The organism is uncultured Eubacterium sp. (assembly GCF_937958975.1).
Taxonomy (GTDB): Bacteria; Bacillota; Clostridia; order Lachnospirales; family Lachnospiraceae; genus Eubacterium_G.
The window spans coordinates 1-57671 of record NZ_CALGRE010000015.1 but is presented as its reverse complement, the minus strand read 5'-3'; the positions used below and the strand labels follow the sequence as shown (position 1 = coordinate 57671).

Sequence of the window (57671 nt, the reverse complement as noted above, 5' to 3'; positions counted from 1 at the left end):
GCAATTTCATAGAACTTATCATTATCCATTGCCTTAATATATTCTCCGTTCATCCATTTTAATTTCTGGATATCAAACACAGACGGACTCTTATTCACTTTATGATAATCAAAATTCTGTATCAGTTCATTTAAAGAAAAGATTTCTGTATTATCCTCAGGGCTCCATCCTAGAAGTGCAATATAGTTTACAATTGCCTCAGACAAAAATCCCTGCTCAATCAAATCTTCATATGACGAATGTCCGGAACGCTTACTCAGTTTTTTATGCTCCTCATCCGTAATAAGCGGAAGATGAACATACTTTGGAGCCTCCCAGCCAAAAGCCTCATATAATCTCTGATATTTTGGAGACGAGGAAATATATTCATTTCCCCTTACAACATGTGTAATCTCCTGCAAATGGTCATCCACAACATTCGCAAAATTATACGTCGGATAGCCATCTGATTTAATTAAAATCATATCATCTAATTCTTTATTCTCTACTGTAATCTCTCCATACAACTCATCAAAAAACGTTGTAGTTCCCTCTGTAGGCATATTTATCCGGATAACGTATGGCTTACCCGCATCAAGATTCGCCTGTATTTCTTCCTTTGAAAGATTCAGACAATGCTTATCATAAACCGTAATTTCTTTTCCATCCTCACCAACAGAAGTTTTTAATGACTCCAATCTTTCTTTATCACAAAAACAGTAATAAGCATTTCCTGTCTCAATCAATTTCTTCGCATACTCTAAATATACTCCTGATGCCTGACGTTCACTCTGTACATACGGACCATATCCTTTATCCTTATCCGGTCCCTCATCATGTACCAGACCCGTCTGCTCTAATGTTCTATATATGATATCAACAGCGCCTTCCACATAACGTTCTCTGTCTGTATCCTCTATTCTCAAAATAAAATCTCCACCTGCATGCTTCGCAATTAAAAATTCATAAAGCGCAGTTCTCAAATTTCCTACATGCATTCTTCCTGTAGGACTCGGTGCAAATCTTGTTCTAACCTTTGTCATTTTTTCTCTCCTGTTTGATGTTATTGGCAAAATGCCATTTTTATTATAATTCTTTTCATATACTTTCGCAAGTACACTGCTATGCTAAATACAAAGAATCGTGTGCGGAAACTCCACACACGATATATTATTCCATGTCATTCACAAAAACTTATGTTCCTGCAGCACTTTTTATTTTAATTCTTCAAAATATTTTACCGCTTTACCGATAGATGTCTTAAATGAATTGTCAGATGAATTATCAAATAAGAAAATATTCTTAATGCCTTCCGGTACAGAAAAATCTAATTTTTTAACATATTCATCCCAATTATCTAACTTCCATGTATCTCTGTCTGAGTTTCTTGCAATCATACGCTGTCTGCACACTTCTACATCGCACTGTACCCACACAACTACCAGCTCAGCACCCTTTTTCTCTAAAAGCTGCTGTCTTAAATTCTCCATATAACCCGGAGTTCTCACTTCTCTGGTATAAGGTGCATTGATAAATACTGTGTCATTATATTCTAAAGCTTCCATCGCAATTTCCATAATACAATCGTATTCGTAATCTCTAATCTCCTCTTCAAAGAAATCCGAACTTCTGTTATACTCTTCATTTGCAACGACAAAAATCTGTTTTGATAATACAATCAATGAATCTTTATCAAGATATACACAGTTTGGAATCGCCTTTGCCAGTTTCTTTGTTACAAATGTTTTTCCACATGCAGGTGGAGATGTCACTAAAACTAATTTCTTCATAATAATTAACCTCTTTATATATATAATGAAATCGTTACAAATTTAACCCAATTTCTTTACATAATACCACTAAATACCAGCCTTAGTCAACACTAATCCCCCCAAATACTGACACTTTTTATCACAAATATCATGATTTCGGCTATTAGTCAAGGTACTAACCGTTCTTTACACCCCTCACTATTTTTTTACATGGATTTTTTTACAAAACACACCCCTTCAAGGAACTGACAAAATACGAATATAAAACGCTTGATTCGTTTCATATTCTATAAAAACAGGAATGGCATCTCAGATTACTCTAAGATGCCACAAAATTGAAAGGGTTTAGATTATTATGTTACCTAAAAATCTAATACACTTATAGTTTAAAAATTAAAAACATTTTTTGCAAGATTGCACTTTTGCATTTATTTTTTTTGTGATTTTTGCACAATATTCAATTTAATATTCCTGGTTTTAGCTTGCTTTTTTGTTATTTATGCACTATTTTTGTTTTTCTTGCTCTTAGAACAAATAACACAATTCTTCAAAAAACAATAAAAATATTTTTATACAATATTTTAACTATAAAATTGGTTGTTATCCGGCTTGTTTTCCCCTGCGACTTTGATGTTCGTATCGTCCATTCTCACCTTCGGAATCACGATTGGCGGAAGTCCTGCATTTACCATAATCGTTGTTATTAATGCTCTTACATGAGGATAAATCTCATCATATGCTTTTTTATGAATCTCTTTTTTATCCATCCCCGGCTCACAGTCCAAAAACGCTGTCGCACTTATTTTAAAATTAAAATCCATTGGCGCAGTCTTTTCCATCATATCAATTGTAAGATTTGCCGCACAATGTAAATTGTCATTGGTATATTTCACATTAAATGCCGCCCTCTGTTCAATATCCAGCTTTACCTGCCCCTCAAGTTTATTTGTAAGGTCTATTTCCTCTACCTTCAATCCTTTAAAAGTCAATTCACCCATAATATTACCTCCTTAATGATACTTTACTTAATAATTTTAACACTTTTTACTTTGCTCCATTTTCCAAAATATGTATTTCCATTAAAAAATTTATATGCCCTTACTTGAATATAATATTTTTTATTTTTCTTTAGTTTCGCAGTTGTATATTTTGCAGTATTTTTCTTAATCTTTCTTATTTTTGCCTTTGTAATTGCTTTTTTATTCTTTGCATACCTCACTTGATATCCCGTCACTTTTGATATACGCTTCCACGAAAGTTTTATTTTCTTTCCTTTTATATTTTTAATCTTTTGGATTTTCACTTTTTGTACGCTAGGTGCGGTAGTTGGTATCGGTCTGTTTGGATTTTCTTCGGCTTTAATTGTTCTGATTGTCGTTCCCGTATACTCTGTTCCCTGTCCTTTCAGCGTAATTGTAATATTCCCTTTTGTATCCGTATAAACAGTGTAATCATAATCTTTTCCACGCGTCATTGAACGGCTTCCATTATTCACATTGACATACAATGTTTTATTTTCAAAACCGATTCTGATAGTTACATTTGCAATTGCTTTTTTAACGATATTAAATCTTTTTTCTATAACTCCGCTATAATTATCTAATCCCTCAATCCGAATTACCGCAGTTCCCGGATAAAAATTATTTTCATATACAACTGTAAAATCAGCCATTGTATTTAAATTCATACCATTATATTTCAGCTTAATAATTGGCGTAATATCTTTTCCGATAAATTCATACTGCGTCTTTACCTGTGAATCATCTACACTAACATCCTTATCCGTCAGTTTTTTAGGTGAAATTTCAAACTCTAAAGTTTTCTCTCCACTATAACTGCCTATCCCTTTAACAATAACAGATGCCATTCCCGCATTTGTATTATGACCATATTCTAACACATAATCCACATTTTGAGTCAAAACACTGTCACCATGATTTACAATAACTTCCGGTTCACATTTCTTTCCTGTATAGACATATTCCTCTGTCACTAATTCCATATCCATGTCTGAAATATCTGTATCTTTATCTTTGTTATCCTGAATTTCACTTTGATATTCATTTTGGTTAACAAAACTATCATCGGCTATTGCTGTATAATCGAAATCCAATGACATTATCCCCATAGAAACGGCTACTATAAATGCCAGCTTACCTTTATTTTTCACGACACTATTCTCCTCATTCTAAAATTTTAAGCACTTTGTCTCTTAAGTGAACTATGTACATATACAAGGTAGACTACAACTGTGATACGATTATGTCTATTATAATATAACATCGTAAAAAAAAGCAATTAGAACTTAACTTTGTCCTAATTGCTTAAAATACTTTTTAATTAATGTAATCCGCCCACATAACTCTGTATCATTTTTTGTGCCGTCTCAAAATCTATTTTTCCTGTATTGATACAAATATCATATCCTCTGGAATCACCCCATTTGTTTTCACAATAAAAATTATGGTAAGTCTTTCTCATCTTATCCATTTTTTTCATTTTATTTTCTGCCTGCTTCTGAGTGATACCTTCCCGCTCCATAACCCTTTTTGTTTTGCTTTCTTTATCTCCCATAATAAAGACTCTCACAAGGTTAGGATTGTCTGCCAATATTTCGTCTGCACATCTTCCAATGACGACAAAAGACTCCTTCTCCTCATCCGCTTTTTTTCTTAAAAAATTAAACTGTTTTATTGCTATTTCCTGCTCTAATGACATCGTATTTCCTGCAATCGGTATCGGAATAAAACTCAAATTAACCGGTCTCTCATCAAATCTTTCCAACACTTCTTTGCTATATGCACCGTCTTTTGCCAACTCATCCAGCATTTCCTTATGATACAACGGAATATTATAGTATTCTGCCAAACGTTTTGCAATTACATGACCGCCACTTCCAAATTCACGTCCTATCGCTATAATAATCTGTCTCATAGTACCGCCCTCCTGTCCTTTTTATTTATTATATCACAGATTCATATTTTAGGTAACAAAAAAGGGCAATCGACGTGATTTTTAACAAATTGTTTCGATGCCCTTTATTATCTAATTTAAAAATTTGTAACTGCCTTTTACAATTAATTTATCAAATATAATAAACATTGCCGGCAAAATACATATTACGCAAATCATACTTACAATAGCTCCTCTTGCCATTAAAAGACAGAGCGAACTAATCATATCTATACTGGAATAAACTCCTACACCAAACGTAGCTCCAAAAAACGTACATGCACTAACGATAACTGACTTCATCGTTGCTTTCAAAGCATCACCGGCTGCTACTTTTCTGTCTTTACCACAAGAACGCTCCAGCTTATATCTGTTTGTCATTAAAATTGCATAGTCTACAGTAGCGCCCAACTGAATTGTTCCAATAACAATGGATGCAATAAACGGAAGAACCGTACCTGTATAATATGGAATACCCATATTAATAAAAATAGCAAATTCAATTACGGAAACAAGTATAACTGGAAGAGTTATAGACTTGAACACCAACGCTACAATAATAAAGATTAAAAATATGGATACAAAACTTACTGTTGCAAAATCTTTATTTGTAATTTTAATTAGGTCTCTTGTACACGCAGCCTCTCCGACCAGCATACCTGTGTCATCATATTTTTTGATAATTTTTTCGACAGCATTGCACTGGGCATTTGCCGCATCCGAACCGGTTTTATATGCGGACATAAATATCAACATTTCATGGTCATCACTCTGCAATTCTTTTGTTAATTTTTCAGGAATAAACGCATCGGGTACAGAGCCATCCAACACACTTTCCATACCTAATGCCATCTGTACACCATCAACTTTTTTCACCTCGTCTAACAGGGCTGAAACATTCTTTGATGGTGTCTTTGTACTTAAGAGTATAATATTTGCCGACCCTAAATCGTAATCCTCTGACAATTTATTTTGTGCTGCCACACTCTCTAAACTATCCGGAAGACTTAGAGAAAGGTCATAATATACTTTCGCATTTGACTGCCCATATATTGCAGGCACTAAAAGTAAAATAAATAAAGCTACAAATATTTTATAATGTTTTGATATAAACCCCGGCACTTTATTGAAATCCGGCAAAATTTGTCTATGTTTTGTTTTGTTTATGATTTTATCAAACACAAGTATAAATGAAGGCAATATTGTCACACATGATATAACTCCGAGAATAACTCCTTTCGCCATAACAATTCCTAAATCTAGTCCTAATGTAAAACTCATAAAACAAAGTGCAATGAATCCTGCCACTGTTGTAATCGAGCTGCCGACTACAGAAGATATCGTTGCTGTAATGGCATTTGACATCGCTTTTTTATTATCGCCACCTGTCTTTTCTAAGTGTTCTTCATAACTATGCCATAGGAAAATAGAATAATCCATAGTCACACCAAGCTGAAGCACTGCCGCTAAAGCTTTTGTAATATAAGAAATTTCGCCCATTACAAAATTACTTCCCAAATTATACACAATGGCCATTCCTATGCTTAAAAGGAAGAATATTGGAATCATAAATGAATCCATTAATAGGGAAAGAATAATAACCGATAAAGCTACCGCAATGCACACATAAATCGGTGTCTCATGTTCCGACAAATCCTTTGTATCCGTAACAATCGCAGAAATTCCACTAATCATACACTGATGTTTTGTGACATCTCTAATTTCATTTATGGCTTTCATTGTTCCATCACCGGAACTTGTGTCATCAAAAATTACAAGCATAATCGTAGATGTGTTTTTATTGAATGCATCATAAACTTCACTTGGCAACATGGACTTCGGCATTCCCAAATCCGCAAACGTATCATACCACAATACCTTGCTTACATGGTTTACATTCTCCATTTTTGCTTTCAGTTTAGAAACATCACTATCACTCATTTTATCTACCATAACAATTCCAAAGGCTCCTGAGTGAAACTCATCCATCAGAATATCCTGACCTTCCATCGTATCAATTCCATCAGGCAGGTAGTACAAGAGGTCGTAATTAACTCTCGTATTAAAATAGCCAATCGCAGCCGGTATCAGTAAAAGTATTCCAATAATCAATATGGCATGTCTGGCTTTTACAATATACTGTCCAAATTTCTTCATATCTTATCAGCTCCTTTACTTGTCTGCTTTAATCTCCGCCGTCTTAAATACAAATTTCACATCTCCACTCATATCACTGTTAATACCTGTAAATGACTTATATTTCTTTCCGGCATTTAAAATATCCTCGATTGAATGAATTGCATCCTTTGCCTCTTTACCAAAAATGCTTGTGATTTTACTGATTCCTTCATCATTTAACTTGATTGCTCCACTCTTAAGCTCCTGCGTCCCATCAGCTAATGTAACAATACCATTGGCAAGTGTTTTAGCACCGTCTGATAAAGTGTTTGCACCGCTGCCAATCTGAACCGCACCGGAATTTACCGTACCAATACCCTCTTTAATCTGTGGACTTGCCGCACCTAATTTAGATTTCATTTCCCCTGTACCGTCGGATAATTGTTTCATACCTGTATTCAGGGCTCCTGTGCCATCTTTTAATTTCTTTGCTCCTGCTGACAAATCTTTTGTTCCAACTGCAAGATTTTTTGTTCCTCCCGTTAATTCTCCGGTTCCATCTTTGAGTTGCGATGTTCCTCCTGCAAGGGTGGCAGCACCCGTATTCAATTGATTAATTCCCGCATACAATGTAGATATTCCATTACTAATCTGACCTGCTCCCGTTTCCAGGACACTCATTCCTGAAAGCAATTTTTGTATCTCTGCCGCCTTTGCCTGTATCTGGGACTCAAATGTACTCTTTACACTTTCTAACGTTTGAACGCTGTAATAAGCCTGAAGCAATGTATAATAGGTTGTGATATCAAGCCCTTTCGCCTGTAAAACAGTGTTTAAATCCATCCCCTGTTTTACTGCGCCATTAATCCCTTCTACCACCTGATTTAATGCCGCTTCGCTTCCTATCATTCCCCCTGTAGCCGTACCAAGCTGTGTGATTATTCCATCTATCTGTTTCTGTATAGAACTCGGTGTTCCCTGTAAAGTTGATGCCAATTCTTTCACTCCGGCATTTGCTTCTTTGGCTCCGGCTGCAAGAGCTTTAGAACCGCTGTTCAATCCTGGTGTTACTGTACCATCATCCTTTTTCGTATCTTCAAAGGCTGCTTTTGCAGTGGATAATCCGGCCGATAAGTCTCCTGCTCCATTATCCAGTTTTTTTGCTGCATCATCTAACTTCTTTGCACCGGTGTCTAACGTTTTAGCTCCACTGTTCAATTTTTTTGCGCCATCATCCAATGACTTTGCACCTGATTTTAAATCTTTCGTTCCCTTATAAACTTTTTTAGCTCCACTGTCTGCGGAAGCAACTCCTTCAAGAAGAGCCTTATTAAATACAGAATATTTATCCAGCAATTCTGTAGTTCCTGCCGATAAAATTCCTGTATACTTAGCCAAATCAGCAGCGCCATTATTTATCTTAGACGAACCATCTTTTAATTGCCCCACTCCATTATTTAATTCTCCTGCTCCATCTGCAAGTTTATCAGCACCATCTGATAATTCTTTCATTTTCTCGTCCACATCAGAGAAATCTAATGTATTTTCTAAATCCATGTCCCCTAATTTTGATGTTACTGCTGTGAGGGTCATATCCATCGAGAAATTCTTTACATCCGCAGTAACTGTTACACATTCCGGAATATCAATATCTCCAATATACTCATCTGCTTTATCGATTGTTTCCATCAACTCATCTTTAAAGCCCGGTACTGCATAACCAATGACAATATTGGAATCGTTATATTCTACTAATTTTCCATTGTCAACTGTAACATTTGAAAAATCACTGTTCAAAACCATTCCTGTTAACGCAAGAAACGGTACAAAACTGTCACTGCCTGTTGTGTTATTTTTATAATTATAAACAATTTTTACTTTGCCGCTTTTTCCTGCCAGCTCCTCAGCAGAAATTTGTTTCCCATCTAAATAGTATGTAATATCAATGTCTATCGGTGCTGTCTGTGTTGTCGTCCCTTGGTAAGAAATGTCTTCACCTTTATTTTCCCAAATCAACTTTCCATCGTCTCCTTTGGCGAATAACTCATCTCCACTGATATTAATAATATCATTTAAATTCGAAACATCGCTGATATTATTTTTTCCCGACACTTTTAGCACATTACTCACTGTTGTTTTGGAAACGGAACCATCCGCATTCATTTCCACATATACAGTTTCTTTTTTGTCAATATCTTTCGCCTCTCCAAGCTTACTTGTAAGTAATGCTTCTACACTTGCACTATTTGTGTTCTCCTGAGCTTTATCTATTTTACTGCTTATATCTGTATCATGGACATTTCCACATCCGCTCAGACACCATATCGTCATTGATGCTACTAATGTTAAACTAATTCCTTTTTGAACGTAATTCTTCATAACAAACTTCACTCCTTTATAAAATTCTACAATACAGTATACAATTATAATTTCAAAAATCATTATACAATTTTATACATTCACTTATTTTTTTTACACCAGTCTTAATTTGTATATTTTAAAAACTTTGTCCAAAATTTTTACTTGTGTTTTATTTCTTACCTTCACTTTTATGGTACAAATATAACTCATGTCCAATTCGCTCTGTACTTAGGGACATATTTTGAAGCAATCTTGCCAGTTCCGCTTCATCCTCTTTCATGCCTTTAAGTGCCCAGTCAACAATCACTCCGGTTAACCCATACGCAAAAAAACGTGCATAGACATCTCTCATTTTTTCTTCTAAATGATTATACAAATTTAAATCTTTGATTGCCTTGTTAAACAATTCCATAAATATTTTTTGCAAATATTCTGAGAAGAAATCATTAGACGACTTTATTGTATTCATAAAAAACTGTTTTCGTTCTTTCATGTAAACAAACAACTCAACAATTTTTTCTCCCCAGTTATCAAATGTTAAATCTTTTGTCAATGGAATAACTAACTCCTGTGTGTAAATCCATGCCAGCAACTCATACTTATCATTAAAATGATAATAAAAAGTCTGACGGTTTACCCCACAATGTTCTGTGATATCCGCCACCGTTATTTTGTCCAGAATTTTTATTGTACCTAACTCCTTTAAGCTCTCTGCCAAGGCTTTTTTTGTGATATTTGAATTTGCCATATTGCGCCTCCTTTTTTTATACATTTGTCTGTTTTTTATCCATCTGTATTATAACACTTTTTCCATACTTGTAAATGATTTTTTTACATGTGTATAATTTTTCTTAAAACACGCAAATTTGTTTTCCTTGTCGCTTATAATCGAGTAGGCTGACTCCTTACTCAATTACGCAAGCCAACATCTCGAAGCACAGCTTTTCGTTGTTCTTACGCCCGGCAAATGATATTTTGTGCAAGCACAATATTATTTGCCAGGCTTTTGCTACAAAAAAAAGAAGATACTCCGTATCGAAGTACCTTCTTTCTATTATTTTATATTCATTATTTTACAATAATACTGCTCCAGTTATAATCTACTTCCTTATATGAAGGATTTACAACTTTCAAAACTTTGTTATACAGATAGTCATGTGCTGAACTTGTATTCATCTTTCTATTCTGATATAAGTTATCACAAATATCATATACAGAGTATGAACGTACATTACTGTATACATAGCTTCCATCCTCAAGTAAAGCATATGCTCTTACTTTATATTTTGTTGAATATTCAACTGCTGTGTTTGTAGCAAACAGCGTTGTTCTTACAAAATATGTAGCTGTCTGAGAATTTCCTAATGCTGTATCGCTCGTTCCAACCGGTGTAGAATCCATTGATACAATATATTTATTCGTTGTTCCAACATACATATCCGCATCTGTAACACCCAGTGATTTACCATTCATACTATCCACTGCATAGATGAATCCCCACTTAGTTACATTCTTGTTGTTTATTGTAGGTTCTACGGAACCAACAACTCTGCTTCCACCTAATGTTGTACTCATCTGATAACCTTCGATTTTTACCTTATCACTAATAGTAATTGTTTTACTATCTGGTGCAGTAGTCGTTTCTTCTTCAGGTTCCTTTTGTGTTGTCTCTTCTTCATCATTTCTCAATGTAGATAAGTATGCCTGGTTTTCTCTTACAAATGAATTACCATTCTGAACTGAATCCCAGTTAATTGACCATGACATGATACCTCTGATTCCAGGATATGCTGCTTCTAATTCTGAGAATGCTGCCTGTAAGTTTGCATTTGAAAGCTGACCACTTCCGGCTGCACTTGAAGATGATGGAACACCAATTACTACCTGGTCCGGTCTAAGAGGTGCAAAATATGTTGCATCACTCTTTGCTACACCTACGCCTGCTCCAACGTGGAATCCTTCCAAAAGCATCTTACACATTGCAACAACGCCTTCTTTTGTTCCCATATTATAGGATACTCCATCCGGTGCAGTAACTGGACTTGAGTTATATAACTGAACATGTACATATGATGTCTCTTTTCTGAGTGCATTAATCATTGGAAGATATGAACCTGCTCTGGCATCACAATACTGATTAATTCCTGCATAGTATGTATAACCCATCTGTACATAGAATGTCTCAGGTGCCCATGAGAGGATGAAATCATCTCCATAACTATTTACAATTGTTCTGATTGCTGAAACCATATTTGCAAGTCTAGGTGACTTGATTGTTCTAATATCTGTATCATTTCCCTGATTAAAGTTTACAGATGACTGCTCTAAATCAATATCAATACCATCGAAACCGTATTCATCAACAAATCCTTTGATATCACTTACAAACTGATTGATTGCTGCTGTAGAATCCAATGAGAAGTATCCTTCATATCCACCGATAGAAAGAACAATCTTCTTGCCCTTAGCCTGTAAATCTTTGACATCTTTCTTAAAGTCATCCTTTGTATAGCTTGAGGAAAGTCCTGATATGTTAAACTTCATTTTACCGTCTGTACTTCCTGCACTTACCGGTTCAGCAAATGAAATATTAATAACATCCCAGTTGCTGTCAACATCACGCAATTTGATAAATGGATTTCCATCATTACTCCATGTATGATAGTAACCAATCATAAGTCTTGAAGAAAGCCCTGTTGTAGAGGATGTTGTCTGTTTCTTTGTTGTCTGTTCTTCTTCCTTCTTCTCACTTGTTGTCTCAACACTTCCCGATGCTCCTGTAACATTTACAGAAAGACTTGCACCTGCTGTTTCTTTTCCATCTAAAGCTGCTGTAACCTTAATTGTATGTGTTCCATTTGTTGCAAATGTATATGTAACCTGTGTTGCTGCTGTATAGTTTGCATGGAATTTTCCATCAATGTAAACATTGTAAGACTGACCCAAAGCCATCTGCTCTTCTGTCTGTCCCCATGCAAATGTCACTGCCGGTCCTTCCTGCGCAGTTGTCGTTAATCCAATAACTTCGATTGGCTGTTTGCCACCAACCTGAGTTTTTGTAGTTGTTGTCTCTTCTTTTGTTGGTACATCCGGTTTATTTGTTGGCTGTTCTGTAACCGGTGCTGCATTGATAGCTGCTTTTGCTGCTTTTGCCCATGCATAATCCTGTTTTGCATCCCAGTTGATAGACCAGGTCATCAAGCCTCTGAATGTAGGATATGCTTTTGGTGGTGTAAATCCATCTGCTGAAGTACCATAAACCATCGCATTAAATGCTGTAACTGCCTGTGCCGGTGTTATCTGTCCTGATGTTGCTGCCGGTTGGCTGCTTGGCACGCCGATTGCCACCTGATCCGGTCTCAATCCGCTTTCAATATAAAGTGTAGACAGATTTGCCGGGAATGATGCATTTCCTGGATTTGCTACTCCTCCGCCATATCCGTTCATTCCACCGGAATTATAAAACTGTGTATGTACTGTTGTCAAAATATCCTTAATAGAGATTGCAAGATTCCAATAATATGAAGAGAATCCTGCTCCACCCGGAGTCATATATGCTGTTTCCGGAGCCATAGTGATAATGAAGTTCTCACCAAAATGATTACGCATTTTTCTAAGTGCACTTGCAATGTAGTTTGTTCCAGATACTGCTGCACCTTCAAGGTCAATGTCAACACCTTCGAATCCAAACTTTTCAATAATAGCAATCATGCTCTCTGCAAACTTGTCTGCTGCTTCATTACTATTAATTTCAATTCTTCCTTCTGCTCCGCCAACAGAAATCAATACATGCTGATTTCTTGCCTTTAATGTCTTCACATCCTGAATAAACTGTGCATCTGTGTATCCAATGGATTTCTGTAAATCTTCACTTACACCAAAAGTTGCTTCTCCCGGAGTTGCTGTGTTTCCTGTAAATGCTACGCAAATAACATCATAGTATGTCGGAACCTCTGCCAACTTCAGGTTTGTAGAACCATTGGAGAAGTTATGCCAATAACCTGTTACTGTATGCTGTGGTAAAACTCCATTTACTGTATAATTATTATCCGTTTCTTCTTCACCGCCGGACGGTCTTTCGGAACTTCCTGCAACTAAATCTGTTCTCTCTTTCCAAAGAGTAGCTCCTCCACCAATTGGTGGCCATCCGTCATGCGATGTATGAGGAATAATACACTCAAATACCTTATTCTGATACTGTACTAAATCACCAACTTTATATGAAACATTCTGAGCAGACCATTCCGGATAATTTCCTGTAGCCGTCTGTGCTTTTGTTGTTGTCTGCTGTCCACCTGACTGAGTTGTTGCAGGCTGCTGCGTTTTTGTTGTCGTCTGCTGTCCGCCTGACTGAGTTGTTGAAGGCTGTGTTGATTTTCCAACCAGACTCGTCCAGCCAAATTCTGCCGCATTTGCATTAGCTTTTCTTGTCATTCCAACTTCAACAATATTAGAAGCATCTGCCTTACCGGTAGAATCCGTCAGTGTCAATGTTGCTGTCTCTCCCGGCTCTAAACGATATGGCCATGACGTCATTGAAACTGTTGTATAATCACCTGACTTTCCGATTGTTCCACCTGCTTCCCACGCAGAACCTGAAAGTGAAGCTCCGTTTGCTGTCTTAATATAATACGTCGGATAAGTTGCTGAACCCGCAAACTTCTCTGCATAATAAAGAATATTTGCTTCTGCTCCCTGATGAAGCGTTCCCTGCTTCTCCGGAGTTGTAACTTTGTTATTGTTCTTGATTGTAATTGTATATTTGTCTCCCGATGCTGTCACTGTTGTTGCAAGATTCTCCATTTCCGGAAATTTAATTTCCTGCGCCTTAAGCTGGGAGCCTGAACCAAACAATGCATCATGACTTGTTTTGGTAACCTCACCGGCTGCATCAAGAGATGCCATCCATGAAATAAGTCCACCAAGAGGCTTGTTAAATGGATTTTTATATCCTGTTTCATTTCTTACATATTTTGCCTTTGCTGTTACCGACCTTGCGTTATCACAGGTAAAGAAATATCCTGTGCTGTCACTGTAATAGTAAGCAGCTTCTGCTGTTTCATCATAATATTCTTTTAATCCGTACTGATTTATAAGAGTTCCAATATCACTGTATGCGAAAGTACCACTTGTCGTTCCGTCAGCTGCCTTAACACTGTTCGGTGTAGCTGTCGCAAACAGACCCGGATTTTTCGGATCACGACCGTCATTTTTTACACCTGCCCATCCTCTTGTGTATGGTGCGATACCTACGACGATTTTTGAAGCATCAATCGTATTGCCATATGTATTATAAAGATACTTAATACATGCATCTACCGAAAACTGGCAATCCGGCTGTGACGTATGGTCGTACGCTTCATTTGTATATAACGCTGTCTGATGTCCTGTATATGCACTCCATGCACCTTGTAAATCGTATGTCATCATATTAGCAAAATCTACAATCTTTAATACTTTATCGTATTCAATCTGCTCCATCATTTTTGGTGATGCTGACATTGCTACAGATAATTCATAATGCTTATTATCAATCTTGTCATATTTATCTAATGCTGCTCTTAAATCCTGCATTAATAAAGTGAAATTCTGCTTATCTGCTGCTGAACCTTTGCAGCCCTTATCCACTGTTACACCGTTTCCTTCCGGATCAGGATCCCTGTCTGCTGTCGGATATTCCCAGTCAATATCTACAAAATCATATCCATATAAATGTGCTGTTTTTGCAATATTTTCTGCGAAATTCTTTCTGGTTGCTGCAGATGCCGCAACTTTTGGAAAATCACCGGAACGTGTCCATCCTCCTACGGAAAATCCGATTTTCATATTCGGATATTCATTTCTCAGCTGAATCATTGCCGGTATTACGCCCGCCCATGGGTCATCTGACTGTGCTGTATATCCTACATTTGGATTCTGAACATCCGCCCATGAGTCGCAGGAAATTACGTTACCGTTTTCATCCACATCTAAAAATGCAAAATTTAAATGTGTCATGTAATTTCCCGGAATCTTATTCGGCGTAAAATTCTTCTGTCCTGCATAAATAGACCATTCACCGTAATACATAACATTACGGTATTGAGGTGTAATTACTGCTGCGTCAACAGTTTTACTATTATCCCCAACTGCTACATAACCACACATTAGGTTAAAAACCATAATGATGGTCAACACTACGCTCCAAACGCGCCGTGTTATTGATTTTTTGTTGATAAAACCACTTAATTTCATCGTTCCCTCCTCAAAATTTAACAAAAAATGTTCTAAAATCCTTTATATCTTAGCACTTTTTACCAAAGGTTAAAAGAGAAAACCTAAAAGTTTGAAACGTTTTTATGAAATGCACAAAAAAATCCAAAAAAGAAACAATAGAAAACAAGTTTTTTTTATCCAACGCTAAAAAATAGCTACTATGATAAAAAAATGACACTATTCTTCATTTCTTGTCATTGTTATTTTTTTGTATACAAGCGCTCCTGCCATACTTATTAACATGATAATAACCAAAACTACCACCGCCATTGTATATTGTTTCGTCCCCAGAGCATGTCCTCCCATAGCCGATACAAGTATCGCCGGAAAGCGTGCAACTGTAGATATCACAAGCCACACGGACAATTTTATATTTGTCAATCCCATAAAATATGAAATTAAATCTTTTGGCATTCCGGGAATTAAAAAAATTATAAATACTAATATGTTGCGCTTCTTTTCATTTTGAAGAAACTTTAAATTCTGTATTTTTTCTATTGGGAAAAATGCTTCCACAAACTTTACGCCAAACACTCTCACAAACCAAAATACAATTGCGCATCCTATAATAGAGCCAATCGTACAAAATATAGTAGCCGGAATTGCTCCAAACGCATATCCGGCTCCTATTTCTAAAGCACCTCCCGGTATAATGGCAATAATAATCTGCAATACCATAGCGCCAACACATACAAATCCGCCCCACATACCGAAACTGTCTACCCAGTCTCTGAACATTTCCGGCTCATTAAAATATTTTGCTACAGGTACTGCAATTGCAACCGACAGAATTACAAATATAAGCAGCCCAATAATACTGATAATTTTTCTCTTACGCCCTATCCGTTTATCATCTATATTATTACTGCTGATTTCATCACTTTTTTTCATAAGATTGTATTTTTTCATCCCCCACCTTTATCATTCTCAATCCTATTATTTCCTATCTAACTAAAAAATAAACTAAAACAATCACACCCAAAATAATTCTATACCATCCAAAAATCTGAAAATCATGTTTTTTAATATAACCCATCAGAAATTTAATAACGAGAAGCGATACAACAAAAGCTACAATCATTCCCCAAATAAGTATACTCAGCTCCGTGCCCGTAAACGCAAACCCAAACTTTAACATTTTTAATGCACTCAATCCGAACATAACCGGCACTGCAAGGAAAAAGGTAAATTCTGCCGCTGCCACTCTCGACACTCCGATAAGTAAAGCTCCAATAATTGTAGAACCGGAACGAGACGTTCCCGGAATAATAGATAACACCTGAAACAGACCAATGATAAATGCCGTTTTATATGTAATATCTGATAATGTTTTTACCTCCGGAGTCCTTTTTTTGTTCCATCTTTCTACTATAATAAAAGCAACACCATAGAAAATAAGTGTAATAGCAATTACTGTTGGTGTATGTAAATGTTCTTCTATGAAATCATCAAACAAAATCGTAACAGCTGCTCCCGGAATACATGCCACCACAACTTTAAACCATAATGACCATATATCTTTTCTAAGAATCGTGCCTTTTGGATTTTCTCCAACTGCTAACTCTTTTCTCTTAAACGGCCACATTTTATTCCAAAACAGTACGACAACGGCGAGAATCGCTCCTAACTGTATTACAACAAAAAACATTTCTTTAAATTCATCACTCACATTCATATGAATAAATTCATCTACAAGCAACATATGTCCTGTACTGCTGATAGGAAGCCATTCTGTTATTCCCTCCACAATTCCTAAAAAAATCACTTTTAGAATTTCTATAATATAATCCATCTCCACATCCTTTCTCACTATTTCTGCTGTTTTAGCAACTTGTATTTACTTCTGCCATTATACATTATATGTAATTTCTATGCTATTTATTTTAAATAAATTTATTATGTATTTTACATATTAGCAAAAGATTTTTGTATAATGCCGTCTCAGTGACTGTATTCTGGCATGAAATATTTTCTGCAATCTCTTTTTATCCGCAATGTCACTGCTCAAAAATATTTTATCCAGAACATCCCGGATGATTGCCCCTATAATCCCTAAGAGGATAAAGATTTCCTCCTCATCCTCTACATTGAGTTTATCTCTATTGATTTTTTGTACTAACTTTCCTGTCATCTCATTACAATCTTCTCTCGAACGTCTTATAGATTCACTCCATATCATTTCAAAAATCCAAGGTTCAGAAAATACCATCTTCAAGATTCCGGTATTTTGAACAGAACCATTTATAAACTCTTTCATACAATCATCTATGCACTCAAAAATATCTCCGTCACACCGGACTAATTTTAAAGAAAATTCATTAGCAATAGTTTTCACATGTTCCTCAATTACATATAAAAACAAATCTTTTTTGTCATCAAAATACTGATAAAAACTTCCTCTTGGAATATCTGCATCTTTAACAATCTGATTGATAGAAGCTTTACTATATGTATTTTTGTAAAATTCCTCATATGCCGCCTGCAATATTCTTTGTTTCTTTTCATCTGCTAACCTGTGAAAGGTATCTTTTGGCATTTTATCACCTCTATACTTTTATCTTTTTTAATTATTTTTTCTCTCTGCTATCCTCCCCTATTTCACCAAGTAAATCTGATGTCTCATCCGGAATTTCATCCAGATTTTCCTCTCCTACATCGATTACTTTTGGCTGTCTTCTGTATAAAATATCATATAGCACAGGCACAATAAACAATGTCATAAACGTTGCATACAGTAAGCCGAAGCTCACGACAATCGCCATACCTTTCTGCATCGCATTTCCCGCATCCTGCGAAAATACCATAACACTCATAGATAATATTGTAGTGATTGCTGTCATTAAAATCGGTCTCATTCTCGTTTTTCCTGTAGCAATCAATGCAGTTCGCTTTTCTACTCCCTGTATTCGCAGTTTATTTGCATAATCAACAAATACGATACCGTTGTTAACCACTGTTCCCATCAGAATCATGAATCCCATGAGTGCCATTGCAGATATAGACTGTCCAAACAGCATCAGACCTATCATACCTCCGGTGAATGCCAATGGTACTGTAAAGATAATAATAAACGGTGATAACAGGCTCTGGAACTGTGCCACCATGACAAGATATACGAGCACAAAACCTAACGCAAGTGCAAGAATCATTTGTATAATCATTTCCATAACCTGCGCCGATTCCCCTTGAATTTCAATAGAATATCCGCTTGGGGCTTCATACTTATCAATCTGTTTTTCCAAATCGCGCGATAAGAGCGTCGCATTATATCCATCCTTTATCTCTGATGTGACAGACATATATCTACTCATATTTTCGCGGTTAATACTATCTACGCTCTCACCCTCAATCATTTTTGCAAATTTAGACAATTTATATTTTTTTGTTACTTCCTGTCCCTCATCATTTCTGGTTGTTGCTGTAATTTCTGTATTCATCAAATGCTCATAGTCAGGTTTATCCGTTTCATTTACAAGATTTACATCCATTTCTTTGTCATCAACACGAATGGAAATTGCTTTCTTATCCGTTGTAATTTTCTCAGAAATCTGTTGATAAATCTGTGCCACGGTCAATCCCATCGAAGCGGCTTTATTTTTATTAATTTCCAGATGTATCTGCTTATTCTTATCATCCAGACCATTTGTTACATTTTCAGTACCCTCAATATCCTGCATCATTTTCATGACATCCTTACTAATGTCAATTAATTTTTCCTGATTTTCACCATAGATATTGACCTCTAATCCCTGTCCCATCATGCCGGACATCCCTCCAAGGGCTGATGACGATACAGTAATTTCCTCACATTCAATGTCTTTTGTGTTATTCTCAATTTCTTTTATAATTTTTTTAAACTGTTTTGTTGTAGTAATATCCTTGTCTGTTATAATACTAAAGCTAAATTGTGAAAAATTATCAGAAGAACCTCCCAGCATAGATGATGTGGCACTGGCATTTCCATCCATCGCACCAACCTTATCGATTCCATCTACTTTTAAAATTGCTTCCATAACTTTGTCCGCTGTGGCATATGCCTCTTCCTTTTCCACATCATCTTCCAATTTCAGTGACACAGAAACCTGGTTGCTTTCCATATCATCCATCATAACAAGCCCCATTCTAAATACTTGAATGACACAAATAACAAGTAACAGAATAGCAATCAAAAGTGGAACCAGTTTATGCCGCAAACAAACTCCTAACAATTGTCCATATTTATCTTTTATCTTATCAAAAAATGTATGTTTATGTGTTTTCGTTTTTTTCAGCACAGTAGCACTTATCGTCGGTACAACTGTCAATGCAACGATTAAAGAGGCAATTAAAGCATACGATATCGTAAATGCAAACGGTATCAGTAAATCACTGACTGTTCCCGTAACATATACCATAGGCAAAAATACACATATCGTTGTCAGTGTTGAAGCTACAATCGGTCCGGCAACCTGCTTCGCTCCCTGAACTGCTGCTCTTGGCGCCGAAATTCCCAAACTTCTAAGTCGGTATACATTCTCCATTACTACGATAGAATTATCTACCAACATACCGATTCCAAGACAGAGTCCTGCCAAAGACATAACATTTAATGTAATTCCCGTAAAATACATGATAATGATTGCAAACAAAACACTAAATGGAATACTGAATGCTACAATTAATGTCGGTTTCACATCTTTTAAAAATAGCGCCAACACAATAATCGCAAGAATTGCACCCAACAGCATACTTCTTAACACCGTACTCACAATCATATCAATATAATCACTCTGGTCCATCAACGAAGTAATGGACAATCCACTGTACTTTTCTTCTAACTCACTGGCAGCCTTATCAACCCCATTAGAAACCGCACTCGTATTTGATGTACTTGATTTATAAATGGCGAGAAGTATGGCAGCCCTTCCATTGATTTTAGAATAACTTTCTCCGGCATTGTCTACTATCGTGACATCTGCCACATCCGACAATTTTATTTTTCCGACGCCTGCTATTTTAGTCAATACCATATTACTTAACTGCTTTTTATCCGTAAAATTGTCACCGATATCTACAAGCCACTGATTATCTTTCCTGTCATCAATATAACCTACCGGCATCGAAAAATTCTGTGCGTAAATAAGATTGGATAGCGTCTCAAGCGTTAATAATGCATTTACATTTGAATTTTCAACTGCAGCCTTTCTCGAATCTTTCAATTTTTTCTTTGCTTCCTTCAACTCGCTTTTTGCAGATTCCATCTGCGTCTGAGCCGCTGACATCTGTGCCTGACCGGAACCAAATCCTGCTGCCGCACTATAGCCGCCTGCTATCGCCTTTGACTGGTTTTCATCCATCCCCTCCATCTGCTTTGATATCGCTTCTGACATGGCGGAAGCTGCTTTTATTTCTATTTCTAAGTTTCCCAGCTCTGTAGCTATCTGTGGAAGCCTTACTTTTACAGCATTGTAAATCTGTTTCAAAGAATCATAACTTAAATCTTTTGTCTGTTCTCCATAACCCAGCTTTTCCAGCCAGGAAATAAATGCTTTAAAATTCTTTTTATTTCCAACAGCCTCCTCTACACTTCCCGGTACTTTTATACCCGACTGCTCCGCTACATTTCCAAACTGGGATTTGAACTGTGAAAACATCTTATCGATTGTTTTATATGTATTTTCCAGCTTTGCATCCTTATATGCTTTCTTTTCTGCTTCTAAAGCACTTTTGCTGGCTTTTAAGCTGTTCAGTGATGCCTCATAAGCTGCTTTTGACGCCTGCGCCTGAGCTATCTTGACCTGCGCATCTGCAAGTTCTTTATTCGTACTTTCCTGCTTTCCCTCCAAGGCAGTCTTTTGTTCTGACAATTGTTTTTCGCCATCTTCAATTTTCTTTTCTGCCTCGTCAATCTCGTCTTGCGCATCGGAAAGTTTCCCATTCGTCTTACTCAGGATTTTGTTGTTTATTTTATCAATCTTATCTTCATTGAGCTTTACTTCTATAGAATCTGTCGTAAGCCCCATAGATGTAATACTTGCAACCCCTTCCTGGCGTTCCAAATATGGCTGCAATGTGTTTTTTGTGAAATCCGTGAGTTCTTTAATATCTTTTCCCTTATAATCCACTCCCACATACATGGTTGCCATCATATCCATGCTGATTTCCATGATGTTCGGTTTTCCACATTCGTCCGGCAAATCAACTGAATCCACAATTTTTGAAACTCTGACCAATGCCGAATCCATATCTGTATTATCTGCAAACTCCAGCATAATCATACTATAATTATCTGCTGACCTGCTCTGTATATTTTGTACTCCATTTACTGTTCCCAGAGAACTTTCGAGTGGCTTTGTCACATCATTTTCCACCTTTTTCGGCGAAGCTCCAGGTTCCGTTGTAATTACCATCATATATGGAACTTCCATATCCGGCATTAAATCTGTGTTCATTTTAGTCAGACTAACACCTCCGATAAGCAATATAATAATTACTGCAACAACCACAAAAAATGGCTTTTTAACAAAAAATTTTGTCATTACCTTATATCCTTTCATATTATCTGTCTCAGCTAAATGCCATATATCTATTTAAAATATGTAATTTTTCTCCATATGATATCCATTCATTCTCACATAAATAAAATATGACACCGTGTCATACTGCATTTTATATGACATGGTGTCGCAAGTCAACCCGATTCATTTAATTTATAAAAGCTTTACACTTTATTCACATTTAAATCATCTGTGTTGTAATTTTATTTCTTTCTCTTCTATATTTTCACGGCTCAATACTGCCCCAAAATATCTCTTGATTCTGCTTTTTCGTTCATTAAAAAACTTTTCTGTAGGAACCATTATCACCTCATCCCTTATCTTTATTTCCTTACAATATAAATCATCTTCCAGCATTTCTTTCAATTCCTGAATCAGCCAATGTTCCGCCATATTTTCATAGTATTTCATTGCCTTAAACAATGGTTTATTGTTCTTTTCATTATTATCGCTGCTGTCTAAAATCATAAAATTTCCAAGTTGCTGCACATATTTATTTCTATCTTCATTCAAATCACTTGGATAAAAATACTTTTCTGAATTGCTTTCATCAATTGTATCCGCCTCCAAATGGTCTAAATGTATTTCTGAGTTTTCTCCAAACTGATTTTGTACTAAATTATATATAATTTTATTATTTTCTTTTTTCGTCTTAAATAACTCTATAAACAGAATTTTTACCTTGACTAATTTACCATCTTTATAGTTCCATTTTTCCATCCACCCTTCTAACTGCTCATTTAGGCTTGTCTGTTCCTCTGCCAAAAGTGATAAGGAATCCCTTTCACAGTTATTCTTTATCATTCTTTTCGCAATATTTCTTGGAATTTTATATCCATCTGATTTTAAAACGCTCACCCAAAGATTATAAGAACATCTCGTTATGTTTCTATATGTATCATCTTTCTCACTGCTTTTATTAATAGCGTTTTTTACAAACTCTCTAAATTCACTGATATTAATCTCCCTTTTTCCACAATCACTGCTCTCAAAAATGAACTGTTTCATAATTAAATTTGTGATAGCCGAAAGTACACCTTCCATATGAAAAGCATTTAAAAGATGAACCGTCTTATAAGTAATCGACTTATTCATATCACTCTCCGCTTTAATAGCCATGTCATTTCTGCCATTCTTTCTGAATTTAATATCAAACATATCTACAATTATTTTTGCCATATGGAACACTCTAAAATCATTATAAATATTAATGTATTCATAGGATTTATTTTGATTGATATACCTCGCATTAATATACTTTTCTTCAATAATATTTCTATATTTAGGACCGTCATTGGGATTAATCGTCTCATCTCTTGTCAGATAGGTTGTACCCAGATATGCAATTAGTTTCGTTTTTTCTATACCCACATTAGAGGAAAATATATCTTCTCCCCAAATCCTGTCTAGTTTTTCGATATTGTAATCCTTGTCTTCTTCGCTATCTTTTATCGAATGTACACAATATTCCTTGAAAAACATATTTTTTATTAAATCCAAGTCCTCTATTGCCAAAGCCCTGTCATTCAAAACTTCAAACAATGTATATGCATCACTTTCATTTCCGGTAACAATAATGCAAAACTTAATTGCCTTCATCATATCACTGATAATCTGTAACATTGTTTCACACTTTTTTAGTGCGTTTTCTTCACTTATGATTTGATGTTTTATTTCTTCGTATATATATTTAATTGCATTTACATACTGCTCAAGTACCTTGTCATTCTTTTGAGTTTCATCTTCATTTGTATAAATCTCTTTCAGCTCAGGTCCTTCTGCATTCGATAATCTGATATAAAAACTGCTCATTGCTTCTTTCAGTTTTTTCGTGTAATTTTCTCTCTGATATGTTAAATTTAATTCTTCACTGCAAAAGAATTTTCTCATTTTTTCTTTATGATTTTTCTCATAATTTTTATCGTTATAATTCTTTTCAGGAAGATACATTCCCTTATAATAAATATAAAGTATCTCTTTTTCTATCTTCTCTTTGTCCAAAGGGCAGGCGTCATTCAGTTCATCAATTTTGTCCATTAGGTGCTTACGCATATTTTTTATTTCTTCGCATTTTGTCTTTGCCAAAATTCTGGTATAGGACTCTTCTAATTCTTTCAACTGACTTTCAATTTTATGATTTTTATTCGACAATAACAGCTCCTCGATATACGCTCTGCGCAATAAAAAACTGACAAAATTTAATAAATACACTGTTGTCAGTCTCTGCTGTCCATCGATAATACCATAAAATTCTCCATTTTCCTTTTTTACCGCAACAACGGAACCTACAAAGTATTCTTCATTTCCACTACTATTTTTATTTTTAATATAATCCCTAAATAAATTGACAATTTGTTCTCTTCCCCATTTGTACGGTCTCTGATAATGTGGAATGTTGATATAGAAATTTTTTGCTCTTTCACTGTTGTTATTCATCCCGTTACATAATTCATAAATATTACGAAGCGCTACCCCTTTTAAATCCATTTATTTTTCTCCTTTGCCAATTATTTGTTCCATTTATCCATTACCACTCTGCTATTTCTCTTATCGCACATACCAAAGTTTCCACATCCTGTTTTGTGGTGTATCTTCCCACACTGGCTCTTACTACTCCATGAAAACTCTCATCTTTTAGATATTTATGTATCAGTGGCGCACAATGATATCCTGTACGCACTGCGATATCATAGTCTTCGTCTAAAATCATTCCCACATCTGCTGCATTCAACCCCTCTATATTAAATGCTACAATTCCGGTTCTATTTTCACTATTTACAGAATACATCTGCACTCTGTCAATTTGACTTAATTCTTTCTCCAGCTTTTTAGCCAGCCTTTGTTCTTCTAATAGCCAAAGCATCCTCTGTCTTTCAGTACCCATGTCTTTTAAAGCGGCATTCAATCCTGCCACTGCCACAATATTTTTACTTGCCGGCTCATATCTTTCGGGCAGTGATTGAGGCATTTCCAAATTTAATGAATTGGTTCCGGTTCCTCCTGCAATATGAATCTCTAATATTGCTTCATTTCTCATGAAAAAACCACCGATTCCCAATGGTCCATAGAGAGTTTTATGTCCTGCAAAAACAAAGAAATCTACATCCAGTTTTCTCAAATCCACAGGAACTAATCCGAGGGACTGTGACCCATCCACAATCATCACAGCACTCTCTTTTCTTACCAGGCCTGACAGTTCTTCTAAAGGAAGGATATAACCTGTCACATTACTTACATGACTCAGAAAAACTTTGTCAGGCCGTTTCTTTGCAAACAAGTATTCTGTTTTTGTTAAATCAATGGTCATGTCTTTGTTTAAGGGAAGTTCAATTATGTTCAAGTGATACTTATTTGCAACTATATTCAAATTTCTCATAACAGCATTATGTTCAAAGGGGGATACATAAACATTTTCCCCTTGTCTCCAGCACAGCCCCCCAATAATCTCATTCATCGCAAGAGTAGCTGATGGTGTAAGAACAACATGATAATCATCTTTTCCACAAACCAGGTGAAGCAGATTTTTCCTTGTATCTTCTATGAGAGTTTCAGCGTTTCGCGCCACACGGTAAGAACCTCTTCCTGCATTTACCGCAAGATTACGATTTGCCTCATCCATTGCCCTGTAAACATTTTCTGATTTTGGGTATGTCGTTGCCGCATTATCTAAATAAATCATTTCTCTACCTCTTTAACAAATTGTTGATTGTCTGAATTAAAACGGATAACTTTTGATTTATCTCTAACGTACCTCCAAACTCATCCAACGCATCCTCAATTGCATTCTGTAAAAAGTAGCTTGTACTGTTTTCCTCGTCAACCTCATAAAACTTCTCGACCCGATTTCCCTCACTATCCGTAAAACTAAAATAATTCCCGATGTGAAGCGAAGTATTGTCCCTGACAGATTCCATCTGCTCTTTTATATCCCGTATTTCATTGAAAAAGCGTTCCCCGGAATTGTCATTCCAATCTTCTATGTATATTCCATATACGGATTTGGACAATGCAGAAGCAATTTCTATCTCATCATTCATATTCATATTTTGAATACAGGATATAAACGATTCCACACTATCATTCCAAATCTGATTCTTTACCGCAATGCCTAATCCCTGATACCATCCTTTCAGACATGCACTCAGACTTTCCTCCTCACCGGTATGAAATATATGTTTAAGTTCTGTCACTACACTTTGTTTTTGCATTTTGAGAAAGGAATTAAAATATCCCACAATATCATTTATTTTATTCGTACACACGATATACTTATCTTCTCCCTGCTCTTCTTTTTCGCATAATATATCCGGAATTTTTACAAACAGGATATCGCGGGGATTTAGTTCGAGTGTCCGAAACAAATTTCTAAACTGGTAGAAATAGTTATCTTTCGCTCCCTTTTTTGTATTTAACGTATACTGCGGAAGATTTCTATACCATCGTTGTATGCCGTCAACAATATTTCCTAACCTGTTATGACTGTTATCATATTTAAAGTTATGTTTATATAGGAACAGCCTTTCCAGCCGATTGAGATATTCCTCTTTCCTTACACTTTCCCTTTCCACCAACAGATAATAGTCATCTGGCCTGTCATTGATATTTTCAAAAATTTCACCTGTAATCTCAACTTCTTTCTGATTAAAATAAATAATAGGCGTATCCTGCATTACTGACAGTTCTCTTGCCAAAAAAATAGGAATAATTCCTTTCCTTGCACCAAGCCCTCTGCCCGTCAATATCTCATACAATTTTGAAAATGATGTCTTTCTTCCTGCCGAATTTTGAATAAAAGATTTTACTTCGTCTATTAAATATATCGTCCCCTTATCCTTCCTGACATCAATATTATTTTTATCTTCCAGAATCCCTGTGTAATACATTGCCGCTCTAAATATCGTAGCCTCAGGACCGGTTCCCTTATGATATTCCGAAAAATCATCTCCTCTTAAAATATTTGTGACAATTTTTCGCCTTGCCTTTTTTATCTGAGAAGATACATAGTTTCTGTTAATTAATTCATTATTTATTTTTGGCGCCATATGATAATACTCACTGCAAATTTCACTTAATAGCCTGTTAAATTCTTTGTCTGAACAGATATCTAACTCTTTATTCTCATGCAAAACAGTACATGCGTTATTCTCCGGCATATAATTATTTTCTAAAAAACGATTCACCTCAAATATCAAATTTTCTTTATAAATTTTTAATTCCTGTATTAACACCTTATTTTCTTCTGTAAAATCTTTATCCATCAACAACTTTCTGACTGCAATAAGTTTTCTTATATTATTTTCCTCTGAAAATACATTATCAGGATAAATTACTATAATTCTTTTATCGTTTAAATGTTCTAACCACCTTTGCACCCTGTCAATTTTGCTTTCATTATCGCGTATAATACATACAATCAGCCCATCCGCCTGGGATTCTTCAAACAAATATTCCGGCTGCGCCACCCCTCTAAACTGTTTTTCACTTACAAATATATATTTAAAAAATCTTGTCATCGTATATTCCTGGTTGTATCGTCTCGGCAGTACAAAATCCAGTTCTGAAATTTCTCCCAGTTTCTCTGACACATTAATATTTTCATTTTGAATTTTCACAAGCTTATCTATTTCATTCTCAATATTAATTCCCACATTATGTTTAAAGGCATATGCCCCCAGCTTTGGTCTGAAAACAATGAGCTGCTTTTTTTCTAAACTGTTTATTATATTGTCAAACACACTCCATTCGATTCCCGATGCAAGCCGGATTTTTTCTTTTGTTATCGGCAATTCCTCTGTTTTTCTTATCATTCGAAACAGTGCCAAAACTTTAATAACCTTTTTCTCGTCATCCGTTTCTGCTCTTGAAAGCGCAAAGTCTGCCTGTAGCCACTCATTATGAATTTCCGGCATACTCTTGCTTTCACGAAATAGATTCTCAAAATAATCATATATTACATCTGCCCCAAACATCTCATTACTTTTTTTAATGAAATAGAGCAGACTTCCATATTCATCATTGGATAAAAATGTAAAAATACTTCTCTCATTCTGTGCCACCTTTTCACTTATGTTTAAAAGGCAATAAGATGAGAGTGGTAATAACGGAAAACTGCCATATGATACAATTTTCATATATTCCTCTTTTGAAAATATACTTTCAAAACAGGGAACATGATAAGATTTTTCGATAATCTCACCATACCGGCTGTTTTCCTGTACAAACTGCTCATAATCTTTATATTTTTTGTCAACAACATGTCTGATTAACTCATAATTATTTCCTGCTGACACAATAAAACGGATTTCTTTTATTCTTCCCTCCACACCGGTAAATGCGTTTATCATTTCTTTTGGAAGGGCATTTCCGTATTCTTTTATACTCTTGTGTGCCACAAAAGTAATATGAATCTGATACTCGTTTGTCACTGCTGACAACTCACACATATCCTGCAATATTTTCATATCATGCGAAAAGTTTTCCCGTTCATGACCTTCTACATATTTGCTAAACTCATCAAATACAATATATATTCCACTGTATCCTTTTGTTTTTCCGATTATTTCATTGATTTCACGATATAGTTTGACCGCCTCAATCTCTACCATCGGATTAAAATTACTACCTGATGTCAGCCCTTCATAGAGCTTTTCAAAGAGTATTATTTTTTCTTTCTCTCCACGCTCTAAACCAATCAGCATTTCCTCACCGGTCATACCGTTTTTTCTTAATTGATATTGAAACAGTACATATGTATTCTTATAGTTTTCTTTCCAATTTTCTATTGTTTTTACAGCCTCGTTAAAATAGCTGTCAGGGATAAGTTCCTCCAAGCCCTCCCTTTCCAATGCTTCGCTAATTGCCGCAATGAAAGCTTTGTTTAAATCACTATATGTACCTGACACAATGACCGGCATAAACTTTTTACCTAAAATATTTTCTGCCAGGTCTGCCGTATTTTTATCTACTATCTTTATTTTCTCAATGACAGTTCTCATCGCCTTTTCATTTCCCCTCAATAAATTTAAGAGAACAAGAAGCAAATGAGATTTTCCTTTTCCATAAGGTCCAATGAGAATATTCGCCTTATCCTGATTTTTTTTGATATGCTCTAAATATTGATACAATATAGCAATGGAGGCTCTCGTAGGTATATAACCCCTGCTTTTTTCTATATTGTCCAAATCAAAATGTAAATTAATTGAGTTTTGAAACCTTTTATCTATTCTTATAATATCTGATAATTTATGCATAATATTTCTCCGCAATTTCTTCCAATGTAATCTCGCTTTTCCAATATACCATGTCAAGCCCTGCCGTCCTGTTTACGGCAATGTATCCATCTTCCTCTAACTTATCTAAATATGTATTGACACCAATCCGCTTTAATTGAAAAACTTTCCCCGGTGACAGAGGTTCACTGACCAATTCATCAATTCCGGCAAAATCACTGTTTTTATAATCAAAATATTTTTTTAATCCGTACAAAAAAGCTGCTTTATCTAAAACAGTGTACTCCGGAGCCTCTCTGCGATACTTTTTCCCATTCTTTTTAATCAATCCCATTCGTGTGAAAGGAGATATCTTTTTTTCTTCAGGGTCATAGTTTTCAGTTTTTTCACGCATATACATATTTATTAGAACAGAAATATCATCCTGTAACGAACGTGGGGAAACATTTTCCGCTCCCAAACGGAATAATTCATTTTCAAGCAAAAAATATATATCCTCTTTGGAAAACTCATCTATATTAACTTGATTGAAAAATAAATACCAGCTTGTTGCGTTTTCCCTGTTCCAAACTAAATGAATATGAAAAATCCAGTAAGAAAACAGTTCCTCAAAGTACCTGTCACTATTTAGAATAATCTCTCCAATACGCGATAACTTTACATTTCCTCTTCCTCTATCTTCTATAAAACCTCCTGCCTTCAACCAATATTTGATAGCTTTTGCCATATTACTTCCTACTCCCAGTGCATCTGCACCAAAACTTTTAACAAAAACTTTACTGTTATTTTCTACTGCTGCCATACCCTTGTTTAACCATCCCTCCCGAATGGCAAACGTCTCATGTCCTTTTAATTTTATCATTTCGTTACTCTCCAATGTTTTGTCTTTATCTATCTTTTTTAGTAGCCAATACCTTTCTGATATAGCATCCCCCGGTGAAATGATTTACACATTCCAAACATCTGAGACACTTATTTTCCAAAATCTGATAGTTTACTGTTCCGTCATTATTTTCTTTGATGATAATCGCATTATGCCTGCAAATACTCTCACATGCCCCACAGGCTATACACATCTGATATTTTGTAATCTGACATTTTACTTTTTCCTCTGCGGCATTCACATTTTTTGCACCGTCAATATGAAAATCTAAAATAGTAACTTTTAATGTATTGCTTCCTATTCTTCCCTGTAACTTTAATATGAGTTCTCCATTTTTTCCAGTAATGTAAACCTCTCCCAGCCTCCTATTTCCTAAGTCAAAATTTAAATATCCAAAAGGTTTGAATAATTCATACAGCGCTTCTGATATCGGGCGTGACAATTGATAATTAAATGTATTCTCCTCTAAAGCACATGGCTCAAATGATACTGCCGTCATTTTCGCATAATCCACACCATTTCCACCCTGTCTTGCTTTCCATTTTCCATCCTGCACATACACATCCGGGTCAGGTTTTCCAATCTTGACAGCGAAATCTATCAGCATTTTATGAAATCTTTCTGACTGCTCTCTCATATGAATTTTTGACAAAAACTCTGACCATCCGCTATTATTGGGACAGCACCAGCACCCGACTCTGGCATATCCCAGTCTGTATGCCCTGTTAAAATCTATTCCCGTAGTCAGAATATAAAGCCATACGTCAAAATCCATCCAGTCAATAATCGGTGATATCGTTATTTGTTTAGTGATTTTTGTTCCCTCAGTCTCACGCTCATACTTACTTCTGCTTTTCGACTCATTCCTCCGAATCCCGTAAAATGTAAGAATCTTATTTTTATTTCGAAATAGCATTTTTATTTTTCTCTGTATCGCCCCCGTCTTAAAAACGGTACAGCACCATCTCATAACACGGCTTGGCGGTCCCACTAACCGGCACAATTCCTCAAAATCCTTGTCTTTATTCTTGGATGACAATACCGGTGTTTTCGGATGCTCTCTCTGAAACCGCTCCACATACTTTAATGTCTCCGGAAATTCCAACGTAGTATCCCCGAAAATATGTAATATTTTCGTATCGCTCAACGCTCTCATAACAATATCTGATGTGACGGTTGAGTCCTTTCCTCCAGAAAAAGATACAAACATATCTCTTATCGTGTACCCTTTTGTCGCCTTTCTGATATAATCTGTGGCTTCTTTCACAATGTCATCATATCTGCTCTGATTTGCGCAGACAAACTTTTCTATAAATCCATTGAAATATGTTTCGTCTATCTTAGGTTCTTCTTTAAAATATCTCTGTCTTATTTTTTCTACATCCAGATTCTTTAAGTCTTTTACTGAGAATCTAATTCTTTTACCATCAATAAAATAATAATTTCCGGAACAATTCCATATGGATGATTTCTCGTATGTTTTCGGTGGTTTATTCCAAATTAATTCTAATAGAAGTCTCTCTTGAGGAAAAACCGGTCTAATATCAGTTGTTATTCTATAACCTTCACTACCGCAGCATCCGCACACTGTCTCATATAAAGGTACATTACAATTTTCACACCAATAAATATCTGAGCGCTCCAACTCACTTCGATTGCCACAAACAGGACAAACACTATTTTTTGTCACAATATTATCTTGTCTACATCTATACCTAAGCACTTTTCTCTCCCATTCCTATTTTCTAAAGTCTTCCGGCCTTACATTCAGATAAAAACATAACTCCAAAAACTCAGCAGCGCTAAAAGGCTCCATATTCCCCAGAAGCTTTTCCTCGTCAATCCCTGTATCTATAGAAATCCGTGAAACTGATAAATTATTTACTTTTATATAATTTACTATTTGTTTTGATATGTTCACCCTTTTCACTCCGTTTTCTAAGTAATAACTCAATATAGTTATTATATTCTCGTTATCAAAGAATTTCAACACTCTATTTTCCTGTTTTCGCAGAATTTGTTGACGCATATTTTTCCTTAGGATAAGATAAAATTAATAATAGTATTTCTACCAGAAAGGATTTCGTATTATGAAGAATGAAATGATAGCAAAAGTGCTAAAAAAATATAGAAAACATAATAATTACACAGTATCTGACGTGGCAAACATGCTGGAAGATAAATCGATTCGCGTTGCCGAGAAAACTATTTACGGCTGGGAAAGCGGCCAGTCCCAACCCGATGCCGACACACTCCTTATGCTCTGTGATATTTATAATATCAATGATATACTTGCTACCTTTGGATATACGAACGACAAGCACTTTATACTTACCAATCATGAAAAAGACTTAATTGAAAAATATCGAAAACATCCCGAACTTCAAAAGGCTGTCGATAAACTGCTCGCTTAACCTCTTACAGTAAAAATCACCGGAGGCTGCATCAGCCGCATTCCGGAATTGTAAGCGGTTGTCAAATGTACATCTAGACAGGCATGATGTCCATTTTTCCCGTTGCCATATCAAAAAAAAGCCAATTGGTGTACAATGATATCATTGCGCACCAATTGGCTCTTGTATTTCCTTTCTCCTATAACAAAAATTCAGACATTACATAATTACTAATATCGATTCCTCTCTTCGTTAATCTAACGTACCCCTTTTTCTTTTCCAGTAGTCCCTTTTCAACGAATCTATCTACAATCTCTCCATATATACCCGCAAAAGAGCCATCAAACTGCCTGTCAAATTCTTGAATAGAGATTCCCTTTATCATTCTGAGTCCCAAAAACATAAACTCTTCCATCTGCTCCTTTTTTGAAAGAACATGCAAATCTTCTTCAACTTTTTTTAACAATCTTTCCTGGACTTCTACTGTTTTTATAAAACCTAATGTCTCTATATAATCTTGTATTTCTGCCACATTATTGAATCTTTTCCCATGATATAGAGATGCTGCTCCAATACCAAATCCCAAATACTCTCTACGTTTCCAATATCCCACATTATGCCTACACGCAAAACCTTTTCTTGCATAATTGGATATCTCATATCTCTCATAATTATTTTGCTGTAATATTTTTTCCGTCTGATAATACATTTCTCTCTCAGAATCTTCGTCAGGTAAAATGCTTTTCCCCTTGTTACCCGCTTTTTTTACCCTGTCATACAAAGGTGTTCCTTCTTCCACTATCAAACTGTATGCAGAAATATGTTCAGGATTTAAAGTGAGAACTTTTTCCAAAGTTTTTTTATATCCCTCAACACTTTGTCCCGGAAGTGCACTCATAATATCTACATTGATATTATCAAATCCCACCTCTCTGGCAAATTTAAAACTTTCTTCAAATTGGCTAAAATTATGTATTCTCCCAATGGAGCGCAACTCATCATCATTTGCAGATTGCAGTCCAAAGCTAATTCGGTTAATGCCGGCTCGGCGAAAACTATTCAATTTGTTCTTATCTACAGTCCCCGGATTACACTCTATGGTTATCTCCGCATTCTCATCCATATTGCAGTTTTCTCTCAGCACTTCCATAATACGGATAATAAAATTTTCCTCCAATAGGGAAGGGGTACCTCCACCGATAAACACTGTATCGACAAGGTACCCTTCCATTCGATTTTTACTTAATTTAATTTCATTGATTAAAGCAGAAATATATTTCCCTATTGTGTCATTGCCCGCAGACATAGACAAAAAATCACAGTAATCACATTTTTTCACACAAAAAGGGATATGAATATAAATTTCTAATCTCTCCACTACCACTTTACCTCATAACTTGTAATCAACCCTTCGGATTGGTTACAATTATCTTGTATCGAGCTTCGTTTTAAATCTGCTCCGCAGATGAAGCTCGAGCAGGTAATCAACCCTTCGGATTGGTTACAATTACTCTTCATCCAGTTTTAGGACTGCCATAAATGCCGACTGTGGTATCTCTACATTTCCGACCTGACGCATACGTTTCTTTCCTTCTTTCTGTTTTTCAAGAAGCTTTTTCTTTCTTGAGATATCACCACCATAGCATTTTGCAAGCACATCTTTTCTCATCGCCTTCACGGTCTCTCTCGCAATAACCTTACTACCCACTGCTGCCTGGATTGGCACTTCAAACAACTGTCTTGGAATCTCTGTTTTCAGCTTTTCGCACATCTTTCTTCCACGCTCATAAGCCGAAGCTTCCGGAACGATAAATGACAGGGCGTCCACCTCTTCTTTATTAATAAGAATATCGAGTTTCACCAATTTAGCCTGTTCATATCCCTTTAATTCATAATCAAAAGAAGCATAACCTCTAGAACGTGATTTTAAGGCATCAAAGAAATCATATATAATCTCATTCAAAGGAATATCATATTTCAAGAGCGCCCTGGAGCCTTCTACATATTCCATTCCTATATATCTTCCACGCCTCTGCTGACATAACTCCATAATAGAACCAATAAACTCCGTAGTTACCATGATTTCTGCACTGACAATCGGTTCTTCCATATGTTCTATCTCACTTGGGTCCGGGAGATTTGTCGGATTTGTCAATTCCACAACCTCTCCATTTTCTTTATATATTTTATATATAACTGACGGTGCAGTTGTAACCAAGTCCAGACCATACTCTCTCTCGAGTCTCTCCTGAATAATTTCGAGATGAAGTAATCCTAAAAAACCACATCGAAAACCAAACCCTAAAGCAATGGATGTTTCCGGTTCATATTTTAGCGATGCATCATTAAGCTGCAGCTTTTCTAATGCATCTCTCAAGTCCGGATATTTTGCCCCATCAGCCGGATAAACTCCACAGTAAACCATAGAATTTACCTCCTTATATCCCGGAAGCGGCTCTGCGCAAGGATTATCTGCATCAGTTACCGTATCACCGACTTTTGTGTCACCCACATTTTTAATACTTGCAGTGATATACCCAACCATTCCCGCAGACAATTCATCACAGGAGATAAACTGCCCTGCACCAAAATAGCCAACCTCAACTACATTTGCTGTTGCACCCGTAGCCATCATTTTTATATTCATTCCCGGTTTGACTGTACCTTCTTTAATTCGGCAAAATACGATAACACCCTTATAAGAATCATAGAGGCTGTCAAATATCAGCGCCTGAAGCGGTGCCTCTGTATCTCCAACCGGAGCCGGTACATTCTTCACAATTGCTTCTAACACATCCTCACAATTTAATCCTGTCTTTGCCGAAATCAATGGAGCATCCTCTGCCTCCAGCCCTATCACATCCTCGATTTCAGCCTTAACTCTTTCCGGGTCTGCCGACGGTAAATCAATCTTATTGATTACAGGAAAAACTTCTAAGTCGTGGTCAAGAGCAAGATACACATTTGCCAAAGTCTGCGCCTCCACTCCCTGAGCCGCATCAACAACCAAAACAGCGCCGTCACATGCAGCAAGACTTCTTGAAACCTCATAGTTAAAATCCACATGTCCCGGTGTATCAATCAAATTAAAAATATACTCTTGCCCATCTTTTGCCTTATACACTGTGCGGACAGCCTGCGACTTAATGGTAATTCCACGCTCTCTCTCTAATTCCATATTGTCGAGTATCTGTGCCTGCATTTCCCTATTCGTAAGCAGTCCTGTCATCTCAATAATTCGATCTGCCAACGTTGATTTTCCATGGTCAATATGTGCAATAATACAAAAATTTCTTATTTTACTCTGTTCTATCTGCGACATGGTGCCCTCCATCTCTATTATTTGATTTTAATATGGTATCATGTATATAGTTCAAAAGGTTCTGTTGCTAAGAGCAGCATGGACTTTATGCACAAAATTAATGCGAACCTTTTGACTTCAACAGCACATCTGATTTATGCCAAATTTTCAAGTACAAACTGATATATTTTCTGGCTGTTATCCTTATCCTCCCAGTTTGCACACATCTTCGAAGCTATCTCCCTGTCCGGTGTTGCAATATTTATTTCAATTAAGGTACTATCCCCCTCTTTTACCTGACAATGTACAATATAATCTCCGTTAGATGCCCTATAATAATCTGAAACAGTTCCTGCCTCATTTCTTAATTCATATTTATTTTCAATCAGAAACATATCCACATCGTCCACAATCTGATTTGGAATTTTATTCTCAAAAAATTTTAGACTTTCTCTTCCCTCCGAAGTCAGGTGATAATAAGATGTATTTCTGTTGATATTTAAAAATACAAATCCATTTTCAATTAAATCATTAATCGAGCGCTGCACTGAAAAATAATTTGTATACTCATTTTCCAAAAAAAATTGTGCAATCTGTGTATTTGTAAGTGGAAAATCTACCTTATTTAACATGTGCATAATTATCAGTTTATATAATGTTTCCGGTTCTAGTGCCATTATGAACTCCTTACTATCTCATCGATTAAATCAAGAATTTCATCCTTTCCCTGTTTTGTCTGTGCCGAAAATGGCAGTATCTGTGTTCCCTGTACTACACCAAGCCCTACTCTTATCATTTTTATATGTTTCTGTATCTGGCTTCGCTTAATCTTGTCTAATTTTGTTGCGATAATAATTGGTTCATAACCATTTGCCAAAATCCATTGATACATATTTACATCATTCGCAGACGGCTCATGCCTGATATCAATCAATAAAAATACTGCTTTTAACATCTCAGAGCTATGGAGATAATTTTCAATCATGACTCCCCATTTTTCTTTCACTTCCTTAGATACACTGGCATAACCATATCCCGGCAAATCTACAAAATACAATTCTTCATTGATATTATAAAAATTAATTGTCTGTGTCTTTCCGGGCTGAGATGATGTTCTCGCCAATGCCTTTCTATTTACAAGACCGTTAATCAGCGAAGATTTTCCTACGTTTGATTTTCCGGCAAAAGCAATTTCCGGCAATTCATTATACGGCAATTTACTTGTAATTCCACATACTGTCTCTAAATTTACATTTTTTATAATCATAATCTATCTCTTATCTTTTCATTGCTTCACAAATTACTTCTTGCATATCACTCACAAAAACAATCTTCATGCCCGATGTTATCTCGTCAGAAATCTCTGATACCATCCGCTCATTCTTTTTCGGAACCAATACTTTTTTGATTCCCGCATTTTTTGCGGCAAGAAGCTTTTCTTTTAATCCGCCAATCGGCATTACATTTCCCCGAAGATTAATCTCTCCTGTCATGGCAACTTTACAACTTACTTTTATTTTTGCCACTGCTGACAATATAGCAGTAGCCATTGTGATACCTGCTGACGGACCATCCTTTGGTACTGCTCCCTCAGGCACATGAATATGTATATCATGTTCGCTGAAAAAGTCTTTTTTCACTCCATAATCCGCAGCAATACTTCTGACATAACTGAGTGCAATCATTGCAGACTCTTTCATCACATCACCCAACTGACCTGTCAACTTTAATTCACCTTTTCCCGGCATTGTATTTACTTCTATCTGAAGTGTCGTTCCTCCAACAGCAGTCCACGCCAGCCCTCTCACAATGCCAATATCATCTTTTTCATTTGCCAAATCAATCTCGTATTTCCTGCGTCCTAAGTATTTTTCTATATTTTTAGAAGTAACCTTAAGATGCTTCTTTCCATTCTGGACAATATCTCTGGCTGCTTTGCGGCAAACTCCTGCAATTTCCCGCTCTAACTGTCGCACTCCTGCCTCTCTTGTATAATACTTTATTATACTATTTATTGCCTCGTCTGTAATAGAAAGCTGGGATTTTTTAATTCCGTTTTTATCGTATGCTTTCTTAATCAAATGATTTTTGGCAATATGAAACTTTTCATTTTCTGTATAACCCTCTACCTCAATGATTTCCATTCTATCAATCAGAGGTTCGGGAATTGTACTCATATCATTGGCTGTAGCAAGAAACAGAACCTTAGACAAATCAATCGGTACTTCTAAATAATTATCCCGAAAAGCTACATTTTGTTCTGAATCCATCACCTCAAGTAATGCAGACGCCGGGTCTCCGTGGAGCCCCCTGCCCATCTTATCAATTTCATCAAATAGTATCAGTGGATTATTACTATCTGCCTGCTTTAAAGCTTTTGCAATTCTTCCCGGCATAGCTCCGACATAAGTTTTTCTATGTCCCCGGATTTCTGACTCATCATCTACCCCGCCTAAACTGATTCTCACATATTTCTTATTCAATGCTTCCGCAATAGAATGTGCAATAGATGTCTTTCCTGTTCCCGGTGGTCCTACCAGACATACAATCGGGCTTGCCCCCTTAGCCTGTGTCAGATTTCTAACCGCAAGAAATTCTAAAATTCTTTCCTTTACCTTTTTTAACTCATAGTGGTCCCTGTCTAAAATTTCCTGAGCATTTTGAATATCCGGATTCTCAACAGTTTCCTTGTTCCAAGGCATCTCCAACATCGTATCTATATATGTTCTGATAACATTTGCCTCGACGGCATTTCCACCTAACGTTTTAAAGCGTGAAAGTTCTTTTGTAAGTTTTTCTTTCACCTCCGCTGATGCATCCAGCTCCTGAATTTGTCTCTCAAACTCATCCGCCTCCGCAAGGAAATCTTCTCCCAATTCTTCTCTGATAACTTGCATCTGTTCACGGAGAATATGTTCTCTCTGGCTTTTATCTAAACGTTCTTTTACCTTTTCGACAATCCCTGCTCTTATCTCTCCGATTTCGTTTTCTCTGGTAAGAAAACTACTCACCGTGCCGAACTTAGCAACGATGTCATCTTCTTCTAAATATTTCTGTTTGACTCTAAAATCCACCTTTACTCTCATTAATATCTGTTCCATCAATGTAGAGAGACTTTTTATCTTCATCAGGCTTCTGATTCCCGATTCTGTCAGTTCATGACTTGTTGCATCATATTTTTTAATTGTATCTTTCAATTCTCTTACAAAGGCTTCCTCTTGATTTTCTGTGAGTTCATTCTCCATCAGTTCAAACTCACGGATTTCACCCTCGAAATATTCTTCCCCCTCAATAATGTCTAATATTTCAGCCTTTGCCCTTGCTTCTACCATCACTCTCGTAATGCCATCAGGCAGTTTATTGAGCTGTTTTATCACTACAACAGTTCCGATTTTATATATACCATCAAAACCCGGTGATGTTTCCACCGGGTCTTTCTGGGCAACGACAAACAGTTTCTGCCCCTGCATCATTGCAGTATTCGCAGCTGCAATGGAAGATTTTCTGCTAATGTCAAAATGAACTGTTGTGCCCGGTAATATCGTCAGTCCTCTCAGGGGAATTACCGGAATTATATAACTTTTCTCTGACATGTACTTTTTTGGCATATCGTCTCCTTAAATTCAATTAAGCTGTTTTTCCACTTTTCTTTTTTGCCGGCGTAGTCTTAGTTCTCACAGAATTATATTTAATTTCTGCGTCCGCAAAGCCGTTGATAACATCCTCGTTGATAATACATTCCTCAATTGTTTCATCGGATGGTGTCTCATACATAATGTCCATCACTGCATTTTCCATAATCGAACGAAGTCCTCTGGCGCCTGTCTTTCTCTCAACTGCCAGCTTCGCAATTGCCTGAATTGCCTCCTGTGTAAATGTAAGTTTTACACCATCCAGCTCAAACAATTTCTTATACTGTTTTACCAGCGCATTCTTTGGTTCTGTTAATATTCTTCCCAACGCTTCCTCATCTAAAAGGTCTAAAGAAACAGTAACCGGAACACGTCCTATAAACTCCGGGATTATGCCAAACTTTGTCAAATCTTGTGGCATAACCTGCTTAAACAGTTCATCCGTCTTTGCCTCTGTCTTCTCGCTGACTTCTGAGTTAAATCCAATAGAGCTCTTATCCAATCTTCTCTCTATGATTTTTTCTAATCCGTCAAAGGCACCTCCACAGATAAATAAAATATTGGTTGTGTTAATCGGAATAAATTCCTGCTGTGGATGCTTTCTGCCTCCCTGTGGCGGCACACTCGCCTCTGTGCCCTCCAATATTTTTAAAAGCGCCTGCTGAACACCTTCTCCCGAAACATCTCTCGTAATAGATACATTTTCAGATTTTTTTGTTATTTTATCAATCTCATCAATATAAACAATTCCATGCTCCGCCTTATAAATATCATAATCTGCTGCCTGTATCAGTTTCAGCAGAATATTTTCTACGTCCTCACCTACATAACCTGCCTCTGTAAGAGTAGTCGCATCGGCAATTGCAAAAGGAACATTCAATATTTTTGCCAGTGTCTGTGCCAGATATGTTTTTCCGGACCCGGTAGGACCTAACAAGAGTATATTAGATTTCTGCAATTCAACATCTAATTCTTTGTCCGCCAGCACACGTTTATAATGGTTATATACGGAAACTGCAAGAACCTTTTTTGCCTCTTCCTGACCTATTACATACTGATCTAAAAATGCTTTTATTTCCTTTGGCTTTAATAAATTAATGCTTTCGTCACTGCCCTCTTCATTTTCATGATACATTTCTTCGACAATGCCTGCGCAAATCTCTACACACTCATCACATATATATACACCTTCCGGCCCCGAGATTAGTCTCCTGGTCTGACTTTCCGGTTTTCCACAAAATGAACAATATATATTTTCATCTACAAACTTTTTATTTGCCATAATAACCTCACTGTTTTGACATAAATCTTCTATTCAAGTTAAGGCACCACAATAGCGGTGCCTTATTCTTATCTTTCTTTGATTACATTGTCAATCAATCCGTATTCTTTTGCTTCATCAGCAGACATCCAGTTATCTCTATCTGTATCTTTCTCTACGACATCCACCGGCTGTCCCGAATTTGCTGCCAAAATTTCATTCAATTTTTTCTTCGTCTTTAAGATATGCTCTGCTGCAATCTGGATTTCAGTGGCTTGTCCCTGAGCGCCGCCTAAAGGCTGATGAATCATTATCTCTGCATTCGGTAATGCATATCTCTTTCCTTTCGCCCCACTAGACAGAAGAAAAGCTCCCATACTGGCTGCCATACCGATACAGGTGGTAGATACGTCACATTTTACAAAATTCATTGTATCATAAATAGCCATACCTGCCGTTACAGAACCACCCGGACTATTGATATACATGTGGATATCCTTTCCCGGGTCTTCCGACTCTAAGAATAACAACTGTGCAACAACTGTCGAAGCCACTGCATCATTTATTTCTTCTCCTAAAAAGATAATTCTATCTTTTAATAATCTTGAGTAAATATCATAAGAACGCTCTCCTCTTGAGTTCTGTTCAATGACATAAGGTATTAATGCCATATTCATACCTCCTATTTTTCATTTATAATTATTTTGCTGCATCAACAACTAACTTTGCTGCCTTTCTGGCACAAATGTCTTTCTTAAGATTTTCCTTATCGACATCAGACAATAACTCTGACACTTTATCTTCTTCCATATTGTATCTCTCAGCCATTCCCTTGATTTCTTCTTTCAGTTCCTCTTCTGTTGCTTCAATATTTTCAGCCTTAACTACCGCTTCTAAAACAAGGCTTGATTCCACTCTTGCCTGTGCCTGCGGTCTCACCTGCTCAGTAATCTGGTCAACTGTTGAACCTGTAAACTGCATATACTGTTCAAAAGAAATTCCCTGCATAGCAATATTCTGCGCAAATTCTTCTACCATCTGCTGTGCCTGAGCCTCAATCATCTTTTCAGGAATATCCATCTCTGAATCTTTCACGATTGCTTCAATTACCTGACTCTCCTTCTCTGATTCAGCATCTTTTACTTTCTTTTCTTCAAGGTTTTTCTTTATATCTGCCTTATATTCTTCTAATGTATCAAATTCTGAAACATCCTGTGCAAAATCATCATCTAATTCAGGATATTCCTTGACCTTAATCTCTTTGATTGTAACTTTAAACATTGCCGGTTTTCCAGCAAGCTCCTCTGCCTGATATTCTTCCGGGAAAGTAACGTTCACTTCAACCTCTTCTCCAACTTTTTTGCCAATAAGCTGTTCTTCAAAGGTATCAATAAAGGAATGTGAACCAATTGTCAAAGGATAATCCTCTCCTTTTCCACCTTCAAATGCAACACCGTCAACAAATCCTTCAAAGTCAATTGTTGTCTGGTCACCATCTTCCACAGCCTTATCATCTGCTGCGACAAGTCTTGCATTCTGCTCTTTGATTTTGTCAAGTTCAGCATTTACTTCTTCCTCTGTAACTGTAGTATCTGCTTTTTCTACTTTAATTCCCTTATACTTTCCAAGCTTTACTTCAGGTTTTGTCGTAACTTCTGCCTCAAAAATAAATGGCTTTCCTTTTTCAATCTGGACTACGTTAATCTCAGGACGTGCAACGATTTCCAACTCGCATTCTTCTGCTGCCTTAGCGTAAGCTTCAGGAATCACTTCGTTGGCTGCATCTTCATAAAATACGGCAGCACCATACATCTTTTCTACCATAGCATATGGCACTTTACCTTTTCTAAATCCTGGAACGTTAAATTTATTCTTATTTTTCTGATAAGCTTTCTGGATAGCCTTATCAAACTCTGAAGCCTCTACCTCGATTGTCAGTTTTGCTGTGTTATTCTCTAACTTTTCTACCTGTAAACTCATTACTTTTCCTCCTTGTTATAAAAACGAGCAAAGTATAACTCATTTAATTCCTTTATCTTATTTCTGCCTTCGGGCATAATTAACCCATGACGCAGAGTAAAATTATAACATAAAAGTATAATCTTGTCACTACCTTTGTACTATTTCACCAACACATCTGTTCTTATCAGTTATATTGTATTGCCTCTGCTACCTGTGCACTGCTTTCCTCATCTACAAGCTGAGAAATCATTTCCAATCCCAGTTCTAATGCCACTCCTAGTCCCTTAGCTGTTATAAATTTATCATCGACAATAACATCACCGCCATATTCTTTACAATTCATCTTATCCGCAAATGTAGGGTAAGAGGTAGCTCTCTTTTCCTTTAATAATCCCAACTGGCCATATATGCTTGGAGCCGCACATATTGCAGCAAGCCATTTTCCCTCACTATCATATTTCACAATCTGTTCTGTAAGAACCTGACAATTAGAAAGATTTTCCGTTCCAACAGCTCCGCCCGGAAGGAAAATGCAATCCCCTTCTTCAAAATCTATTTCGTCTATATTTTTATCTGCAAAGAACTTTATCCCATGTGCGCCTTCTACCATCAGTTCCTCCCTTATAGAAACTGTTACCACATTTAGCTTTTTTGTTCTTCTAAGTAAATCAATTACCATCAACGCTTCAACTTCTTCCACTCCATCTGCCAAAAAACCATAAACTGTCTTCATTTGATACCTCCAAAATTTTAATCGTATTTTATTATACCATATGGGCAAAATATTTGTTATAATAATTGCGAAAGGTAAGGTATTACAATGGAAATAGAAAAAAAATTTTTACCCGGCAATCTACCGGAAGATTTAAACCAATATACGCACCACAAAATCGAGCAGGCCTATTTAAACACCAGTCCGGTGGTACGAATCAGAAAACAGGACGATGAATATTATCTGACCTACAAGGGAGGCGGCATGATGGCAAGAGAGGAATATAATCTGCCGCTCAATGAAAAAAGTTACAATCATCTGTTAAAAAAAGCGGACGGAAATATCATTACCAAAACACGTTTTCTTATCCCAATCAACGATGGAAGCCTTACAGCAGAGCTTGATATTTTTGAGGGTAAGTTTTCCGGCATGGTTCTCATTGAGGTGGAATTTGAGTCTGTAGAACAGGCAGACGCTTTCCAAAAGCCAGACTGGTTTGGTGAGGATGTCACATATGATAAAAAATACCACAATAGTTATCTGTCAAAACTATAAAAATTCCAGTGCTTATTGCACTGGAATTTTTATTAGTTCCAAAACATAATTAAGTTTCTTATATGGTAATAAATATTTGCTCCATTTGGATGAATATATACAGATGTTCCCGGTACAGATTTAAACACAATCGCCATACTGCAAATCACACACCACATGGTACTGAAAAACATAATTCTGTATAACCACTTTCTGACACAGGTATTTTTAATCTTTCTAAACACGAAAAACGCTAAAACTAAAGCCCCTAGTATCATTTCCCATGCAAAATCGCACACATAACGCAAAGAATATCCATACTGCCAGGTTAATGCAACAATAACAATCGGGAAAATAACTACCGGTATAAACCAAATGAGCGCATATTTTAATTTTTCCTTTTTGTTAAACTGTTTTGCCACCTTTGGCGTATACAACAGTGACAACAATGGTAACACCCTAGGAATCATTCCCATTGCATCTTTTGTTGCTACAAAATAATATCCGTTTAAATTTAAGTGGTCAAAATTCTCATGTATAAATGGGAATGTTGTATTTATAACAGGTACTGCCATAAAGAAGTTTACAATAGAAGTCATAACAAGCGCCATGCTTATTTCCGTGGCAGAATAATCATAAATTGTCAATGTATATTGTATTCCAAAATCAAATGGTGAACCGAAACGTGCATAATTGTATGCCATCTGAATCAACCCAAACACAATATATGGTGCAAATGCCATTGCCAGATATTTGATACGTTCACTTACATGCTTTCCTTTTTCTTTATCATTTTGTAAGAGTCCATATATTATCCACACTACCATCACCATAGCATATAATGCACTAACCGCTCTGGACAATACTGCCAGTGACATAAATACGGCTGACCAGAACAACATATGTTTTTTGATTGTTTTCTTTTGGAATATTCCACTATTTACCATAAAATAGAATCCTACTGTAGTAAAACAAAATCCTGATGCCTGAGCAATTTCGTAAAACTGCGGACAAAGGATGTTACACAACATTCCACTTCCAAAAACAATTAATATCATTCCAAGTAACGTCAAATTGCATGGAGTTTTTCTAAACCAATTTTTTATAACACTCAGATACGCCAAACATAAAAACAGGGTTCCGATTACATTAAATAAAATAACTGCCAATGGTGCAGAAAAATAATATCCCGTTATCATATGATATGGTAAAAATACTGTAATTACAGGTCCTATTCCATAGTAAGAATAATATTTCCCATTGTGAAGCAGGTGGTCCCACTTATAAGGAACCGACAATCCCATTCGCTGACTCCAGTCATAAGGATTTTCTAATTCCAAAAGTTCCTGGGGAACCTCATCTGTTAAAGAGACTTGTCCTTTCTCAAATGCATCGACCAGCTCCTGTGTCATTTGATTTCCTGATGTATTCGTAAAAAGGTCTGTTTTTCCAACAAACATATACATAATAGCTACCTGCATTAACAACATTACCGTAATCATTGCAAAGGTCACATACCTATGGCTTCTCTTGTTCTGATTATAATTCTCTTTCAGTGCAGGATATTTAACAAATATGTATATTAAGATTATCAGTACATACAAAAACAGAAATCTTATAAAAGAAAACCGAAATGGAATTTTATCATTTACATCTACACCGTTTATTATAAATTTTTCTCCCACTTTACTTGTAAGTGTGAGGTTTATCTCATACACGTCTCCAAAATAACTTCCCGTAATATACTGTGTTCTGGTATCTCCCGGTACTATTTGTACTGTTTTATCACTATGTCTTTTTCCCTGACTATATCCCTGGGATGAATAGTTCATTTCTCCCACGATTTCCTGAAAATTTTCATCTGCTCTGTCTATATCAAAGCGCAATGTCTTTACTCTTTTATTTATCTGAAAAGTTAGTGTTGGATTATTGGTTGTCGCAACATATTCACTGCCATTATATTCCAAGCCTCCTGTCTGGATATTTTCCATAGAAATAAATGTTTTCTCATAATTTCCACCAATTAAGACAAAACTCTTATAATTAAATAGGAAAATTTCCATTACAATACAGACAGCCAATGTTATCAATGCAAATTTCTTAAATTTAGATAAAATTTCCTTATTCATGAGATTTTTCTCCATTCCACAGTTTTCTAAATCCTGCCACATAAAATATCTTTTTTTGACAGGTAAAGAAATTATAACACATTGATATCAAAATTAATATAGATTCTTAGTAACTTAAAAACTTTATTTTTCCTCACAAAAAAAAAGATGTTCTCTCGAACATCTTTTTTTATGCGGGTGACAGGACTTGAACCTGCACGGTCTCCCACTAGAACCTAAATCTAGCGCGTCTGCCAATTCCGCCACACCCGCAGAAAACCTTTTAAGTGAAAAGTTTTTACACAACCGTGCCAGATTTTTATTTTTCACTAAAAATTTAGCACATCTTGAAGTATAATATCACGCATCTAAAGGGATTGCAAGCAATTTTTTTTCACACATTACAACCCGACGTTAAATCCAAAAGCCTCTTAAAATACAATTATTCAATTCCTTTCATGAACTATTAATTATGAGGAATAAAAAATGTTTATCCTCTGTATAATGAAATAAAACCAATTTATATAAGGGATTTTATAGTGACACAGAAAGACGGTGAAATCAAAATAAAAAAAGGGAAATACATAAAAAAATGTATGTTTACATTATCAATCTTTGTGGCTGCATTCTTTATAGGAAGAAGTGCAGGCGCCTTAATAGAACAGGCAGCACCTGTCTCCAATGTAATAAAGAGTGGGGAAAATTGGGGACTTGGATTTGGAGAATCAGGAAGTCAGCCGTCAGGTACAGAATCCGCAGAGGTTATGAAGAAGTATGGTGCATATTATGTGGGAGATGCAAAGAAAAAAGTCTTGTATCTGACATTTGACTGCGGATATGAAAATGGAAATACTCCAGCGATATTAAAAGCATTAAAAAAACATAATGTAAAAGCAACATTTTTTGTAGTTGGACATTTTTTAAAAGAAAACAATGACTTAATAAAGCAGATAGTGAAAGAGGGACATACAATAGGAAATCATACATACAATCATCCAAATATAATTGGTATGAACAAAGAAAAATTCGAAAGTGAATTAATGCAGGTAGAGGATTTATATAAAGAGATAACCGGTAAAGAAATGACAAAGTATTACAGACCGCCTCAGGGAAAATATAATGTAGAAAATTTACAAATGGCTCAGGCAAAAGGTTATAAAACATTTTACTGGAGCCTTGCTTATGTAGACTGGAATGTAGATGCACAACCGACCAAAGAAGAAGCATTTGAAAAGTTATTGTCAAGAGTTCATCCCGGAGCAATTGTCTTATTACATAACACCTCCAAAACTAATGGAGAAATCCTTGACGAACTACTCGGCAAATGGGAAGAAATGGGATATAGTTTTGGAAAACTCGGAGATTTGTAATAATCAGTGACACATATAAACTAAATTGAGGTGGTGTTACCCCGCACCGCATAGTGACACCACCTCTCTAAAACATAAACTTTTCCCTTTATCCTATATATTATTTACTCAAAGTTTTAATTTGTCAGCTCATAACTTGCATCAAGTAAACTAAAAATTTCTGCATCTTTTACCGTTCCATCTAAAATCACCGTGAGCCAATGTTCTTTATTCATATGATAGGCAGGACAAAACCCTTTTTGTAGAGAAAGAGAAGATACCATCTCCGGCTCACATTTAATATTGAGTACATCAATAATCTCCTCTCCTTCTAATCCTACCCGTTTTTTTTGTACATTCATGATAATTGCATACCATTTTCTATTATGGCTATGCCTTAAAACTTCATTGTTTGGGGATTTAGCCCATAGCCTTTCAGCTTTTGTATTATACTTGTCCTCTACATATCTTCGTATCGCTTCTCTGTCAACCATTGTGGCACCCCTTTAACAATCCCGACTACTAACTGTTCTAATAAATTTAACCTTGCAAACCACTAGACTGACGAATCATATCCTCTACAACTATATCATAGATTTCTCCAATCGAATTACAATATTCAAGCACTTTCCATGGCTCATTTGTATGAAAATGAATCTTTATTAAATCCTCATCACCTGCCGCAATTAAGGAGTTACCCTCTATATGATTTGTTATATAATCTGCTATTTTATCTTCATCTAAATCCTCAGTTCTTCTATCTATCAAAAGCTGCGTATCGTAACGATATGCAAACTGGTCCTCTTCCACATCAATGCTATTTATCTTTTCCATAGATACCTCCAAATTTTAATTTAATACGCTTATTATACCAAACACCAATATAATTTTCTATCACTTATACACTCCTGGCATAACAACTTTCCAATTATTTTTACCATTATACATAAAAAACCATATTCATTACTTGTCGTAATAAACACAATTACTTTTTATAAATATAATAAAAATATCCATCCACTTATAACCGGTCTATCCTTACATCAAAAAAAGAAACAATTTACATTGTTTCCTTTTTAAGTGAGCCACTGGGGAATCGAACCCCAGACAACTTGATTAAAAGTCAAGTGCTCTACCATCTGAGCTAGTGGCCCATATTAAATTTTATGAGTTTTTACCAACCCATGAACTGGGCTAGCTGGATTCGAACCAGCGAATGCAGGAGTCAAAGTCCTGTGCCTTACCGCTTGGCGATAGCCCATTGTGTAAGGTGGCTAGAGGGATTCGAACCCTCGGCCTCCAGAGCCACAATCTGGCGCGCTAACCAACTGCGCTATAGCCACCATGCCTCTGGTTAAATCCAGAAAGTGTGCCCGAAGGGATTCGAACCCCCGACCCACGGCTTAGAAGGCCGTTGCTCTATCCAGCTGAGCTACGGACACAAGCTATACATCATAATCAATGTAGAAGCGGGTGATGGGAATCGAACCCACATATCCAGCTTGGAAGGCTGGTGTTCTACCACTGAACTACACCCGCATATATCGGGGTGACAGGATTCGAACCTGCGACCTCCTGATCCCAAATCAGGCGCTCTAGCCAAGCTGAGCCACACCCCGTATTCGCGTTTCTTATTTTTCACAGCGCAAGAATTATTATAAGAGAAGACCCATAAATTGTCAAGCATTTTTTCAAAAAATAATTTTTTATTTTTTTCTCATCCAATTTTCCTTCATACATACTGGATTCTTATATCTGTTTTCCCATTCTCATCAACCTTCATAACAGCATATGTCGGCTTAAAATTTAATTGCCTAGGTCTGGATACACTCCCGGGATTTACAACAATAATCTTGCCATACACAGAGTTGTCCGGCACATGGGTATGTCCATACATTGCAATATTACACCCATGTTCTTCCGCCGCCATACTTAATCCCTGGATGCCAAAATCTACGCCATAATTATGTCCATGTGTAATAAAAATCTTATTCCCGCCAAATTCTATGACATCTGAACTGGGATTTTTAGAGTAATAATCACAATTTCCCCTGACTTTTTTAATCTCACAGTCAAATACATTTTTTAATTGCTCATCCTGTCCAATTAAATCACCTAAATGTATCACCAGATTGATATCTTTTTCTTTTATGGCAATTTTTTTTACATTATTTAAATTTCCATGAGAGTCACTTATAATTATTGCTTTTAACATTCGCGCTCCAACCTCGTCCTTAAAATCTCTTTCATCTGTTCTAACGCTTTTCCTCTATGACTAATACTATTCTTCAGCTCAGGCGCCATTTCGCCTGTTGTCATCTCATATTCCGGCACATAAACAATAGGGTCATAACCGAATCCGTTTGTCCCCCTCTGTTCCAATGCAATAACACCCTCTATCGTACCTTTACATGTCAAAACATCCCCATTTGGAAAAGCTGCCGCCATAGCGCACACAAATCTCGCACTCCGCTCTTTTCCCTTTACATTTTTTAATTTGTCAATAATATAATTATTTTTTATATCATAAGAAGTATCTTCTCCTAAAAATCTTGCTGAGTAAATTCCCGGCGCGCCATCCAAATAATCTACTTCCAATCCCGAGTCATCTGCAATAGCAATCTCACCGGTCATCTCCATTATAGTTCTTGCCTTTATAATAGCATTCTCCTCAAACGTAGTACCATTTTCCACGATATCTACATCGATTCCCGCTTCCTTCATGGTGACGAGTTCAACATCAAAATCCTCCATCATCATGTTCACTTCCTTAACTTTATTTTTGTTTGTCGTAGCAAAAATAATTCTTTTCATCTGTTCCTCTCCTTTTCCTTACGTTAATTACTAGTATAGGCTTTCAGACAAATATTGCAATCATGGTTTTCAGAAGACTGCCATCTGCTGCCCGTAGAACTAAAATAACCTTCCCCATCCGATAAATCTACATTATAACTGTTGTTACTTCCATTCATCTCTACCGGAATCAACTTAAAAAAATCATTCTTTTTAGGATTGCTTATTTTGACCGTAACACTAAATTTTTTCCCTTTTCTGATAAAATAGTCCTTATCTAATTTTATAGTGTAATATCCCTTATTTTTTAACTTTCCTGCCGCTGCCGTATGGGTTCTCTCGCTGAGAGAGGTCTCTCCCTGAAATTCATTGTCAATAAAAACTTCATATTTCACCCCTGGCATGACACCATAAAATCCAACTGCTCTCAGTTTTTCATCCTTTTCAGCCTCAAAAACGTTTGCAAAATAAACGGTGCTCTCACCTTCAAAACCCATAGAGCCTGTCCAACCGCAGATATCACTCTGATAAATATTATCATAATTATCTACATCTTCAATATCTGTATAACAGACATTACTTGTGCCGATTCTATCATCATAATAAGATACATAAAAAGTACCATTATATCCAAAATCCTCGCCCCAACTGTTCATACAGATAAATGCGCCATCTCCTTCAATGCTGTCATCATTAAACAGTTCTCTTGAAAAATTATCATCCCATCCAATGATGACTACATCATGATTGGGATTCCTTTTTCCTTTATAACAATATGCATATTCACTATCATTGTAATAAACGGATTTAGATTTCGAATTATTCAGGGACATATACATCGAACTTTCTACACCACCGTATTTATAGACCATCTCCTTTATCTGTTCATAATCTTTTTCCGGTATAATCTCCGCTCCCTGTACATGTTTGACACACTTTAATTTCTCTTGCTTTTTTGTACTGCCATACGGGTCATCTTTCTCTAATACAGGACCATTCCATGCCATAAGATATGCCATAGACATAATATAATCACCACCGTCCCGAATTTCCCCGGATAAATCATTGCTCCGCACCAGATTATTTTCGGAGAAGTCAAATTGTTCTTCCGGCATAAGAGATGTCTCCAATGCAGTCAGTGTTGCAAAAGCCCAACAAGTTCCATAATTTCCCTGATTTTTGACACCTACAGCACGTTTCTTATCTATATAACTATACCTCTCAGGCAAATACGATTTTGATGCCACTTTACTGATAAGAGTTGCTGTATTTCTACTGCTGTCCCAATTGTAATCATAATTAAAACATTTAATAAAAATCGTAGACGGTATAAAAATAGTACCATCTTTTTCGACCACCTTATCTTCTAATTTATATTCGTTATCATTAAAAGTTAATCTCTTTTTATCAAGATATAAAACAGCAATACTACTTCCCTTCTCAATAACAATTTTCTTTTTATCATAAACATTTGCAGCACAATCAAATGCTTCCGTTACAATATTGAGTGGTATCATTAAGTTCATATTTTCGCTCATATACATTTTTTCACTAATAGATTTAATTTGTTCTCTATCTACAAATAAATTTATTCCATTACTATTTGCACTTTTCGCCATAACTCTGTTCCAAATGCCGGACTCTGGAGACATTTCTATCTTTTCTTTGTCTATCCCTAATGACTTTTTCTCAGAAATTAAACCTTTTTGTACACTTTGACCTGAGAAAATAATACTAAGACCAATAGCCAAAACAATAACTGCCACGAACGGAAAGCAAATCAGTATTATTCTTTTAACTCTCATGAACAACCTCTTACTTAATTCTGTCTTTTGGGTGGTTTGGGACCCATAAACTGATAAAAATAGGTCTTCAACATACCATTATATATCTTGCGGTTTTTTGTTGCCTTTATTCCCATATCCTTTTCTGCATCTTCATACGATGTAATTACAAAGGCAGACCATGCATCCAAAGCCTTATATCTTTCGCCAAGCGTTCTGTATAACGGCTTTAACGCTTCTTTCTCTTCTAATCTTTCTCCATATGGAGGATTTGTTATAATAAAACCATATTTCTTGCTATGGCTCAACTGCTCAACAGGTCTTGTCTGAAAATGTATCAGATGTTCGACCCCCGCATTTTTTGCATTTTTTCTTGAAAACTCTATCATCTGGCCATCAATATCATAACCTTGAATATCAGTCTCGATATCCTCATCTATCATGTCATTTGCTTCATTTATCGTCTGATACCACATCTTTTTATCAATAATGTTTGTCCAATTTTCTGCCGTAAATTCACGGTTCATTCCCGGTGCTATATTCGCCGCTATCATTGCGGCTTCAATCGGAAAGGTTCCACAACCACAAAATGGGTCTACAAATATTCTGTCTTTTCTCCATGGCGTCAACATAATAAGTGCAGCAGCCAGAGTTTCCGATATTGGAGCTTTTGCCGTATAATACCGATACCCTCTTTTGTGAAGGGACTCTCCTGTTGTATCTAGTGCAATAACCGCTTCATCCTTATAAAAAAACACTCTAATAGGATACTCTGCACCATCTTCATCAAACCAATTCGTTTTATATCTTATTTTTAAATTCTCTACAATAGCCTTTTTCACAATTCTTTGAATATCGGAAGGACTAAACAACTTACTTTTTACTGTACTTGCTTTTTTTACCCAGAATTTTCCATTCTTAGGTATATAATTTTCCCATTCAAGAGCCTTGACCGCCTCAAAAAGCTCATCATAAGTTGTAGCCCTGACTCTTCCAACCTGTATCATCACACGCTCCGCTGTCCTCAAAAAAACATTTGCCCTGCATACAGCCAATGCATCTCCAATAAAAGTAATTCTTCCGTCCTCTACTCTTTCGATTTCATAGCCCAAATCTATAATTTCTTTTTTCAAAACTGCCTCCACACCAAAATGACACGGGGCAATCAAATATAATTTTTCCATGAACTTATCACCAATTTTTTTCTTTCTATTTTATCTATTTAATGATAATCTCATAAAAAAACAATGTCAACTACATTCTATATCCACCGACCACAGCCATTACCTTATAGCCCTTAGAAGCCATCTCATTTGCCAATCGAAAACTTAAACTTCCCCTTCTGCAATAAAGAATCCACACACTATCCTTTTTATTAAAACTATCTATCTTTTGGATATCGGCATCCGGAATATTAATCGCATTTTCCACATGGCTCTGGTCAAATTCACTTCTACTGCGCAAATCTACAACAATATATCCATTTTCCATAGCCATATCTTTGGCCTTATCCAAAGATATCATTTCAAATCTGTTCATAATCTTTTCTCATCTTTTTCTTTTAGTTTATTCATTACCTTATTTAAAGTGAAAAAGATTTTATAGAATCTCAAAAAAGCCTCACAACCTACAAGAGGTTATGAGGCTTACATCAAAACTATCTACAATCTGTACTGTCAGTTGTGCTATTCTTTGATGTGCTGTTCTTTGATGTGCTATTTTTTGAAGTACTGTTTTTTGATGTGCTGTTTTTTGATGTACTATTCTGTGCATCTGTCATGTTACTGTAATCAGTTGCTTCATTCTTTGAATTTGAATAATTCTTTGACATAACTACCTCCTAAAAATGTTTGTTTTGTCACATCAGTAGTATGTTTCAAAAAATATTTTTTATTCATAAAAAAGTTTATTCCCAAACTCTTTCGCAAAGTATTTTTATTATTAAGAAAATTTTTATATAATAAAAAACAGTCTCTTATCAAATAAAAGACTGTTTACCGTGCGTGAAAGGATTCGAACCCTCGACCTTCTGGTCCGTAGCCAGACGCTCTATCCAGCTGAGCTACACGCACATTCACAATATTAATTTTTTGCGACTTTGTATATTTTACACCACTAAAGTTTATCTGTCAATTCTTTTTTAATATTATCCTACATAACCGCAACATTGTCTTAATTTCAATTTTACTGTATACTTATATTTGATTATTTTTTAGAGAAAGGAAAAATTACCATGTTAAAAATTAACAGTTTAAAAAAGAAATTTGTCAGGTATAATTCCAAAAAGAAAAAAGAAGAATTTTATGCTGATAACGATATCTCTTTTGAAGCAAAAGAAGGTGAAATCGTAGGGATATTAGGTCCAAATGGTGCGGGAAAAACTACTTTATTAAGAATGATTGGCGGAATTTTAGAGCCGACAGATGGAACCATTGATTTTGACGGTCTAAACTACAAAGACAACGAAATTGAAATAAAGAAAAATATAGCCTACTTATCCGGCAATACAAAAATATACAATTCTCTGTCCACTTATGAATTACTCAAAATGTGCTGTGATTTTTATGCCGTCGACAAGGTACAGGCAGAAGAAAGAATCCAGGAGGTTTCAAATGTATTAAATATGAAAGAATTTTTACATAACAAAATTGCAAATCTTTCAACCGGCCAGACACAGAGAGTTAATATTGCCAGATGTCTTATACATAATCCCAAATACTATATCTTAGATGAAGCCACCAGCGGTCTGGATATTATCTCAAGCCAGATTATATTAAATTTTATGAAAAGCGAAAAACAAAAAGGTAAAACAATTTTGTATTCTACCCACTATATGGAAGAGGCAGAAAACATTTGTGATAATGTAGTAATGATTAATAATGGTTCTATCATAAAAGAGGGTTCTCCTTCACAGATAAAGAAAGATACGAATACAACAAATTTGCGAGATGCCTTTTTTACATTGATTGGAGGTGTATCTAATGAAAAATAATATTGGAAAAATTTTGAAAAAGGAACTTAGAGAAACATTCCGTGATAAAAAATCCCTTGCGATGATGCTGCTCATGCCTATCATGATACCATTGCTTGTTTTTGGAATGTCTGCGCTATTCGAAGCTCAAATTAACAAGCCTGTCACCGACTATAACAAAATTGGTTTTAATTATGAAATGAGTGATACAGAAAAAGACATTGCCAAAAAGCTAAATATCGACATAGTAAATTCTGAAACAGATGATTTAAAGAACAAATATGAAAATGATGAAATTGATTTATATATTACAAAGGAAGGCAATACATATACAATAAACGGTGACGATGACGAGACAACAAATTATGCTTCCTCTCTGGTTGAATCATACTTTACAGCTTACAAGGAATACATACAAAATCAATATTTATCTGAAAGAAACATTCCTGCAGGCGAAGTTGTCAATATTATTACTGTAGAAAAAAATATTTCTTCCGATGAAACTTTCTTTGGGAGCTATATCATTAACTATTCTTTTTTATTTATTATTATGGCAATAGCGATTTCTGCAATGTACCCGGCAACAGATGCCACAGCCGGAGAAAAAGAAAGAGGAACGCTTGAAACACTACTCACTTTCCCAATTAAAAGTAAAGATATTATTATCGGAAAATATTTAAGCATCACCCTATCCTCTGTTATTACCGGCATACTCAGTCTGATTCTAACAGTTGTATCACTTGCCATATCGAACAACATATTTGAAATATACAAAGATAGCAATTTAATTCCTTCTACTATAAGCTTAATATTTGCTGCTATAGTGATTATTGCATTTTCATTTTTAATAAGCGGTTTATGCATTGCAATTGCAAGCAAATGTAAAACATTTAAAGAGGCGCAAAGTGCACTCACTCCATTGATGTTTGTATCCTTTTTCCCTGGAATGATTGCCTTTATGATTGACATTGCCCCTAGTCCACTGTTATCACTTGTGCCATTCCTGAATTTTACATTGCTATTTACTGACATAACAAGCGGACATGTAGATTATCTAAACATCATCTTGATGCTATTCTCTACTCTTGTTGTTATTGCAATCGTCTTAGCAATTATCATTAAACAATACAAATCGGAAAAAGTATTATTTTCAAATTAATACTTGATGCAAATAAAAAACAACCCGTTCACAGTGACGGGTTGTTTTTTATTCTTCGTTTCCAAATACTTCTTACTTTTATTTAAACATAATTTGAACATTCATATCTACTGCACCTTGAATCCCATTTATGCGACCATTATCAGAATACTGCCAAAGTTGAACATTTGGTATTCCTCCATTATTAAACTTTTCAGGATTTCCTGTCCACCTTGCCAGCCATATTCCATACTTAGAAACCTTCTTATAGTCAACAGATTTCTTTAAAAAATCCAGATAAGAATATACACATGTATCATATCCTTTTTTTTCGAGATAATTGCAATATGTAGAAATAATTTTTGTATTCGACTTCTTATATTTCTTTTTATTACGATAAGGATTCTCAAAATCAAATACAACCGGATAATCAAATTTCGTATACTTCTCTAATAACTTTGCTGTAAATTTTGCTTCGTTTTTTGCCTCCTTTGTATTATCTGCATAACTATATAAATAAAAACCAACCTTAATTCCATATTTCCTAGCCTGTTTATAATTATAGTCCAGCTTGCTGTCAACAACCCCGCCCTTTCTTGTTCCATATCCTAACCTAATAATAGCAAAAGTTACCCCTGATTTTTTTACCTTCTTCCAATTAATTTTTCCATTGTGATAGGATACATCTATTCCTTTGACTTGTGTCACCTCTAATGCCATAACCGGCAGACTTTCATAAATCTCACCGTCTACAATTTCATAAACAACTATCTTATAACTATATTTTAAACCTTTTTCAATGCTATAATCCTCATAAAATCCTGAACTATTATTCATACTTGATAAAAGTTCCCAATGAATATTGTCCTTACTTCTGTAAATATAATACCCGGACGCAAAAGAGTTTTTATTCCAAGATATAAGATTATGGTCAGAATAAGAGACAACCGTCGCTCCACTCACTGAATAAGGCAGTGCAAGACATGCATCACTCCCTTTACTTTTATCAAAATATACTTTCTTTCCATTTTTTAAATTATATGGTCTGATTTTATATCTATAAACTTCTCCTGTTCCAATATCTGTATCAGTATATTTTTTAGATTTTGTAGAATCTATTTTTGCGTATTTACTGTCATCTACACTCCTATAAATCATATATCCATCATATTTTCTTGATGAAGACCACTTTATTACAATTCCTGTTTTAGAATTATATATCTTTGTAATAGTTGTATTACCTGCCGCTGCATATACATTCTGAAACGAACATACACAAAAAATAAATAACGAAATAAAAATTGCAAATATTATTGAAAAATTATTTTTTAATCTCATACACTCTTTCCTCTTATCGTATTTTTATCTATAGAATATGAAACGAATCAAGCGTTTCATATTTGTACTTTACCAGTTCCTTACCATTCCAAAAGCTATAACTTTGTATTTATAGTCTTTTAATTTTAACTATAAAATGTCATGTAATATTAAGAAAAATGAACTTTCTCTGCTTTTTTAATTTTCTATATAAAAAAAGGTATCCTAACGAATACCTTTTTTACTGCTTTTACTGCCGGCGACCGGAATCGAACCGGTACTGTGTTGCCACAACAGGATTTTAAGTCCTGCGCGTCTGCCAGTTCCGCCA

At 35.8% G+C, this 57671-nt stretch carries 43 protein-coding genes and 8 tRNA genes (1 of these 51 running past the window's edge); 5 read left to right on the top strand and 46 right to left on the bottom strand.

The window, feature by feature from the left end; genetic code table 11:
• The 19 genes from gltX to Q5O86_RS02355 all read right to left on the bottom strand — a co-directional run.
• Positions 1–1022 carry the 5' portion of a glutamate--tRNA ligase gene (gene gltX / locus Q5O86_RS02445; protein ID WP_302625553.1) on the bottom strand. 436 nt of this gene lie to the left of the window's left edge, so only the first 1022 of its 1458 coding nucleotides appear in the window; the start codon lies at positions 1020–1022; the stop codon falls past the left edge of the window.
• Positions 1023–1193: 171 nt separating this feature from the next.
• Entirely contained in the window at positions 1194–1769 is a 576-nt protein-coding gene (locus Q5O86_RS02440; RefSeq protein ID WP_302625552.1) for an AAA family ATPase, read from the bottom strand.
• 563 nt (positions 1770–2332) lie between these two features.
• On the bottom strand, positions 2333–2749 hold the full coding sequence (locus tag Q5O86_RS02435) for a hypothetical protein (protein WP_302625551.1): 417 nt from the start codon (positions 2747–2749) through the stop codon (positions 2333–2335).
• 23 nt (positions 2750–2772) lie between these two features.
• Positions 2773–3921 carry a fibronectin type III domain-containing protein gene (locus Q5O86_RS02430; RefSeq protein WP_302625550.1) on the bottom strand — a complete coding sequence of 383 codons (1149 nt, stop codon included), beginning with the start codon at positions 3919–3921 and terminating at the stop codon, positions 2773–2775.
• Positions 3922–4091: 170 nt separating this feature from the next.
• Entirely contained in the window at positions 4092–4685 is a 594-nt protein-coding gene (locus Q5O86_RS02425) for an AAA family ATPase (RefSeq protein ID WP_302625549.1), read from the bottom strand.
• 111 nt (positions 4686–4796) lie between these two features.
• Positions 4797–6860: an RND family transporter gene (locus Q5O86_RS02420; protein ID WP_302625548.1), complete on the bottom strand. Its 2064-nt coding sequence runs from the start codon at positions 6858–6860 to the stop codon at positions 4797–4799.
• Between the two features lie 15 nt (positions 6861–6875).
• Positions 6876–9200: a hypothetical protein gene (locus Q5O86_RS02415; RefSeq protein ID WP_302625547.1), complete on the bottom strand. Its 2325-nt coding sequence runs from the start codon at positions 9198–9200 to the stop codon at positions 6876–6878.
• A gap of 151 nt (positions 9201–9351) precedes the next feature.
• A complete protein-coding gene (locus Q5O86_RS02410; protein ID WP_302625546.1) occupies positions 9352–9930 on the bottom strand; it encodes a TetR/AcrR family transcriptional regulator C-terminal domain-containing protein in 579 nt (192 codons plus the stop codon).
• A 320-nt stretch (positions 9931–10250) separates the two neighbouring features.
• On the bottom strand, positions 10251–15416 hold the full coding sequence (locus tag Q5O86_RS02405; protein WP_302625545.1) for a glycosyl hydrolase family 18 protein: 5166 nt from the start codon (positions 15414–15416) through the stop codon (positions 10251–10253).
• Positions 15417–15614: 198 nt separating this feature from the next.
• Positions 15615–16346 carry a TVP38/TMEM64 family protein gene (locus tag Q5O86_RS02400; protein WP_302625544.1) on the bottom strand — a complete coding sequence of 244 codons (732 nt, stop codon included), beginning with the start codon at positions 16344–16346 and terminating at the stop codon, positions 15615–15617.
• A 34-nt stretch (positions 16347–16380) separates the two neighbouring features.
• A complete protein-coding gene (locus Q5O86_RS02395) occupies positions 16381–17235 on the bottom strand; it encodes an undecaprenyl-diphosphate phosphatase (protein WP_302625652.1) in 855 nt (284 codons plus the stop codon).
• 114 nt (positions 17236–17349) lie between these two features.
• The gene (locus tag Q5O86_RS02390; RefSeq protein WP_302625543.1) at positions 17350–17973 is read right to left on the bottom strand and encodes a TetR/AcrR family transcriptional regulator; all 624 of its coding nucleotides are present in this window, start codon (positions 17971–17973) and stop codon (positions 17350–17352) included.
• A 31-nt stretch (positions 17974–18004) separates the two neighbouring features.
• Complete coding sequence (locus Q5O86_RS02385) at positions 18005–21955, bottom strand: efflux RND transporter permease subunit (protein WP_302625542.1); 3951 nt, start codon at positions 21953–21955, stop codon at positions 18005–18007.
• A 204-nt stretch (positions 21956–22159) separates the two neighbouring features.
• A complete protein-coding gene (locus Q5O86_RS02380; RefSeq protein ID WP_302625541.1) occupies positions 22160–24460 on the bottom strand; it encodes a DUF262 domain-containing protein in 2301 nt (766 codons plus the stop codon).
• Between the two features lie 40 nt (positions 24461–24500).
• On the bottom strand, positions 24501–25652 hold the full coding sequence (locus Q5O86_RS02375) for an aminotransferase class V-fold PLP-dependent enzyme (protein WP_302625540.1): 1152 nt from the start codon (positions 25650–25652) through the stop codon (positions 24501–24503).
• A gap of 4 nt (positions 25653–25656) precedes the next feature.
• Entirely contained in the window at positions 25657–29223 is a 3567-nt protein-coding gene (locus Q5O86_RS02370; protein WP_302625539.1) for a hypothetical protein, read from the bottom strand.
• Entirely contained in the window at positions 29216–30064 is an 849-nt protein-coding gene (locus tag Q5O86_RS02365; RefSeq protein ID WP_302625538.1) for a DUF4007 family protein, read from the bottom strand. Before Q5O86_RS02365 ends, Q5O86_RS02370 begins: the two co-directional genes overlap by 8 nt.
• A 25-nt stretch (positions 30065–30089) precedes the next feature.
• Positions 30090–31808 (bottom strand): phosphoadenosine phosphosulfate reductase family protein, encoded by a 1719-nt coding sequence (locus Q5O86_RS02360; protein WP_302625537.1) that lies wholly within the window; start codon positions 31806–31808, stop codon positions 30090–30092.
• Positions 31809–31823: 15 nt separating this feature from the next.
• Positions 31824–32006, bottom strand: a complete 183-nt coding sequence (locus tag Q5O86_RS02355; RefSeq protein WP_302625536.1) for a hypothetical protein — start codon at positions 32004–32006, stop codon at positions 31824–31826.
• A 169-nt stretch (positions 32007–32175) separates the two neighbouring features.
• On the opposite strand from Q5O86_RS02355, the gene Q5O86_RS02350 reads away from it, so the two are divergent.
• Complete coding sequence (locus tag Q5O86_RS02350; RefSeq protein ID WP_302625535.1) at positions 32176–32499, top strand: helix-turn-helix domain-containing protein; 324 nt, start codon at positions 32176–32178, stop codon at positions 32497–32499.
• A 178-nt stretch (positions 32500–32677) separates the two neighbouring features.
• On the opposite strand, the gene hemW is transcribed toward Q5O86_RS02350, so the two are convergent.
• The 9 genes from hemW to Q5O86_RS02305 all read right to left on the bottom strand — a co-directional run bounded on the left by hemW (position 32678) and on the right by Q5O86_RS02305 (position 43367).
• On the bottom strand, positions 32678–33856 hold the full coding sequence (gene hemW / locus Q5O86_RS02345; RefSeq protein WP_302625534.1) for a radical SAM family heme chaperone HemW: 1179 nt from the start codon (positions 33854–33856) through the stop codon (positions 32678–32680).
• A 129-nt stretch (positions 33857–33985) separates the two neighbouring features.
• Positions 33986–35800 carry a translation elongation factor 4 gene (lepA, locus tag Q5O86_RS02340; protein WP_302625533.1) on the bottom strand — a complete coding sequence of 605 codons (1815 nt, stop codon included), beginning with the start codon at positions 35798–35800 and terminating at the stop codon, positions 33986–33988.
• 134 nt (positions 35801–35934) lie between these two features.
• On the bottom strand, positions 35935–36456 hold the full coding sequence (locus Q5O86_RS02335) for a DUF4364 family protein (protein ID WP_302625532.1): 522 nt from the start codon (positions 36454–36456) through the stop codon (positions 35935–35937).
• Positions 36456–37046: a ribosome biogenesis GTP-binding protein YihA/YsxC gene (yihA, locus tag Q5O86_RS02330; RefSeq protein WP_302625531.1), complete on the bottom strand. Its 591-nt coding sequence runs from the start codon at positions 37044–37046 to the stop codon at positions 36456–36458. The genes Q5O86_RS02335 and yihA overlap by 1 nt, the downstream gene beginning before the upstream one ends.
• Before the next feature lie 10 nt (positions 37047–37056).
• Entirely contained in the window at positions 37057–39387 is a 2331-nt protein-coding gene (lon, locus tag Q5O86_RS02325; RefSeq protein WP_368074726.1) for an endopeptidase La, read from the bottom strand.
• Between the two features lie 19 nt (positions 39388–39406).
• Positions 39407–40693: an ATP-dependent Clp protease ATP-binding subunit ClpX gene (gene clpX / locus Q5O86_RS02320; protein WP_302625530.1), complete on the bottom strand. Its 1287-nt coding sequence runs from the start codon at positions 40691–40693 to the stop codon at positions 39407–39409.
• A gap of 68 nt (positions 40694–40761) precedes the next feature.
• The gene (clpP, locus tag Q5O86_RS02315) at positions 40762–41343 is read right to left on the bottom strand and encodes an ATP-dependent Clp endopeptidase proteolytic subunit ClpP (RefSeq protein ID WP_302625529.1); all 582 of its coding nucleotides are present in this window, start codon (positions 41341–41343) and stop codon (positions 40762–40764) included.
• Positions 41344–41371: 28 nt separating this feature from the next.
• Positions 41372–42652, bottom strand: a complete 1281-nt coding sequence (tig, locus tag Q5O86_RS02310; RefSeq protein ID WP_302625528.1) for a trigger factor — start codon at positions 42650–42652, stop codon at positions 41372–41374.
• 166 nt (positions 42653–42818) lie between these two features.
• Positions 42819–43367 carry a DJ-1 family glyoxalase III gene (locus Q5O86_RS02305; RefSeq protein ID WP_302625527.1) on the bottom strand — a complete coding sequence of 183 codons (549 nt, stop codon included), beginning with the start codon at positions 43365–43367 and terminating at the stop codon, positions 42819–42821.
• A gap of 87 nt (positions 43368–43454) precedes the next feature.
• Here Q5O86_RS02305 and Q5O86_RS02300 point away from each other — a divergent pair, with 87 nt between their 5' ends.
• Entirely contained in the window at positions 43455–43901 is a 447-nt protein-coding gene (locus tag Q5O86_RS02300) for a CYTH domain-containing protein (RefSeq protein ID WP_302625526.1), read from the top strand.
• Between the two features lie 32 nt (positions 43902–43933).
• Here the strand turns inward: Q5O86_RS02300 and Q5O86_RS02295 are convergent, their stop codons facing one another.
• Together Q5O86_RS02295 and Q5O86_RS02290 are read right to left on the bottom strand one after the other, a co-directional pair.
• Complete coding sequence (locus Q5O86_RS02295) at positions 43934–46009, bottom strand: hypothetical protein (protein ID WP_302625525.1); 2076 nt, start codon at positions 46007–46009, stop codon at positions 43934–43936.
• 172 nt (positions 46010–46181) lie between these two features.
• A tRNA-Leu gene (locus Q5O86_RS02290) sits at positions 46182–46261 on the bottom strand.
• A 266-nt stretch (positions 46262–46527) separates the two neighbouring features.
• Between Q5O86_RS02290 and Q5O86_RS02285 the strand changes: the two genes are divergently transcribed.
• Positions 46528–47358, top strand: coding sequence for a polysaccharide deacetylase family protein (locus Q5O86_RS02285; protein WP_368074725.1), 831 nt, complete (start codon positions 46528–46530; stop codon positions 47356–47358).
• 116 nt (positions 47359–47474) lie between these two features.
• On the opposite strand, the gene Q5O86_RS02280 is transcribed toward Q5O86_RS02285, so the two are convergent.
• The 15 genes from Q5O86_RS02280 to Q5O86_RS02210 form a co-directional block, all read right to left on the bottom strand.
• Positions 47475–47831 (bottom strand): MmcQ/YjbR family DNA-binding protein, encoded by a 357-nt coding sequence (locus Q5O86_RS02280; protein ID WP_302625524.1) that lies wholly within the window; start codon positions 47829–47831, stop codon positions 47475–47477.
• Positions 47832–47877: 46 nt separating this feature from the next.
• On the bottom strand, positions 47878–48171 hold the full coding sequence (locus tag Q5O86_RS02275) for a hypothetical protein (protein WP_302625523.1): 294 nt from the start codon (positions 48169–48171) through the stop codon (positions 47878–47880).
• 247 nt (positions 48172–48418) lie between these two features.
• Positions 48419–48491, bottom strand: a tRNA-Lys gene (locus Q5O86_RS02270).
• 35 nt (positions 48492–48526) lie between these two features.
• Positions 48527–48598, bottom strand: a tRNA-Gln gene (locus Q5O86_RS02265).
• A gap of 8 nt (positions 48599–48606) precedes the next feature.
• Positions 48607–48680: transfer RNA gene (locus tag Q5O86_RS02260), tRNA-His, on the bottom strand.
• 25 nt (positions 48681–48705) lie between these two features.
• Positions 48706–48779: transfer RNA gene (locus Q5O86_RS02255), tRNA-Arg, on the bottom strand.
• 26 nt (positions 48780–48805) lie between these two features.
• Positions 48806–48876: transfer RNA gene (locus tag Q5O86_RS02250), tRNA-Gly, on the bottom strand.
• 5 nt (positions 48877–48881) lie between these two features.
• A tRNA-Pro gene (locus Q5O86_RS02245) sits at positions 48882–48956 on the bottom strand.
• A 113-nt stretch (positions 48957–49069) separates the two neighbouring features.
• Positions 49070–49552 (bottom strand): metallophosphoesterase, encoded by a 483-nt coding sequence (locus tag Q5O86_RS02240; protein ID WP_302625522.1) that lies wholly within the window; start codon positions 49550–49552, stop codon positions 49070–49072.
• The gene (locus tag Q5O86_RS02235) at positions 49546–50151 is read right to left on the bottom strand and encodes an XTP/dITP diphosphatase (protein ID WP_302625521.1); all 606 of its coding nucleotides are present in this window, start codon (positions 50149–50151) and stop codon (positions 49546–49548) included. The genes Q5O86_RS02240 and Q5O86_RS02235 overlap by 7 nt, the downstream gene beginning before the upstream one ends.
• 23 nt (positions 50152–50174) lie before the next feature.
• Positions 50175–51935: a lectin like domain-containing protein gene (locus Q5O86_RS02230; protein WP_302625520.1), complete on the bottom strand. Its 1761-nt coding sequence runs from the start codon at positions 51933–51935 to the stop codon at positions 50175–50177.
• 14 nt (positions 51936–51949) lie between these two features.
• The gene (locus tag Q5O86_RS02225) at positions 51950–53098 is read right to left on the bottom strand and encodes a class I SAM-dependent RNA methyltransferase (protein WP_302625519.1); all 1149 of its coding nucleotides are present in this window, start codon (positions 53096–53098) and stop codon (positions 51950–51952) included.
• Positions 53099–53168: 70 nt separating this feature from the next.
• Positions 53169–53453, bottom strand: coding sequence for a rhodanese-like domain-containing protein (locus Q5O86_RS02220; RefSeq protein WP_302625518.1), 285 nt, complete (start codon positions 53451–53453; stop codon positions 53169–53171).
• Between the two features lie 118 nt (positions 53454–53571).
• Positions 53572–53745 (bottom strand): hypothetical protein, encoded by a 174-nt coding sequence (locus Q5O86_RS02215; RefSeq protein ID WP_302625517.1) that lies wholly within the window; start codon positions 53743–53745, stop codon positions 53572–53574.
• Positions 53746–53912: 167 nt separating this feature from the next.
• A tRNA-Arg gene (locus tag Q5O86_RS02210) sits at positions 53913–53986 on the bottom strand.
• 161 nt (positions 53987–54147) lie between these two features.
• On the opposite strand from Q5O86_RS02210, the gene Q5O86_RS02205 reads away from it, so the two are divergent.
• Positions 54148–54906: an ABC transporter ATP-binding protein gene (locus Q5O86_RS02205; protein WP_302625516.1), complete on the top strand. Its 759-nt coding sequence runs from the start codon at positions 54148–54150 to the stop codon at positions 54904–54906.
• Positions 54896–56044 (top strand): ABC transporter permease, encoded by a 1149-nt coding sequence (locus Q5O86_RS02200; protein WP_302625515.1) that lies wholly within the window; start codon positions 54896–54898, stop codon positions 56042–56044. Before Q5O86_RS02205 ends, Q5O86_RS02200 begins: the two co-directional genes overlap by 11 nt.
• A gap of 78 nt (positions 56045–56122) precedes the next feature.
• Here the strand turns inward: Q5O86_RS02200 and Q5O86_RS02195 are convergent, their stop codons facing one another.
• Positions 56123–57361, bottom strand: coding sequence for a GH25 family lysozyme (locus Q5O86_RS02195; protein WP_302625514.1), 1239 nt, complete (start codon positions 57359–57361; stop codon positions 56123–56125).
• Positions 57362–57671 lie beyond the last annotated feature (310 nt).

Coding starts and splice junctions, on each gene's coding strand:
- Q5O86_RS02440 (WP_302625552.1), bottom strand. CDS start 1,769: ATGAAGAAATTAGTTTTAGTGACATCTCCACCTGCATGTGGAAAAACA.
- Q5O86_RS02435 (WP_302625551.1), bottom strand. CDS start 2,749: ATGGGTGAATTGACTTTTAAAGGATTGAAGGTAGAGGAAATAGACCTT.
- Q5O86_RS02425 (WP_302625549.1), bottom strand. CDS start 4,685: ATGAGACAGATTATTATAGCGATAGGACGTGAATTTGGAAGTGGCGGT.
- Q5O86_RS02420 (WP_302625548.1), bottom strand. CDS start 6,860: ATGAAGAAATTTGGACAGTATATTGTAAAAGCCAGACATGCCATATTG.
- Q5O86_RS02415 (WP_302625547.1), bottom strand. CDS start 9,200: ATGAAGAATTACGTTCAAAAAGGAATTAGTTTAACATTAGTAGCATCA.
- Q5O86_RS02410 (WP_302625546.1), bottom strand. CDS start 9,930: ATGGCAAATTCAAATATCACAAAAAAAGCCTTGGCAGAGAGCTTAAAG.
- Q5O86_RS02405 (WP_302625545.1), bottom strand. CDS start 15,416: ATGAAATTAAGTGGTTTTATCAACAAAAAATCAATAACACGGCGCGTT.
- Q5O86_RS02400 (WP_302625544.1), bottom strand. CDS start 16,346: ATGAAAAAATACAATCTTATGAAAAAAAGTGATGAAATCAGCAGTAAT.
- Q5O86_RS02390 (WP_302625543.1), bottom strand. CDS start 17,973: ATGCCAAAAGATACCTTTCACAGGTTAGCAGATGAAAAGAAACAAAGA.
- Q5O86_RS02385 (WP_302625542.1), bottom strand. CDS start 21,955: ATGACAAAATTTTTTGTTAAAAAGCCATTTTTTGTGGTTGTTGCAGTA.
- Q5O86_RS02380 (WP_302625541.1), bottom strand. CDS start 24,460: ATGGATTTAAAAGGGGTAGCGCTTCGTAATATTTATGAATTATGTAAC.
- Q5O86_RS02375 (WP_302625540.1), bottom strand. CDS start 25,652: ATGATTTATTTAGATAATGCGGCAACGACATACCCAAAATCAGAAAAT.
- Q5O86_RS02370 (WP_302625539.1), bottom strand. CDS start 29,223: ATGCATAAATTATCAGATATTATAAGAATAGATAAAAGGTTTCAAAAC.
- Q5O86_RS02365 (WP_302625538.1), bottom strand. CDS start 30,064: ATGATAAAATTAAAAGGACATGAGACGTTTGCCATTCGGGAGGGATGG.
- Q5O86_RS02350 (WP_302625535.1), top strand. CDS start 32,176: ATGAAGAATGAAATGATAGCAAAAGTGCTAAAAAAATATAGAAAACAT.
- lepA (WP_302625533.1), bottom strand. CDS start 35,800: ATGTCGCAGATAGAACAGAGTAAAATAAGAAATTTTTGTATTATTGCA.
- Q5O86_RS02335 (WP_302625532.1), bottom strand. CDS start 36,456: ATGGCACTAGAACCGGAAACATTATATAAACTGATAATTATGCACATG.
- yihA (WP_302625531.1), bottom strand. CDS start 37,046: ATGATTATAAAAAATGTAAATTTAGAGACAGTATGTGGAATTACAAGT.
- lon (WP_368074726.1), bottom strand. CDS start 39,387: ATGCCAAAAAAGTACATGTCAGAGAAAAGTTATATAATTCCGGTAATT.
- clpX (WP_302625530.1), bottom strand. CDS start 40,693: ATGGCAAATAAAAAGTTTGTAGATGAAAATATATATTGTTCATTTTGT.
- clpP (WP_302625529.1), bottom strand. CDS start 41,343: ATGGCATTAATACCTTATGTCATTGAACAGAACTCAAGAGGAGAGCGT.
- tig (WP_302625528.1), bottom strand. CDS start 42,652: ATGAGTTTACAGGTAGAAAAGTTAGAGAATAACACAGCAAAACTGACA.
- Q5O86_RS02305 (WP_302625527.1), bottom strand. CDS start 43,367: ATGAAGACAGTTTATGGTTTTTTGGCAGATGGAGTGGAAGAAGTTGAA.
- Q5O86_RS02300 (WP_302625526.1), top strand. CDS start 43,455: ATGGAAATAGAAAAAAAATTTTTACCCGGCAATCTACCGGAAGATTTA.
- Q5O86_RS02295 (WP_302625525.1), bottom strand. CDS start 46,009: ATGAATAAGGAAATTTTATCTAAATTTAAGAAATTTGCATTGATAACA.
- Q5O86_RS02280 (WP_302625524.1), bottom strand. CDS start 47,831: ATGGTTGACAGAGAAGCGATACGAAGATATGTAGAGGACAAGTATAAT.
- Q5O86_RS02275 (WP_302625523.1), bottom strand. CDS start 48,171: ATGGAAAAGATAAATAGCATTGATGTGGAAGAGGACCAGTTTGCATAT.
- Q5O86_RS02240 (WP_302625522.1), bottom strand. CDS start 49,552: ATGTTAAAAGCAATAATTATAAGTGACTCTCATGGAAATTTAAATAAT.
- Q5O86_RS02235 (WP_302625521.1), bottom strand. CDS start 50,151: ATGAAAAGAATTATTTTTGCTACGACAAACAAAAATAAAGTTAAGGAA.
- Q5O86_RS02230 (WP_302625520.1), bottom strand. CDS start 51,935: ATGAGAGTTAAAAGAATAATACTGATTTGCTTTCCGTTCGTGGCAGTT.
- Q5O86_RS02225 (WP_302625519.1), bottom strand. CDS start 53,098: ATGGAAAAATTATATTTGATTGCCCCGTGTCATTTTGGTGTGGAGGCA.
- Q5O86_RS02220 (WP_302625518.1), bottom strand. CDS start 53,453: ATGAACAGATTTGAAATGATATCTTTGGATAAGGCCAAAGATATGGCT.
- Q5O86_RS02215 (WP_302625517.1), bottom strand. CDS start 53,745: ATGTCAAAGAATTATTCAAATTCAAAGAATGAAGCAACTGATTACAGT.
- Q5O86_RS02205 (WP_302625516.1), top strand. CDS start 54,148: ATGTTAAAAATTAACAGTTTAAAAAAGAAATTTGTCAGGTATAATTCC.
- Q5O86_RS02200 (WP_302625515.1), top strand. CDS start 54,896: ATGAAAAATAATATTGGAAAAATTTTGAAAAAGGAACTTAGAGAAACA.
- Q5O86_RS02195 (WP_302625514.1), bottom strand. CDS start 57,361: ATGAGATTAAAAAATAATTTTTCAATAATATTTGCAATTTTTATTTCG.